The 46,136-nt window shown below is 46.3% G+C and carries 40 protein-coding genes; 17 read left to right on the top strand and 23 right to left on the bottom strand.

What is annotated here, in order from left to right:
• Positions 1–179: 179 nt before the first annotated feature.
• Together hisB and fabI are read right to left on the bottom strand one after the other, a co-directional pair.
• Positions 180–818 (bottom strand): imidazoleglycerol-phosphate dehydratase HisB, encoded by a 639-nt coding sequence (gene hisB / locus QUA40_RS11955; protein WP_333125714.1) that lies wholly within the window; start codon positions 816–818, stop codon positions 180–182.
• 214 nt (positions 819–1,032) lie between these two features.
• Positions 1,033–1,809: an enoyl-ACP reductase FabI gene (gene fabI / locus QUA40_RS11960; protein WP_006634022.1), complete on the bottom strand. Its 777-nt coding sequence runs from the start codon at positions 1,807–1,809 to the stop codon at positions 1,033–1,035.
• 318 nt (positions 1,810–2,127) lie between these two features.
• Between fabI and ntcA the strand changes: the two genes are divergently transcribed.
• The 3 genes from ntcA to QUA40_RS11975 all read left to right on the top strand — a co-directional run bounded on the left by ntcA (position 2,128) and on the right by QUA40_RS11975 (position 4,966).
• A complete protein-coding gene (gene ntcA / locus QUA40_RS11965) occupies positions 2,128–2,793 on the top strand; it encodes a global nitrogen regulator NtcA (RefSeq protein ID WP_445301147.1) in 666 nt (221 codons plus the stop codon).
• Positions 2,794–2,870: 77 nt separating this feature from the next.
• Positions 2,871–4,541 carry a DUF3084 domain-containing protein gene (locus tag QUA40_RS11970; RefSeq protein ID WP_333125628.1) on the top strand — a complete coding sequence of 557 codons (1,671 nt, stop codon included), beginning with the start codon at positions 2,871–2,873 and terminating at the stop codon, positions 4,539–4,541.
• Positions 4,542–4,570: 29 nt separating this feature from the next.
• A complete protein-coding gene (locus QUA40_RS11975; RefSeq protein WP_333125631.1) occupies positions 4,571–4,966 on the top strand; it encodes a pre-16S rRNA-processing nuclease YqgF in 396 nt (131 codons plus the stop codon).
• Positions 4,967–4,972: 6 nt separating this feature from the next.
• Here QUA40_RS11975 and QUA40_RS11980 read toward each other — a convergent pair whose 3' ends face one another.
• From QUA40_RS11980 to QUA40_RS11995, 4 genes are all read right to left on the bottom strand, one after another.
• A complete protein-coding gene (locus tag QUA40_RS11980; RefSeq protein WP_333125634.1) occupies positions 4,973–5,146 on the bottom strand; it encodes a type II toxin-antitoxin system HicA family toxin in 174 nt (57 codons plus the stop codon).
• Between the two features lie 44 nt (positions 5,147–5,190).
• Positions 5,191–5,433: a type II toxin-antitoxin system HicB family antitoxin gene (locus QUA40_RS11985; protein WP_333125637.1), complete on the bottom strand. Its 243-nt coding sequence runs from the start codon at positions 5,431–5,433 to the stop codon at positions 5,191–5,193.
• A gap of 179 nt (positions 5,434–5,612) precedes the next feature.
• Positions 5,613–6,083, bottom strand: a complete 471-nt coding sequence (locus QUA40_RS11990; protein WP_333125640.1) for a hypothetical protein — start codon at positions 6,081–6,083, stop codon at positions 5,613–5,615.
• Between the two features lie 378 nt (positions 6,084–6,461).
• Complete coding sequence (locus QUA40_RS11995) at positions 6,462–8,042, bottom strand: photosystem II high light acclimation radical SAM protein (RefSeq protein WP_333125643.1); 1,581 nt, start codon at positions 8,040–8,042, stop codon at positions 6,462–6,464.
• A gap of 374 nt (positions 8,043–8,416) precedes the next feature.
• Between QUA40_RS11995 and QUA40_RS12000 the strand changes: the two genes are divergently transcribed.
• On the top strand, positions 8,417–8,806 hold the full coding sequence (locus QUA40_RS12000; protein WP_333125646.1) for a DUF1830 domain-containing protein: 390 nt from the start codon (positions 8,417–8,419) through the stop codon (positions 8,804–8,806).
• Positions 8,807–9,046: 240 nt separating this feature from the next.
• Positions 9,047–9,637, top strand: coding sequence for a hypothetical protein (locus QUA40_RS12005; RefSeq protein WP_333125648.1), 591 nt, complete (start codon positions 9,047–9,049; stop codon positions 9,635–9,637).
• A gap of 140 nt (positions 9,638–9,777) precedes the next feature.
• Here QUA40_RS12005 and QUA40_RS12010 read toward each other — a convergent pair whose 3' ends face one another.
• The 4 genes from QUA40_RS12010 to purL all read right to left on the bottom strand — a co-directional run bounded on the left by QUA40_RS12010 (position 9,778) and on the right by purL (position 18,249).
• A complete protein-coding gene (locus tag QUA40_RS12010) occupies positions 9,778–10,863 on the bottom strand; it encodes a fatty acid desaturase (RefSeq protein ID WP_333125651.1) in 1,086 nt (361 codons plus the stop codon).
• Positions 10,864–11,457: 594 nt separating this feature from the next.
• A complete protein-coding gene (purF, locus tag QUA40_RS12015) occupies positions 11,458–12,924 on the bottom strand; it encodes an amidophosphoribosyltransferase (protein WP_333125654.1) in 1,467 nt (488 codons plus the stop codon).
• A 778-nt stretch (positions 12,925–13,702) separates the two neighbouring features.
• On the bottom strand, positions 13,703–15,445 hold the full coding sequence (locus QUA40_RS12020) for a bifunctional serine/threonine-protein kinase/formylglycine-generating enzyme family protein (RefSeq protein ID WP_333125656.1): 1,743 nt from the start codon (positions 15,443–15,445) through the stop codon (positions 13,703–13,705).
• A 242-nt stretch (positions 15,446–15,687) separates the two neighbouring features.
• Entirely contained in the window at positions 15,688–18,249 is a 2,562-nt protein-coding gene (gene purL, locus QUA40_RS12025) for a phosphoribosylformylglycinamidine synthase subunit PurL (RefSeq protein WP_333125659.1), read from the bottom strand.
• Positions 18,250–18,384: 135 nt separating this feature from the next.
• Between purL and QUA40_RS12030 the strand changes: the two genes are divergently transcribed.
• Positions 18,385–18,990 (top strand): pentapeptide repeat-containing protein, encoded by a 606-nt coding sequence (locus tag QUA40_RS12030; protein ID WP_333125661.1) that lies wholly within the window; start codon positions 18,385–18,387, stop codon positions 18,988–18,990.
• A 9-nt stretch (positions 18,991–18,999) separates the two neighbouring features.
• On the opposite strand, the gene QUA40_RS12035 is transcribed toward QUA40_RS12030, so the two are convergent.
• Entirely contained in the window at positions 19,000–19,626 is a 627-nt protein-coding gene (locus tag QUA40_RS12035; protein ID WP_333125664.1) for a Uma2 family endonuclease, read from the bottom strand.
• 116 nt (positions 19,627–19,742) lie between these two features.
• On the opposite strand from QUA40_RS12035, the gene QUA40_RS12040 reads away from it, so the two are divergent.
• The gene (locus QUA40_RS12040; protein ID WP_333125667.1) at positions 19,743–21,497 is read left to right on the top strand and encodes a DUF3352 domain-containing protein; all 1,755 of its coding nucleotides are present in this window, start codon (positions 19,743–19,745) and stop codon (positions 21,495–21,497) included.
• Between the two features lie 128 nt (positions 21,498–21,625).
• Here the strand turns inward: QUA40_RS12040 and mrdA are convergent, their stop codons facing one another.
• Positions 21,626–23,452 carry a penicillin-binding protein 2 gene (mrdA, locus tag QUA40_RS12045; protein WP_333125670.1) on the bottom strand — a complete coding sequence of 609 codons (1,827 nt, stop codon included), beginning with the start codon at positions 23,450–23,452 and terminating at the stop codon, positions 21,626–21,628.
• Positions 23,453–24,002: 550 nt separating this feature from the next.
• On the opposite strand from mrdA, the gene QUA40_RS12050 reads away from it, so the two are divergent.
• Together QUA40_RS12050 and cysE are read left to right on the top strand one after the other, a co-directional pair.
• On the top strand, positions 24,003–24,482 hold the full coding sequence (locus QUA40_RS12050) for a hypothetical protein (protein ID WP_333125674.1): 480 nt from the start codon (positions 24,003–24,005) through the stop codon (positions 24,480–24,482).
• Between the two features lie 252 nt (positions 24,483–24,734).
• Positions 24,735–25,541, top strand: coding sequence for a serine O-acetyltransferase (gene cysE, locus QUA40_RS12055; RefSeq protein WP_333125677.1), 807 nt, complete (start codon positions 24,735–24,737; stop codon positions 25,539–25,541).
• 93 nt (positions 25,542–25,634) lie between these two features.
• On the opposite strand, the gene QUA40_RS12060 is transcribed toward cysE, so the two are convergent.
• Positions 25,635–26,216 carry an Npun_F5749 family FMN-dependent PPOX-type flavoprotein gene (locus QUA40_RS12060; RefSeq protein WP_333125680.1) on the bottom strand — a complete coding sequence of 194 codons (582 nt, stop codon included), beginning with the start codon at positions 26,214–26,216 and terminating at the stop codon, positions 25,635–25,637.
• 206 nt (positions 26,217–26,422) lie between these two features.
• On the opposite strand from QUA40_RS12060, the gene QUA40_RS12065 reads away from it, so the two are divergent.
• Entirely contained in the window at positions 26,423–27,541 is a 1,119-nt protein-coding gene (locus tag QUA40_RS12065; RefSeq protein WP_333125718.1) for a tocopherol cyclase family protein, read from the top strand.
• A 68-nt stretch (positions 27,542–27,609) separates the two neighbouring features.
• Entirely contained in the window at positions 27,610–28,110 is a 501-nt protein-coding gene (locus QUA40_RS12070) for a plastocyanin/azurin family copper-binding protein (protein WP_333125682.1), read from the top strand.
• Positions 28,111–28,198: 88 nt separating this feature from the next.
• Here the strand turns inward: QUA40_RS12070 and clpS are convergent, their stop codons facing one another.
• Together clpS and QUA40_RS12080 are read right to left on the bottom strand one after the other, a co-directional pair.
• Entirely contained in the window at positions 28,199–28,492 is a 294-nt protein-coding gene (gene clpS, locus QUA40_RS12075) for an ATP-dependent Clp protease adapter ClpS (protein WP_333125684.1), read from the bottom strand.
• A 248-nt stretch (positions 28,493–28,740) separates the two neighbouring features.
• Positions 28,741–29,343, bottom strand: a complete 603-nt coding sequence (locus QUA40_RS12080) for a superoxide dismutase (RefSeq protein WP_333125720.1) — start codon at positions 29,341–29,343, stop codon at positions 28,741–28,743.
• A gap of 381 nt (positions 29,344–29,724) precedes the next feature.
• Between QUA40_RS12080 and QUA40_RS12085 the strand changes: the two genes are divergently transcribed.
• Positions 29,725–30,264 carry a phosphate-starvation-inducible PsiE family protein gene (locus QUA40_RS12085; RefSeq protein WP_333125686.1) on the top strand — a complete coding sequence of 180 codons (540 nt, stop codon included), beginning with the start codon at positions 29,725–29,727 and terminating at the stop codon, positions 30,262–30,264.
• 349 nt (positions 30,265–30,613) lie between these two features.
• Here QUA40_RS12085 and QUA40_RS12090 read toward each other — a convergent pair whose 3' ends face one another.
• The gene (locus tag QUA40_RS12090; protein WP_333125689.1) at positions 30,614–31,165 is read right to left on the bottom strand and encodes a peroxiredoxin; all 552 of its coding nucleotides are present in this window, start codon (positions 31,163–31,165) and stop codon (positions 30,614–30,616) included.
• 119 nt (positions 31,166–31,284) lie between these two features.
• Here QUA40_RS12090 and QUA40_RS12095 point away from each other — a divergent pair, with 119 nt between their 5' ends.
• A complete protein-coding gene (locus QUA40_RS12095; protein ID WP_333125692.1) occupies positions 31,285–32,622 on the top strand; it encodes a peptidylprolyl isomerase in 1,338 nt (445 codons plus the stop codon).
• 170 nt (positions 32,623–32,792) lie between these two features.
• Here QUA40_RS12095 and QUA40_RS12100 read toward each other — a convergent pair whose 3' ends face one another.
• Positions 32,793–33,503: a tetratricopeptide repeat protein gene (locus QUA40_RS12100; RefSeq protein ID WP_333125695.1), complete on the bottom strand. Its 711-nt coding sequence runs from the start codon at positions 33,501–33,503 to the stop codon at positions 32,793–32,795.
• 605 nt (positions 33,504–34,108) lie between these two features.
• Between QUA40_RS12100 and QUA40_RS12105 the strand changes: the two genes are divergently transcribed.
• The 3 genes from QUA40_RS12105 to QUA40_RS12115 all read left to right on the top strand — a co-directional run bounded on the left by QUA40_RS12105 (position 34,109) and on the right by QUA40_RS12115 (position 37,802).
• Positions 34,109–34,813 carry a pentapeptide repeat-containing protein gene (locus tag QUA40_RS12105; RefSeq protein ID WP_333125698.1) on the top strand — a complete coding sequence of 235 codons (705 nt, stop codon included), beginning with the start codon at positions 34,109–34,111 and terminating at the stop codon, positions 34,811–34,813.
• 548 nt (positions 34,814–35,361) lie between these two features.
• On the top strand, positions 35,362–36,093 hold the full coding sequence (locus QUA40_RS12110) for a cytochrome c biogenesis protein CcdA (protein ID WP_445301148.1): 732 nt from the start codon (positions 35,362–35,364) through the stop codon (positions 36,091–36,093).
• A gap of 308 nt (positions 36,094–36,401) precedes the next feature.
• Entirely contained in the window at positions 36,402–37,802 is a 1,401-nt protein-coding gene (locus QUA40_RS12115; protein ID WP_333125701.1) for a cytochrome c biogenesis protein, read from the top strand.
• Positions 37,803–38,289: 487 nt separating this feature from the next.
• On the opposite strand, the gene queF is transcribed toward QUA40_RS12115, so the two are convergent.
• Positions 38,290–38,709: a preQ(1) synthase gene (queF, locus tag QUA40_RS12120; RefSeq protein WP_006633986.1), complete on the bottom strand. Its 420-nt coding sequence runs from the start codon at positions 38,707–38,709 to the stop codon at positions 38,290–38,292.
• Between the two features lie 145 nt (positions 38,710–38,854).
• Between queF and QUA40_RS12125 the strand changes: the two genes are divergently transcribed.
• Entirely contained in the window at positions 38,855–39,451 is a 597-nt protein-coding gene (locus QUA40_RS12125) for a hypothetical protein (RefSeq protein WP_333125705.1), read from the top strand.
• 84 nt (positions 39,452–39,535) lie between these two features.
• Here QUA40_RS12125 and speD read toward each other — a convergent pair whose 3' ends face one another.
• The 5 genes from speD to QUA40_RS12150 all read right to left on the bottom strand — a co-directional run bounded on the left by speD (position 39,536) and on the right by QUA40_RS12150 (position 46,132).
• Entirely contained in the window at positions 39,536–39,958 is a 423-nt protein-coding gene (speD, locus tag QUA40_RS12130; RefSeq protein ID WP_006633984.1) for an adenosylmethionine decarboxylase, read from the bottom strand.
• 457 nt (positions 39,959–40,415) lie between these two features.
• A complete protein-coding gene (locus tag QUA40_RS12135) occupies positions 40,416–41,477 on the bottom strand; it encodes a pentapeptide repeat-containing protein (RefSeq protein WP_333125707.1) in 1,062 nt (353 codons plus the stop codon).
• Between the two features lie 1,491 nt (positions 41,478–42,968).
• Positions 42,969–44,177, bottom strand: coding sequence for a general stress protein (locus QUA40_RS12140; RefSeq protein WP_333125710.1), 1,209 nt, complete (start codon positions 44,175–44,177; stop codon positions 42,969–42,971).
• A gap of 401 nt (positions 44,178–44,578) precedes the next feature.
• Complete coding sequence (locus QUA40_RS12145) at positions 44,579–45,055, bottom strand: BON domain-containing protein (RefSeq protein WP_333125712.1); 477 nt, start codon at positions 45,053–45,055, stop codon at positions 44,579–44,581.
• 480 nt (positions 45,056–45,535) lie between these two features.
• A complete protein-coding gene (locus QUA40_RS12150) occupies positions 45,536–46,132 on the bottom strand; it encodes a hypothetical protein (RefSeq protein WP_333125725.1) in 597 nt (198 codons plus the stop codon).
• Positions 46,133–46,136 lie beyond the last annotated feature (4 nt).

The raw sequence follows: 46,136 nt of genomic DNA on the forward strand, positions 1-46,136 counted from the left end.
TAATCTACAATTATTGTTGGGTGGAATCGATGCAGAAAAGCCTTATCTTTAGTTGAGTTTGAATATATCGGTCGCTCATATTCATAGTTTGCGATCGATTATTCAGCAAGCCCTAGTTATAGGGTGATAAGATAATAACAGGTTTGCAGTAGCGCTTGTGGGCTACTGTAAACCCCATACTACAAAACCCCTTTAGAACTCGGAATCCGACTGGCGCGCCGCGGATCGATTTCCACTGCCATCCGCAGAGCTCGCGCAAATGCCTTAAACGTCGCTTCCACAATGTGATGAGAATTTCCGCCCTGCAATTGTCGAATGTGCAGTGTCATTTGAGTGTGGTTCACCACCGCCGAAAAAAATTCTCTCACTAATTCAGTATCGTAAGTGCCGATCCGCTGGTTGGGAATTTCCAAGCTGTAACTTAAGTGAGGCCGTCCCGAAAAATCCAGCACGACTTCAATTAAAGCCTCATCCAAAGGTGCGATGAAATGTCCGAAACGAGAAATGCCCGATCGATCGCCGACAGCTTTTGCTAGCGCTTGGCCTAAGGTAATTCCCACATCCTCGTTCGTGTGGTGGTCGTCAATCTCCAAATCCCCGATAGCCTGCACGTCCAAATCGATCAATCCGTGAGAAGCAATCTGGTGCAACATATGGTCTAAAAACGGAATCCCCGTAGACGCCTTGCAAGTTCCCACACCGTCGAGATTGAGGCTGGCCGTGACATCCGTTTCGAGTGTCGTGCGTTTCACCAAGGCGGCCCTAGCTGGTTGAACTGAACTTGCAGGAGGCACAGAAGGGCGATCGATTATCTCCATAATTCGCAATTGGTCATTCATTAGAATTAATTAGTAATTTGGGATTAACACTTTTGTAGCGGACAACGGACAGTTATTGACAGTTGACTGTTTGCAAATCTTGCTGTTAACTGTCTAAAAACTTCGTTGTCAACTGTTAACTATCAACTGTTGAGGGCGGGCACGGGGCACCGCCCCTACAACTAACTGTCAACTGTCAACTGTTTAAAAGCTGTTACATTCCCATGATTTCGTAACCAGCATCGACATACAAAACTTGACCCGTAATCCCGCTAGCGAGATTGCTGCACAGAAAAGCCGCCGCATTTCCCACTTCCTGCTGAGTCACCGTCCGCCGCAGTGGCGCCACTTCCTCAACGTGGTGGATCATGTCCAGAATACCGCCAACTGCTGACGAAGCCAGAGTCCGAATCGGGCCAGAAGAAATCGCATTTACCCGAATATTTAACGGGCCCAGTTCAGCAGCCAGATAACGAACATTCATTTCCAAAGCCGCCTTAGCAATTCCCATCACATTATAATTAGGAACTACCCGGACGCCGCCCAAATAAGTCAGCGTTACAATACTGCCGCCCTCGGCCATCAGGGGTTTAGCAGCAGCACAAAGCCGCACCAGCGAGTAAGCGCTAATATCCAAAGCGTTGGAGAAACCTTGGCGCGAAGTGTTGGTGAAATCTCCCGAAAGTTCGTCCTTGCCGGCAAAAGCCAGACAGTGGATCAGGACATCTAACTTGCCCCACTTGTCGGCTATGGTTTGAAAAGTAGACTCAATTTCGCTCTCGTCTTGGACATTGCATGGCAAATACAGACTGGGATTGAGCGGTTCCACCAGTTCAGCGACTTTGCGCTCGTGCTTGCCTTTCTCGTCCTTCAAATAAGTTATGCCGAGGTTGGCCCCAGCTTTGTGGAGCTGCTGAGCGATGCCCCAGGCGATCGAGCGATTGTTGGCAATGCCCGTAACAAGAGCATTTTTTCCGGTCAAATCTATCATCTGTATTTCTTCTAGAAGCAACTAGCACCGTTCTCATTGGCTCTATGCGACAACCCCGCCAGTTTAGACACAACTGATTCAGATTTAACTGATTGAGACACAATTGAGACACAATTGATATTAATTTTGCTGTGGAGCTACATGGGGGGGGAATTGAAAAAGTTAAGAGAAGGGCTAGATTTAATCATACAGCGTGTGTTTACCTTAACATTAGATGGAAGTAACAGAATCCTTGCATATTGGAGGTTGGGAAGTATATTTACTCAATAAGGTTAATCGGCAAGTTATAAAGTATTGATTAGTACAAAGGATCTAGTCGTGACCCATGATAGACCGCTAGCAGCCGTGTTCCGCCAAATCAGCGGCGGGGCGTTTCCACCCATTGTGGAAACCTTTGAACGGGGCAAGACAATTTTTTTCCCTGGAGACCCGGCTGAGCGCGTCTACGTTCTCATCAAAGGTGCTGTCAAGCTCTCCAGGGTCTATGAAGCAGGAGAAGAAATTACAGTCGCCCTCCTGCGCGAAAATAGCGTATTTGGGGTGCTGTCTCTGATTACGGGACACCGATCGGACAGGTTTTACCACGCGGTAGCCTTTACGCCGGTGGAATTGATCTCGTTGCCGATCGAACAAGTCGAGAAAGCGCTCAAGGAAGACGCAGAATTGCCTATGGTTTTGCTGCGGGGACTGTCGTCTCGGATTTTGCAAACCGAGATGATGATTGAAACGCTGGCACACCGAGATATGGGTTCGAGACTCGTCAGCTTTTTGCTGATTCTGTGCCGGGATTTTGGCGTGCCCGGTACAGAGGGGATTACGATTGATTTGAAGCTGTCCCACCAGGCGATCGCCGAAGCGATCGGCTCGACGCGGGTAACTGTGACTCGTTTGCTCGGGGATCTCAGGCAAGAAACCATGATCTCGATCCACAAGAAAAAGATCACAGTCCACAACCCGGTGGCTTTAAGCCAGCAATTCACTTGATGCCGAGAAAGTATAGGATTTTGGATTTTGGATTTTAGATTCAATCCAAAATCCAAAATCCAAAATCTAAAATCGGAATGACTGCTGGATACATCCTGGTATTTGTAATTTTAGTGTTGGGGGGTGTGATCGCCACTGTCAGCGATCGCCTTGGGACGAAAGTCGGCAAGGCAAGGTTGAGTTTGTTCAAGCTTCGCCCCCGCGATACTGCTGTTGTTGTGACTGTTATGGCCGGCAGCATCTTGTCAGCACTGACTCTGGGCATTTTGTTTGCTACTAGCAAGCCGCTGCGAACGGGAGTTTTTAGAATAGACGAAATTCAAAAAAGGCTCAACAACGCCCGCGGAGAAATCAACCAGGCCACTCAAGAAAAAAATCGAGTTGAAAGTGAATTAGCTCAAGCCAGAGGCGCTCAAGCGCAAGCTAGAGCCAATTTAGAGCAAATTAATCAATCCCTCCAAGCTGCTAATGCCGAGCAAGCTCGGACGCAAACAAAATTAAACTCGCTGCGGGCCCAGCTTAACAGCGTGCAAGCAGCCAAGTCTAAAACTGAACAGCAGTTAAGTCAGGTAGAAGCGGCTAAATCTCAGACAGAAGAACAGCTCAGGAGTGTGGAATCGGCTAAATCTCAGACAGAAGAACAATTGAAACTGGTTGAAACGATCCGATCAACTACCCAAGCTCAGCTCGATCGCACCGAGAACCAATTGAAAACAGTTTCTGCTCAAAAAACGACTTTAGGATCGGAAATCGCTCAACTGCAAGAGGAACGGCAACAGTTAATCGGGCAGCGAGAGGAGGTAAAAACTCAAATTGCCCAGCGCGATCGAGAAATTGCCCAGCGGGACAAGGAAATTGTCGATCGCAACGAACTAATTGCCCAGCGAGACAAGGAAATTGCCCAGCGGGTGCAAAATCTCGCCGAGCGCGATCGCATAATTGTCGATCGCGACAAAGTAATTGTCGAGAGGGAAGCACTCTTAGAAACCTTGGCACAGCAACAAACTCAACTCGAACAGCAACAAACTTTATTGCAGCAGCAAGTGCAAGTTTTGGAACGGGACTTTCAGGCAATCCGCGAGGGTACAGTTGCCATCAGGCGCGGTCAAATTTTAGCTGCCGGCGTGGTTCGCATTATCGAACCCGGTATGGCAAGTCGCGCGATCGATCGACTCTTGCAAGAAGCAAATAAAACCACCGTCGGACTCATGCAGCCGGAAAATAAAAAGGTTAGGGACCAGGTTATTCAAATTACTAAAGCAGAAATCGATCAACTAATTAGTCAGGTTAAAGACGGTCAAGACTACGTGGTGCGGATTGTCGCCGGCGCTAATTACCTGCGACAAGAAAAGCTAATTAAGGTATTCGCAGAAGCCGAAATCAATCGAGTGGTTTTCCGCGCTGGAGATGTGATTGCAGGGGTTGCTGTCGATCCTGTAGCCTTGCCCGACGAACAGGTGCGGCAGCAGTTGCAGCAATTGATCGAAGCTTGTCAATTTCGTGCTCGTTTGATCGGGGTTGTCGGCGGTAGAGTCCAAGTTGCGGACAATCGGATTGAAACTTTGGGTGGTTTTGTCGAGCGGTTGCAGCAGTACGAGAAACCGCTGGACGTTCAGGCGATCGCGGCAGATGTCACTTACATCGCCGGCCCGCTTAAAATAGATTTAGTTGCTCTTGAAAACGGAGCCGTTGTTTTCCGCACCGGACAACAAAAACAAGGCCCCGGAGACTTGAAAATTAAAAAATAAATTTGGTAATTAATAATGGGTAACTGGCTATGATTTTAGGTTTCGATCCAGGTAAAGACAAATGCGGCCTAGCTGTAATGGGTAAAGACAACAATGTCTCCTACCATCAAGTTGTACCCTCCGAGAGTGCAATTTCGACTATTCAATCTCTGTGCAAACAGTTTTCAATTGAGTTATTGGTACTTGGAGATCAAACGACTTCTAAGAGTTGGAAACAAAAACTGACGGAGAGTTTGTCGCCTGTGATAAAAATTGTTCAAGTTGACGAGAGGTACAGCAGTTTGGAAGCCAAGGAACGCTACTGGCAAATGTACCCTCCGACGGGACTTTCGCGCTTGATTCCGCAGGGGATGCGGACGCCGCCGAGGCCGGTGGACGATATTGTGGCGATCGTCCTAATTGAAAGATATTTAAACAAAATTTAATCAATTTTATAACCCTTCCCACTCATTTCTGGTAATATTTCCTTGACGTAATATCCTAGATAACAATGCTTGACTGATATCTCCCTGATGGGGATTGGGAATTGTCAGCTTCAATTCACCTTTTACCATGTATTGATGCTTCCCACCAGGGTAAGGCCCGTCAAAACCAACCTCTCTCAAATACCGAACTCAATCGCGACGACTAATTAGCCCAAACGTCGGCATTAGGCAACCTCTTGGCTAATATTCAAGTCAATGCCCTTGAGGATGGGTAAAGTGTGGCTAAAACGCAATCCTAAGATAATCCATCCTTCCAAAGCATCTTGCAAATCTTCGCGGCAAGCTTCAGGTGTCGGAGCATTGCCCCATACACCTTGACACTCAGGAATTTCACCGTAAAAAGTACCGTCTTCAAGCAACTCATAGGTTGCTTTCTGCATTGCCGTAGTGATGTACTTAGTAAGCATTTAACTCTGGAAACTCCTTAATAAAGATTCCCTAAAATTAATATACCACAAGTTTTGACAGGTGGCAATTTTTCTGAGTCTTCGCTCGGGAATAAATATGTTTATGCTGATTTTTAAATTTAAAATAAAATAAAATGCACCCTAATTTAATCGGATTTGTGATTGCATAACAGTTAGTGCTACTTAATGACAGCTTCGGTCAAAATTACCTTACCATTCTGGCGGACTTGCAGGCGATCGGGGTTAATCGAGTAGATAATATTGCCGTTAGTCGCTTCATAAGTTCCGTCGTCACCTGTAGTTACTTGCATGACATTGATTTGGCTGCCATTTATTTTGCTGAGCCCGCGGTAAAAAATATCCCCTTCCTGGGTTTTGCAAATGTATATAGAAAAGTTGGGTGTTGCGAAAGATTGCACCATTTCGGCCCTCGGACATCCCTCAACTTGAGCAATTTGCAGCCGTTGATAATTGTGCAAACTGTTGGGTTCGATTGCCAGAACTTTGCCAATCGGTTGATTTAGTTTAGTTGCTTCTGCTGAGGCTGTCAAAAAGCCGTGAAGCGAAGCTATCCCGAAGGGAATCGCACTAATGCCTGCTATAACTAGACCTACTCCTTTAATGCCCTTAACTCTATCTTTATAAAACATCTTGTCACTCCTGGTTTTAACTATATAATTACATCTTAAGCGATATTTGCTCGCTCGGCGATTTTTAATATAGTTATTGCGTAAATTTTTGATAAATAGGTCAACCGCAGATGTCAGGCAGATAAACACAGATGAACGCAGATAATTTGAAGATTGTTTTCGAGTTTGGTCATCGGGTCTAATGATTGGTCTAAGATTGATGATTGTAGCAAGAGTAGACTTGAATTGCCAAAGTCATTTTAATCAAATTATTTTTGCAATTAAAGTCTAGTTTCTGGGATTGATATTTTTGAATAAAAAGGGAAAGAGAAGATACAGTTTTCCTCCATTTCCCTTTTTTTGGATAAGGACTAAAGTCCGATGCTGCGAACCTGGTAATTAATTAACTGCTGCCAACTGTTTGTCTTTGATTTCCACAGGCGCAGATAATGCTTCTTCCAAATCGGCACGGCCGAGTTTTTCCTCCAAAATAGCCATCACTTCGCGGCCGAAATCATTGGAATTACGCTGCCAAGCTTCTAAACAAATTTGTCCGAAAAACGAACCCAAAGGCTCTGGATTCCACAGCAATTTGCGGGCTGTCCAAGGCATCAAACTCATCGGATCGTAACCCGGTTGCAGAATATCCTGTTTAAAGGCGTATTCTTCTAAAATAGTGTGAGGCTGCAACCCGATAAAGAAAATGGCTGGTTCTACTTTATCGGCTCCGAAAATCCGCTCTAATTCTCGGTGATAAGCAATAGTTTGCCGGATGGTTTCAAAGGTTTCGTCAATGACGTTAAACGAGTAATTCACGGAAACCACATCGTTGTAACCGGCTGCTTTTAAATCGCGACAATTTTCCAAAACTACTCGCAAGTTGTAGCCCATCCGCATTTTGCGAACCAGTTCCTGGGAACCGCTGGTGATGCCGATTTCAAAATAATTCATCCCCGTTTTTACCATCAAATCACACAACTCTGGTGTGAGATTGTCCGCACGGATGTAAGCAGCCCAGTGGATGTCAGTCATGCCGGCAGCGGTGATTTTTTGCAATAATTCAACTGCATCATCGATGAATTTGCGTGCCGGGATAAATTGAGCGTCGGTAAACCAGAAATTGCGGATACCTCGATCGTACAATTGCCGAATCTCGGCCACCACCTCATCCGCCGGATTGATCCGCACTTGTTTCCCTTCAATCACCGTATAAATGCAGTAACAGCAATTATGAGGACAGCCGCGCTTGGTTTGGACTCCGACGTAGAAGTCCATATCTTGTAGATAATAGGAAAATTCCGGCCAAATGGTTTCGATGTAGTTATAATCGCAGGCAGTTTTCTCGATGTTGGCTGGTTTTTCGTGAATTAGCTTCGCGCGCGGCACGGTTTCTCCCACCACATAACACCTTTCCTCGGCCAAATCTTCGCCCTTAATCAACTTCTCCAGCAAAGCTTCGCCTTCTCCCACCGAAACCACAGTTCCCGCCGGCAAACTGCGGCCCAACTGCTCGTAAAACACGCTCACAGCACCGCCTCCGACCACTGCACGAGCTTCGGGGCGGTATTTCCGGGCCCGCTTCAATCCGCGCTTAATCAGTCCCAAATTGCGCCATAGTTCGGTGTAGTAAGACGCGGCTAAACGCAGTCCTCCGAGTGCTCCCCGGAACTTGATCAGCAGATTTTTCGCGTAGTAAAACTCGAAGGCATTTTGCAGCGGGTTGCCGCCCCTGCCGCCCACGGGCGCGTAAATTTGAATGTCCCGCCAAGAGAAAACTAGCAGCGTCGGCTTAAACTCGTCTATGCTGGCATCCAAAGCTTTAGCAAAATCCAGGGGGGGTACGGCACCTAAATCGAAAATGCGCTGTTCGACATCGGGAAACAGCTTGTGTACGTGATCCGAAAGATAGACAACTCCGATCGGGAAAATAGGATTGCAAGGGAGGCGAACGTACAGGACTCGGTTTTCTCGGTTTTCCATGATTGCCATATCCTAAAGTGGAACTTTTTCAGCTATGTTAATATTCTTTTAATATAACTTTACAATATGTCTAATTTTCGCAATTTGACATTAAATATTCTTAAATTTTTAGAGCGGGCTAAAAGCCGAGCTTGTTGCTGTCGATCGGCGAGAGCAGCAGAAAAAAGCTAATTTTTAAGCAAATACAGGGTATTTTGACTGAAAATCCCAGCGGGGAGTCAAAAATCCGATATTTATCCGGTGAGATTTTAAGTTAGGTACGATCGGTTTCTAATGTGTAAGGGAGTTGGTAGTCGGCTTTACAGTAGGCGGGATCGCCTAGTGTTAGCCTGAGAAGATAACTAAAACTTTTAGGCAAGGCTCCCTCAGCAGTTATGGCTCAAATTCTTGACCCCCTACCCTCAGACACCGACAGCAAGATTCTGTGCTGCTACGTCAACGCCACCAGTCAGATTCAGATTGCTCGCATCGCCAACATTCCTAACTGGTACTTTGAACGAGTGGTGTTTCCCGGACAGCGCTTAGTGTTTGAAGCGATGCCGGCGGCAGCATTGGAAATTCACACCGGCATGATGGCGAGTGCAATTTTGTCGGATAAAATTCCTTGCGATCGCTTGCAGATTAACGAAGGCCCCTATTCAAACGTCAATCCTAGCAGATCCCCAAAGGCAGTTCAGGGCGATCAAACAGCAATGGCCGGCCGCCCCAAATCCCGAGAAATCTCAGAACCTTTGACGGTCCCGGCACTAACCGCCGTCGATTAATAGCAGTTGTGAGTTTTGAGTTATTATAAATTGTCAGTTAATTGATAACTCCGCGCTCAAAATTCCAACTTCTGCAAAGGGGTAAAAACTCAACAGTTAAGAATCAAAGTTTCTGAAATGAATTTTAGATCACAACTCACAACTGCAAATATTGTCCGGTTTTTCGTATTTCCCTGAGTTTTGTTGGCGGGCTCGAAAACTGTGCAAAAATATCATTAAACAGCTTCTCGAATTTCAGCCATGTCAGCACAACCGATCGCCTCTTCCGCATCTTCGCCCCCAGTATTTGAGCCGGCGATATTCCGGCTTTCTCCCCTGATTAGAATCACGCTGTTGAGCTTGTACACAGCCCTGACAATTCCCTTGCCATTTTTGTCGGAAGTAACGAAAGCACCGGTTCCCCCGGCCGCACTTTGGGCGGCAATTATAGTCGGTGCTGCGGGCCTGTACGGCGTGTTCAGCGAAAGGGTAATTCTCAGCGAAGAAGGGATTGAAGTCAGCTATCCCAAGTGGTTTCCGCGTTTTTTTCGCAAGGGTTGGTCGCTACCTTGGACTGAGGTGAAAGCTCTCAAACCTCGATCGACCGGTCAAGGAGGTTTAGTTTACTATTTTTTGAGTCATTCGGGAGAAGGTTATTTGCTACCGATGCGAGTGGCTGGATTTGGTAAATTAGTCGGTTTGGTGGAAGCAAAAACAGGTATTGATACTACAGATGTCCGCCCTTTGTCGCAGCCTTGGATGTATCTTATTTTACTTTTATGTACGCTGCTGTTGCTGTTGGTGGATGCGTGGACTATTGTCACGGCGATCGGGCTTAAAGGTAATCTGTAAATTTCTTGTGGGGCGGGCAAGATGCCCGCCCTCAATATGCAGGTTAAATGTGGAACATCTTATTATCAAACACGCACAAAAAAGAAAAACCCGGTTTCTTTAAAAAGCCGGGTTTTTGCTTATTCTATTGTTTATTTAAACTACTTAACTTCAGCCGATCGCCGACTGTTAGGTGATTCGTAGTAAACTCCCGAACCTGTATCCGAGACAAAATGACAATCCCAGTAAGAACGAATAAAGCTCTTCCAAATTGGCTCGGTTGACTTGCGATAATAATCGCCCAACACTGGCTTGATGGCTTCCGTTGCTTCCTTCAAGTGATAGTGCGGCATTGTCGAGAAAATGTGGTGGGCTACGTGGGTGCCGATATCGTGATGGATGGAATTGATGATTCCGTAGTCGCGATCGATCGTAGACAATGCACCTTTCAAGAAAGACCAATCTTTACCGCGATACCAAGGAATATCGGCTTCTGTGTGGTGCAGGAATGTTACTAAATCCAGCCACATCACGAACACTACATAGGGAACTAAGTAGAACTTCAGCAAAAACAGCCAACCAAACTGATAGGTTAGCGCGCCTAAAAAGCCTACCATCAGTACCAAGGATGCGGAACTCGTCAACACATCCCATTTTTCGGACGGACGGAAAATCGGGCTACCGGGCATGAAGTGAGAACCAGTTCGATCGGGCGATCGCCGAAATAGATAAATTGGATAGGCAAATAACATCAAATAAAAGCGTCCCAGCTTTTCGTACCAAGGCATTTGATTGTATTTGCTCTCCGATACCGGATACCAGCTTTCATCGTTATCTAAGCTGCCTGTATTTGCGTGGTGGGTTCTGTGACTAATCCGCCAACCGTGGAAGGGCACGAGGATTGGAGCGTGGGAGAGGTGTCCGATCAGGTTGTTGAGCCATTTGCTCTTAGAAAATGAACCGTGTCCGCAGTCGTGGCCCACTACAAACAATGCCCAAAACATGGTTCCCTGCATCAACCAAAAGATTGGGTAAAAAAGCCAGGAATCGACGGTGTAGGCGATCGCATACAAACCTGCGATGATGCCAATATCTAAAAAGAAATAAGCCAGAGATTTCCCGGCAGAGGGTTCAAAACAGTGGGCTGGAATGGCTGCCTTGATATCTTGAAGAGTAAAAGGTAACTCTGTTGTACGAGAGGACAAGCCTTGATCGATCGGGTGATTGAGAACAGTATTTGATTGCACGAAGTTTCCGATTTAAGCTGACTTGAGAAACCGCATTCCGCCTTCTTTTAACAGTCACTTTCGGCTCGCAAGGAGCCATATTTTTTACTCTGCAAGGGTTTCTAAAGTTCTTTAGTTCGCATGAACAGCCCGTCCGCGATTCTCAAGCAAGTTGGCTTGCGGAATACTGGTATGGGGAAAATTAGTGCGATCGACCCTGTTATCTGAAAAAATCTCATGTGCCCGTTGTTGGTGCGAAATGCGACTTCAATCTGAGAGTGGACATCTGGAGGAACTACCTCCAGTCTCCAGGTAGCATACAGCACTTCGAGCAGGAATTGTGAACGAGAGTGTAGGGAAAAACCATCGATTTTAGATTGGCGATTTTAGATTCAAGCACAAATCTCAAATCTCCAATCTCCAATCAGACGGTTGGGTTTCACGCAAGTTCTACCCAACCGACTGTTCACTACTGTTCACAAATTCTGCAATTCTTGCTACAGCCAAGTTAATGTAACATTTCTACACACATTCTGGCAATGACTTACCAGAAAAAATAGAAAACCCATAAATTGCGAAAAATGACGGGCGATCGCTTTCTCGCATTTGGATTTTCTAGGCTCCAGCCTTTTCTAATATGAGCTTAGACCGTTTTACCACTTCTGGAACGTCGATCGGATAATCACCGGTGAAACAGGCCGAACAAAAACTCATCGGGTCTTCGTTAGTCGCCTTCAGCATTCCATCCCAACTCAAGAAAGCCAAGGAATCAACCCCAATTTGGGCGCCGATTTCTGCGACTGACTTAGTAGCAGCAATCAACTGATCTTGATTGTCGGTGTCGATCCCGTAGAAACAAGGATGAGTCACCGGCGGCGAAGAAATTCTCATGTGAACTGCCGTTGCGCCCGCATCCCGCAAGGCTTTGACTATTTTGCGACTGGTAGTGCCACGCACGATCGAATCATCGATAATAATTACTCGCTTCCCTTCCAACACATCTTTTAGAGGGTTGAGTTTCATGCGAATTCCTGACTCCCGCATTGTCTGAGTCGGTTGAATAAAAGTGCGCCCGACGTAGCGGTTTTTAATCAATCCTTCGGCGTAAGGAATGCCGGAAGCTTGAGAAAAGCCGATCGCGGCCGGGATTCCCGAATCAGGAACGCCGATAACTATATCAGCCTCAGCCGGAGATTCTGCTGCCAACAAACGCCCGATCCGCAGCCGGTAGCTGTACAAACTTTCACCTTCCATCTGGCTGTCGGGCCGAGCAAAATAGATCATTTCAAAGATGCAAAGTTTGCGCTTCTGCTGCTGACTCCAGTGGAAGGAAGCCATACCTTCCTCTGTAATCCAAACTAATTCCCCGGGTTCTACGTCCCGCAAAAATTCAGCACCGATAATATCCAAGCCACAAGTTTCCGATGCTAAAACGTATCGTACCGGAGTTGTGGGGAGGATGCCAATTACCAGCGGGCGGACGCCATGCGGGTCCCGGACTCCCATCACGCCTTTGGGGGTGGCGATCGTCAAACTAAAGGCTCCTTGGCACATACCAAACGCACTGATCGCTGCTTCCAGCCAGTCTTTGCCCTTGTCTACCTCGGAACCGATCGCCACTGCGATCGCCTCTGAATCCGTCGTGCTGACAAATTCGCACTTCCGAGACAGCAATTCTTCCCGCAATTCTTTGGTATTGACAAGATTCCCGTTATGTGCTAATGCCAGACTTCCCAAACGAGTTTCGACAACCACAGGCTGAGCGTTGACCACGCGCGACGAGCCCGTAGTAGAGTAGCGAGTGTGGCCTACGGCTAAGTTACCGGGCAAGTGACCTAAACTCGATTCGTTGAAGACTTGGGAAACCAGTCCCATATCTTTGTGCAGGTAGACTTTTTCACCGTCAAAGGTGGCAATTCCTGCTGATTCCTGACCCCGGTGCTGCAAGGCATACAAACCGAAGTAGGTCAACTTGGCGACATCTTCACCCGGTGCGTAGATACCGAAAACGCCACAAGCTTCCTCGGGCTTGTCGGGTTTGCTAGAATGCTCGTCAGCCGCGAAGGAATGGTTGGGAATCATAGATGGGTGGGTTCCTAATGGGGAAGGTGGGTTAGGGGGACAGTGTCAGCGGGAAATCTTGTTTGCGAAAGCGTCGCATAACTTAACATTCCCTTAATCTTGCCACGGATCTGTCATTATTTCCAACTCGTGTAGCATTTCAGACAGAAGCGATGCGGCGTTTAATGGCATTGTAGTATCGATCGCCCTCAAATCCTATATTAACCTTGATTAACGGCCGGCGAGGGATTCGGCGAGTGAAAAATACTGTTGGCGAAGTCGCCAAGGGTTCGCTATGACTACTTAATAGCTATATGGTTAATTAAATACTTAGTCCAGAGCCACTATTTTTAGGGTTGAAGGGTGAAACCATTTTTAAATTCGCCAAGAGTCTCTTGAAATCGCTTAAGAGTCAAACTCTCGTCCCAGCAGAGGGGAACGAAGAGATAGGCGATCGTGCAATGGAAAATAAATTATAAACTTGCTTGATGGGCTTTTTGAAATATTAGAATTTAAGGGCGATATAGCTTGACTTATTTATAAAATTGACCTACTATATCATCATGGGAATCTGTGCGGCCATGTAAAGTCAATTTTGGCGCAGCAAGTTATGGCAATAGCACGGAGCAGATAAGTTTTTCAGTTTAATTTGTAGGGTGCGTCGCTGCGAGATTGTCGATCGAACTGGCAGATTGTTTCGAGCGACGCACCTTACTAATTTGTGGTGCGTCGCTGTGAAATTGTCGATTTGATTTGTAGATTGTTCAATGCGACGCACCCTACCACTACTACGCGGAAACTAGGACGAGGAAGAAACCGAAGCTACCGCCACGCGAAAACCCCCGAACCTCCACCTGCCGCCCGCCGAATACTTGCCACGAACGGCACAGCGACACTTGACCGCAAGGTTGAACCAGGAACCGCCACGCTGCACCCGGTTATTATCCGTTCCAGTTTCCCAAGAACTTCCGTCAGTCGGTGCACCATTGTAGTTATCATGCCAGCGATCGCTGCACCATTCCCAAACAGTCCCGTGCATATCATACAAACCAAACGGATTCGGCCCAAAACTCTCCACATCCGTTGTTTGTTTGCGGTAAAGTCCCTTCGGCGCAGAACCGTAGGGATGATTGCCATCATAATTAACTAAATCCGGGGTAATTGTCTCGCCAAAATAGAAAGGCGTTGTAGTTCCGGCGCGACAAGCATATTCCCATTCGGCTTCCGAAGGTAAGCGATAAATCTTGCCGGTTTTTTGAGAAATTTTCTGGCAGAATTCCACAGCAGCATTCCAGGTAACTTGTTCTACAGGGAGTTGTTTGCTTTTCAAAAAACCTTTGATATGAGAAGGGTTATTCTCCATCACTACTTCCCACTGTTCTTGAGTGACTGGATATTTACCCATAAAAAAAGGAGAGATATTAACGGTACGCTGCGGCCCTTCACTGTCAGAGCGCCCTACTTCCGTATGGGGGGAACCCATCACGAAACGGCCGCCAGGAATTGCTACCATGTCTAAGATTGCACCGCTACCTAAATTTTCCCTGAAAAATTGTGCTTGACGCTGTTGGCGGTTAGTTATATTACCCCGCACATCAACTGTCACCACTTCAAAGTCTATTTTTTGTAAATTTATGCTATTTTTGGGCGTTGACTGATTTTGAAAATCTATTAAAACTTCCTCGGCTGATTGATAGCGCTGCTCGATATCTTTTGCCAACAACTTAGATAAAATCAATTCCAATCCCTTGTCTAGGGGACTTTTCAAATGTTGCTGCCAATTGGCTGTCCAACTATAACCTTGATCCACCCACAAATCAAAAGGATATAGCCCTGTCAGTAGATGAAAAGCAGTCGCCCCCAAGCTAAACAAATCGCTGGCTGGATAAGCTTCACCCCCTTTCATTTGTTCAAGCGGTGCATAACCATCCGAACCAATTCGCGTTCCCAGTCTCGACATCACTGTTCCCGACAACTGTTTGGAAACTCCGAAATCAATCAGCATTAACAAACCGTCGCTGCGACGGCGCATAATATTCTCAGGCTTGATATCTCGATGAATGATTTTTTGTTCGTGAATAAACTTGAGAACAGGTAAAAGTTCGAGTAATAGTTGCTTAACTTGGCTTTCTTGCCAAATTCCCTGATTTTGGAAAAGCGCCAACAAATTATCCCCATCCACAAACTGCTGTACGAGATACAAATAGTTGTCTTGTTCAAAATAGGCATCTAGTGATGGAATTTGGGGATGTTGTCCTAGCTGTTGCAGTTGTCGGGCTTCTTGCTGAAATAATTCTACCGCTTTGTTAATCGCCCAAGTTCCCTGGACATTTGGCGCTAATTGTTTAACCACACAGCGTTGATTTAGTCTATCAATATCTTCTGCTAAATAGGTTCTGCCAAAGCCACCTTGACCGAGGAATTTGATCATGCGGAAACGATTTCGCAGGATGGGTACGAGTTCAAAGCCACAACTGATGCAATATGTTTGTCCGTCCTGGTTTTCAGGTTTTTGACAGTCGGGATTGATACAGCAAATCATTTATTTTATGAATGATATTGTTCATATTATATAGAGGAATGGGGTGATTGACACGGCGATTGATTGGGGGATTGACACGGAAATTGAAACGGCGATTGAAATCGCTTCTACACAAACAAAGTCCGCCTTCGCGGACTGAATAAATTCAACCCGCAAAGGCGGGTTTCGCCTGTGTAGACGCGGTTTGTAACCGCCGGGTTTCTAACCGCCGGATTTCTAACCACCGCATTTATAAGCGACAATCAGACAGATGCAATCCGACCCTCGATCGCATTATAGAATCGATCGCCCATCTCAGCCATCGCCACCTCAATTAACACTTGATTATCAGGACTCACAACCCGCAACGGTGATTCAGCACAGCAAACTAAACCAATTTTCTGCCACATTTGGGTCAAATGTTCTTGCAGGTAAGACTCCCAAATTCCTTGATTTTTCGGTGCTACTGAAACTACAATGCAGTTGCCCATTTCACCAAACAAAATTTCATCCCAGCGGCCGACATTTGCCGAATTACAACTGAGATGAATTTCTGCACCCATTTTAGCAGAAATACAAGATTCCGCGAGGGCGATCGCAATTCCACCTTCCGCACAATCATGGGCAGAACATACCCAACCTTGCCGAATTCCATCGCGACAAACCGATTGCACTTTTCTTTCTAATTCAAAATCTATCCTTGGTGGTTTCCCAGCTACAATCCCGTGAATTGCCGCTAAATATTCCGAACCTCCGAGAGTAGGAGAAGTTTCAATTTTTGAGCTTTCAGATGAAACTTCTGAGTTTTGGGAGGATTCCCCCATTCCCAGTACATAAATTAAATCACCTTTCTTTAGCCAAGCTTGCCCGCAAATCTTCTTCAAATCGGGAATTAACCCCACCATTCCGATTACCGGAGTCGGATAAATTGGTTGAGGATTTCCCTCAGCATCAACCGTTTCATTGTAAAGAGAAACATTGCCGCCAGTTACAGGCGTTCCCAACTCCCGACAAGCCTCAGCAATTCCGCGACAAGCTGATGCTAACTGCCAATATCCGATCGGCTTTTCGGGACTACCAAAATTCAAATTATCAGTAACTGCGAGAGGTTCAGCACCCACACAGCTTAAGTTTCTCGCTGCTTCCGCTACGACTGCTTTTGCACCTTCATAAGGATCGAGATAAACATAACGAGAATTGCAATCAACCGTTGCAGCAACTCCAGGAATCATCCCCAGGGGCGCTTCCTTCTTGCTAAGGGGGGGAGAAACTTTTGGAGTTTCCCTACCTTGTGCCTTTGTAAATAGAGGAATTACTTCTTCTTCCTGTTTGCTTTCGGAAGCTAGAGAAACAGCATTTTCTCTCAGTAGATCCCCCTTAGCAAGGGGGTGTACTTCTAGCCCTTCAGCAAGGGAAGATTGGCAAGGTTCTAGCGGACGCAATCTGACAACCGCAGCATCAGCGCCTCCCGGTAAAACAACAGTATTGTTTTGCACTTGATGGTCGTATTGGCGATAAACCCAGCGTTTAGAAGCGATGGTGGGAGTATCTAAAAGCGTCAGCAAAATCTGATTCCAAGTTTGGAAATTGCCGTTAATTTCGATACCTGTAACTGTGGATTGTGGCAGCGAGTCCGCCGTCCATTCCCATGCTTTTTTAGCATATTCTGGCGGATCTGTCAACAATTCTCGGTGATAAATTGGCGTGTTATCTGCCAAAGCAGTGGCGGTAATTTCGGCAGCGATTTCGCCTTTAAAGAGAATTCGGACGATCGGCTTTTCGATAACTGTGCCGGCTACTACCGCGTGCAATCCCCAGCGGTGGAAAATATCGATTAATTCCTGTTCGCGTCCTTTTTGGGCAACAAACAACATCCGTTCTTGGGATTCCGAAAGCAGGTATTCGTAGGGAACCATACCGCTTTCTCTAACGGGAACTTTGTCTAAATCGAATTCAATGCCGACGCCGCCTTTGGCTGCCATTTCTGATGTCGAACAGGTGATTCCAGCCGCACCCATATCTTGGGCGGCGACGACTGCACCGGTTTTGAATGCTTCTAAACAAGCTTCAATTAAGGATTTTTCTAAAAATGGATCTCCTACTTGGACGGCGGGGCGATCGTCCATTGATTTGTCTGTCAATTCGGCACTGGCAAAACTTGCTCCTCCCATGCCATCTCGCCCGGTAGTTGAACCGACATAAAGCACGGGATTTCCGATGCCGGATGCCCCGGATTTTACGATTTCTTGAGTTTCCATTAAACCCAAGGCCATGACGTTAACTAATGGGTTGCCGGAATAAGCAGGATCGAAGTAAACTTCGCCGCCAACTGTGGGCACGCCGATGCAATTTCCATAATGGGAAATTCCCGATACTACGCCTTTGAACAATCTCTGAGTTTTAGCATCGTCTAAGTTGCCAAAACGCAGGGAATTTAAAAGTGCGATCGGGCGAGCCCCCATTGTGAAGATATCGCGGAGAATCCCGCCGACACCGGTTGCTGCACCTTGGAAAGGTTCGACTGCTGACGGGTGGTTGTGGGATTCAATTTTGAAGGCGAGTTGCAAGCCGTCTCCCAAGTCTACGACGCCAGCATTTTCTCCAGGTCCGACGAGAATTCGATCGCCCTCTGTGGGAAACTGTTTTAATAGTGGCCGCGAATTTTTGTAACAGCAGTGTTCGCTCCACATAACGCCGAACATTCCCAATTCAGCTTTATTGGGATGGCGACCGAGACGCTGAACGATTTCTTCATATTCTTCTGGTTTGAGTCTTTCAGCGGCAATTTGTTCGGGGGAAAATGGGGATTCGGAGATGGGAGACATGGAAACTCGTTATAAACCACAGGCTTTATTCTAAATGCCCTGTGGTTGGTTAATCTAAAATCTATAATCTAAAATCTATAATCCTAGGTCTTTGGGTTGCTAATCTAAAATCTAAAATCTAAAATCTAAAATCGAATGACTCAACCTCAAAATCTCAATTTTGCTAACCAAAACTTGCGGAACCGTTCTTTTAAAGGGCTTGACTTGTCAGGGGCGAATTTCAGCGGTTGCGACATTCGAGGCTGCAATTTCACGGGGGCGATTTTGAGGGGGGCAAATTTTCAGGGTGTCCGAACCGGACAAAGCCGCAGGCGGGTGAGAAATTTGATTGCTAGGGCTGGGGTAACGGCGGTGACAGTGACGGGGGCTGGGGCTTTGACTGGACTGATAGCCGGGGCGGATGCGGGGGCTGTGGCTGTGGCCGGAACGGCTGCTACGGCGATTGCTGCGACTCGGGGCGAGGTTGGGATTGTGGCGGGGGCTGTGGCTGGGGCTGCTGCTGCGATCGGGGCTAGCGGTATTGTGACATTTTTGGGCGGAGATACTATCAGGGGAATTGTCTTATTTTTGGTTTCTGGGGTAATTCTTGGGTTAACGGCGATCGGCTTTTTTATCGCTGTTGAACAAATAGAAAAATTGTCGATAACGTCGTTTAGAAAAGCTGATTTAACTGATGCTGTATTCGATCCGGGGGCGGTTCTAGATGCCGATTTTTCCGATGCACGAGGATTGCGGTGGTAGACTGCACAATTACTGATTTCTCACCCATTCCCGGAATTCTCGCACTGCTGCGGTTGCGCCTGTAGTTTGACAGCGATCGATAAATTCGTCAACTTTTGCAGTCGGTAGCATCGGGAAAGCCCCGGAAAAATTGCACTCGGCATATTCGCCATTTTGCAATTGATAAAACTTGATGCTTTGTCCGTCGTACCGCCAAATTTCTGGTACGCCTAAATCTGCATATAAATCGAATTGATTTAAGGAACTGCTGGTAATATCAATTTCCAGTGCTAAATCGGGCGGCGGATCTTGAGCAAAGTCTAATTCGGTTCTCCCTCTGACCAGTGCTTCATTCTGGATATAATAGCATGAATCTGGTTCTTTTCCCGCTGCTTTTTTGCGTTTTTTAATCGTCATCGAGCCAAAGGGGTTGTACTCCAGATTGAGTTCTTCTATGAGAGTTACAATTAAGCGATCGATCAGCCTGTTGCGATTTTCATGTTCCGGTAGTGGCACCATAATTTCTAATTGACCTTGATGATAAGCAATTCTGGTGGAACGTTTGTTGCCCAGTTCCCCTAGCAGGCTTTCATATAACTGCCAACTGATATTGGGGAGTAAAACTCGCTGTTCGGGGGGCGTTGATATTGTTAGCATTTTACTTGGGTTTTAGAGAAGAGAGAATATTTTAGTTTATCCTTTTTTTTGGCGAACCGCACAAAAAGTATCTGCCGACAGCTACGGTCATGCGCTACTCTAGTTAATAATAGACTGTGGTCATTAGTCCTTGTTGTATGAAGCTGCGATCGTTCTTTTCTTTCCTCATTGCTGGCGTCTTGGCACTCTTGGGCTTGAGTGCCGGTGGTTTTTATTGGCTGACAACTCACACTCCCCTGAATTTGCTTGCCGGCGGGCCGACAACTACTCCGGCTGCGGCTGTGTTTGTCTCGAAACAAACACCTTTGTTAGCTTCAATGCTGGTAAATCCCGATCGCCTCGAAGCATTGCGACAAGTTTTTGCCACTCCCGAAGAAAGAAGTCGATCGCACGCAGAATTTGAGCAAATCAAAAAAAGTTTCCTCGCCAATACAGGCTTGGATTACAGTCGAGATATCCAACCTTGGATAGGTGACGAAATTACCCTCGCCGTCACAACTTCCGATTTGGATGGCGACAGCAGCAACGACAAACAAACCGGGTTTTTACTGGCCGTTTCCTCCCAAAATGTCGATCGCAGCCAACAATTTCTCGACTCCTACTGGCGAAAACAATCTCTGGCAGAGAAAACAGTGCAGTCGGAACTCTATAAAGGCGTCCAACTAAATTACAAAAAATCACTTATAGCTAACAAAAAATCCGCTACAATTTCGCCTTTCAACCCATTTTCCCTGCCGAAGTCAACTTTGCCGCGTAGTTTCGCAACAGCGGCCATCGGCGGTAATTCAAATTCTGGAGAGCACCCCAGTTTTGTTTTATTTGCCAATAGCCCGAATGTGATTCGAGAGGCAATTAATAACGTTGAATCAGCCAACCTAAATCTCAATAATACCCCGGAATATCAAAAAGCTTTGCAGCAGCTAACTCAAGGCAGAATAGCTTTAGCATTTGTCAATCTCCCGCAGTCAGCAACCGAGCAAAATCCCCCTGTTTCTCTTAATTCCCTCGCAGTTGCTGTCGGAGTCAACCGACGGGGATTGCTGGCTCAAACTGCTTTAGTGACATCGCGAGAAAACACAGCTTCTCCAACACTCTCCGAACCTGTGCCAGCCTTGCAATACATTCCCTCCGCCAGTCCTTTCGCGGTCGCCAGCACTGATTTAAGGAATTTTTGGACTGATTTGTCATCGGCGGTGTCCACTAATGCAGAAGTCTCAAAATTAGTCGATCGCACCCTGGGAGATATTCAGCAAGTTTGGGGCGTTAACCTGCAGCAGGATATATTTAACTGGGTACAAGGAGAATACGCTTTAGCAGTGCTTCCGAATTCGTCCAATAGTGCTGACTGGATTTTTGCCACCGAAAAATCTGCTGATTCCCAAAAGGCGATCGACAAACTAGATGAAATTGCCCGCAGCAAAGAATACAGCATCGGCAGCTTCACTCTAAGAAACCAGAAAATTACCGCTTGGACGCAGTTGACAACGAGTCAAAATTTGGGTAAAAAAAATAATAGAAAAAGTGCGATCGAAACCGAGGCCAAAGGAGTCCGAGCCACCGTCGGCAAATACGAAATTTTCACCACTTCAGTAGAAGCAATGGACGCAGCACTAGAAGCAGCCGAAACAGGCTCTTTAGTTGCAAATCAAGATTTTCAAACCAGCATTGAACCGCTACCGCCATCTAACGACGGCTATTTTTATTTAGACTGGCCCTCCAGCAGGGCAATATGGGAAAAACAAATCCCGCTGTTGAGGTTAATTGAACTTTCGGCAAGACCATTGTTCGACCACTTGCGATCGCTCACTGTCACCAGTACGGGAGAGAGCACAGGAATTCGCAAAGCTACAATATTTATGCGGCTGAATTAGTCATAAGGAAGGAAGAAGGAAGTTCGGCAACGGATTCTGTAACGGATGTCAGGAAGAAGGAAGAAACTATGCCCAATTCCCAATTCCCAATTCCCCATGCCCAATTCCCAATTCCCAATTCCCCATAACTAAGGACTAATAACTACTGACTGCTTCACCTTTTTCGGTTGCCCAAAATAAGCTTGAAACACCTCTTTGGCGACCGGGGCCGCGGCAACAGCACCAAAACCGGCATTTTCCACAATCACGGCGATCGCAATTTCTGGCTTGTCAGCAGGCCCGAATGCTACATATAGCGAGTGATCCTCTTCTCCGATGACCTCCGAAGTCCCTGTTTTGCCCGCCGTCATCGGAATCGAACCGTCATTGAGTCCCTGCCCTGTACCCTCGGCAACCACCGCGATCAGTCCTTCCTTAATCACCTGAATTGTCGAAGGTTTGATCCCGATCTTTACCCGTTGAGTCTCCGGTGTGCCGGTCATAGAAGTCAAAAGATGGGGCTTCACCCGATAGCCGCCGTTAGCGATCGCACTCACCATCACCGCCTCCTCCAAAGGAGTCACCAACACCAACCCCTGACCGATCGACATCGTTACCGTATCACCCGCATACCAAGGTTCTTTATAGATTTTCTCCTTCTCCTCCGGCGTCGGGATTTGACCGTGATTGCCACCGCTTAGCCCCAAAAGATTCAAATCCGTATCCTTGCCAATTCCCAAGCGGTGTCCCCACTTAGAAATTTGCTCCGGCCCCGTACTCATCCCCACTTGATAAAAAAACGTATTGCTGCTGAAAGCCAAAGCCTCCCGAAAGCCGATGTCGCCGTAACCGCCGCTGTGTTCGTTAAAATCAATTCCCCCCACAGTAATGTAAGACGAAGTACCGAGAATTGAGTCCGGCGAAAACTTGCCCGACTCCAAGCCCGCGACGGAAGTCACAATTTTAAAAGTGCTGCCGGGGGGATAGCCTTGCATCGCCCGATTCAAAAATGAATTTTCCGGGTCTTGAAGAGTTGTCCAGTCATCCTTAGTAATTTTTCGCGTAAACAGATTGGGGTCAAAAGTCGGGTGGCTGGCCATAACTAATACCGCCCCGGTTTTCACGTCTAGGGCCACTACGGCCCCCCGGCGGTTCCCCAGGGCTTTTTCGGCTGCTTTTTGCATGGACAAGTCTATGGTTAGCTGCACCGCCTCACCCGGTTTAGGCGGTGTCTCTCCCATCAGCCGTAATTCTTGATTTTGGGCATTTACCTCGATTAGCCGATCACCCCAAACTCCCGCAATCTTCTTGTTAGAACTCGCTTCTATGCCCATCTGACCGACAATCATCCCCATCGGATATTCCGGGTGAGCTTCCAAGTCTGCTGCGGTAGCTTCGCCAATATATCCGAGAACGTGAGCCGCCAAACTGCCTTCGGGATAGTAGCGGTTCGCTTCTGGCCGCACTTCCACTCCCCGCATTTGTCCCACCTCTTCTGCTAGTGGCACAAACTCCTCTGGCGGCATCGCTTGCTTGATCCGCACCGGTCTGTAGGATAGAGGATCGACCTCTTTTATTTTTTGTAAAATTTCTTTAGTAGGGATTTTCACCAGCGGACTCAATTTTTCTGCTGTCGCTTTCCACTCTTCCGGCGTTTGTTCTTTCGGCCACAAATATACCGATCGAGCTAAATTGTTCGCCGCTAGCAGCTTGCCTTTGCGATCGACAATGTGTCCGCGATTCGCCGGCATTGGCACTAGGCGAACGCGATTATTTTCGGCTCGTTCCCGGTTTTGCTTCCCTTGTACCAGTTGCAATTCCACCAGCCGACTAGCGTGCAGGCTCAGCAAACCTGTTGCCACCAGCATTAACACGATCGCCCGGTGTATCGGACGCTCCTGTTTCTTAGGAGTTTCCGCCAGGGTTTTGGCAGAAGAGTGAAATGCTGAGATCGAATAAACTTGTCGTTGCATCATTCTATAGGTAGATGTCAAATCCTAGATTTTAGATTCCTGATTGTCAATTGTGAAGTATACATCATCAAACCGGGGACAATCGGGTCTTGCCTCTTGGGGGAAGTGGAATAATTGATCATTAACTTTTGACTAATCACTAATAACTCATGACTGCTAACTAATCCCCCAAGCACCAAGAAATAGCCAAAAAAATCAAGGTCAGGCTCAGCCAATTAGGGAGGTGGAGCCAGCCAGATAGGCCTATAGGTAACAATACCAGGGCCTGTGTCAATAGGGAACCGATCACCAACAGCAAGGCTAGGAGTATCAAATTTATCATCTTGACACCGTACAATTTCGGATATGAGTCGATCGCCTGTGGCAGAAATCCGAGTGGCACAAGCGAGCGCGATCTTACAGGGATTGTCCTGATAGACATAAGGAAGAGAAGCCAGGAGGTTTTGAACTAATTTAAAAAAAATTATTGTTCCTCCCGAGTTTGGATTCTAGGGGCTGCGATGGGTAAATTCAGAGTTGTGATGTTAAATAGTGACAGAGGAGTATTGCCATTTTGTTTAATCAGCCAGCCAATTTCAAAAAGGGTGCGCTCTTGGCTGCGATCGCCGCGATCGTCGCCCTACCAGTTTTAGCAGAAACAGCGAATTTCGGCACTTTAACTTTATCGCGAGGTTTTGCAGCCCCAACAGCAGTTTTGAGAGGTTCTACAGGCGGATCGTACTCTCTATCTGCCATAGCCAACGCCGATCGCCACAAAAACAAATGTTTGGGTTTTGCCACCCCAACTCCCGACCACATCATAGTCTTGCAGGAAAACTTTTCAAAACTCACAATCCAAGTCAACAGCGGAGGCAAGGATACAACCTTACTCGTACAAGGCCCCGGTAATGCGGTGCGCTGCGGAGACGATGCAGGTCCGAATAAAGATGCTGGCATACTTGATTCTGACTGGCAAGCAGGCTCTTACAGGATTTGGGTAGGTACTCTCGAACCCGGAGTCAAGTCTGACTATACAATCTCAGTACAGGAATAGTCAGTAGTCAGTAGTCAGTAGTCATTGGTTATTTGTTGTCAGTTCCAATTCTCTTCGGCCCCATGCCCCATGCCCCATGCCCCATGCCCCATGCCCCATGCCCCATGCCCCATGCCCACTCCCCCAATTTCCCCCCATCTGCCCATCTATTAATCTCCCACTACCCAATCTCCCGATCGACCGCTCACTTCCCCATCCAGTAAAATGTAAAATCGAAAGTGGCGTGTTTAACAAAAATAGGTAACTCCGAAAGTGCTAAAGACTCTTAGAGCTGACTTCAGTATAATTTTCGATCGCGACCCTGCCGCTCGCAACTGGCTGGAAGTTTTGTTTTGCTACCCCGGCCTTCAAGCCCTAGTGCTGCACCGCCTCGCACACTGGCTTTATGTGTTGGGGCTTCCCTTCATCCCCCGCTTGATTTCCCACATTGCTCGCTTTTTGACCGGAATTGAAATCCACCCAGGGGCAACCATCGGCAAAAGCGTATTCATCGACCACGGTATGGGGGTTGTGATCGGCGAAACAGCGATTATCGGCGATTTTGCCCTAATTTACCAAGGTGTCACCCTTGGCGGTACTGGCAAACAAAGCGGCAAGCGTCACCCTACCGTCGGCGAAAACGTAGTTGTCGGTGCCGGCGCCAAGGTACTCGGCAATCTGCAAATTGGCAACAACGTCCGCATCGGCGCCGGTTCCGTCGTGCTCCGGGACGTACCATCTGACTGTACGGTGGTAGGGATTCCCGGCCGCATCGTCTATCGATCGGGAGTACGCGTCAATCCTTTAGAACACGGCAGTTTGCCGGATTCGGAAGCTGTGGTAATTCGCTCTTTGCTCGATCGTATCGAATCCCTCGAACAGCAAGTAAAAAGTTTGCTTCATCAACCATCTGTCTCCTTAACTACCGATCCCAATTCCCACAATTTCCACTCAGTATCAGAAGCTTTAAACCAAGCCAGCAATGTAGCCTTAGCCGAAAAAACACAGCTAGTTACAACCCCTAGCTGCAAGTTAAAAGATAAAGCCATTCAAGAATTTTTCAACGGCAGCGGCATCTAAAATTTGAATTGGGCATAGGGAATTGGGCATAAGGCATTGGTGAAGGTTAACTGTTAACTGATGACTAATAACTAATGACTACTGACTTCTTTTTCAGGGATTAACCGATCGCACAGACCAAGTTCCCTCCCCGTCGCGCCGATAAAGCGACCGATTTTGCGGTTCCCCCCGCAACTCCAAAAAATCCACCGTTTCCGGTTCCAACAACAGCAAGCAAAAATTAGGCAGCGGCTCGATCGCATTTGGGGAAGCAGAATCAAAAGCACTAGCCTGGGCTTTTTCATCCCCCGGATGCGGCCAAGCAAACTGTGATCTAGCGGCCTCAGAAAGCTCCTGCCAAGTTGTGCACCGCGATGAGCACAACTCTGCCTCTGGATAATCTGCCCCTACCAAAAGTAGCTTTCCAGCAATCCGAAATTGTTCGCGAGTTTTCGGAAAATACCAGCAAATTTCCCCCCAAGGATAGAGGTTAATTTCCTCGGCTTTTTGGCTGCGAATATCTGTAATAAATTTCAACTGATTAGTATCTGCTAAAAAGCCTCGAAACACCACAGTGCGGTTGGCCGGACGCCCGGTGGCCTGAACAGTTGCTAGTTGCAAGTAACGGGCAAAAGCAAGACTGCGGTTGTGGTGGAGCGCGCGAGCTAAGGGCGATCGCCAAAGTGCTAAAGACATAATTAATCTCCTATTATATTGGTAATGGGATTAGTCATTAGTCATTAGTCATTGGAAAAAAGGGAATTGGGAAAAAGGGAATTGCGAATTGGATAAGGTGTGCACACCAGCACGCTACTACTGACTAATGACTGCTAACTAATAACTAATAACTAATGACTACTGACTACTGACTAATGACTCTTCTTTCTGCTATTGGTAATTTTATGTCAAATTCACTCTCAAAACTCAAAACTATTGAAACTCCCCACAGCGGCTACCACTGGGACGGTAGTTCACGCCGCTTTTTTGAAGGCTGGTACTACCGAATAACATTACCGATTCACGGACAATCCTTTGCATTCATGTATTCCATCGAAGACCCCAGAGGCGGTCAACCTTACAGTGGCGGTGCAGCTCAAATTCTCGGCCCGAAAGATAGCTATTTGTGCCGCACTTTTCCCGATGTAAATAAGTTTTGGGCGCACCGAGAAAGCTTAGGTTTCGGACATTGGGGCAAAACAGACTTACAAATTAAACCCCAATATTTAGAGCCGCAAGTATTCGACAGCCGCGTCGAAGAAGGCTATCAAGCTACTGCTACTTTAAATCAAGGTTATCTGCACGATCCAGGAAGTGGCAGTCGCTGTTTTTGGCAGTACGAAATTCAACCTATTTATGGCTGGGGAAACTCTGACGAAATCCAGAAATCAACGGCGGGAATGCTATCTTTTCTCCCCGTATTTGAGCCGGGATGGCAAATTTTAATGGCTCACGGTTTAGCCACGGGCTGGATTGATTGGAACGGCCAACGCTACGAATTTAAAGATGCTCCCGCTTACAGCGAAAAAAACTGGGGCGGTGCTTTTCCCCAAAAGTGGTTTTGGATTAATTGCAATTGTTTTCAAGGCGAAAGCGATTTAGCTTTAACTGCTGGCGGCGGCAAGCGGGGCGTGCTGTGGTGGATGGAATCGGTAGCAATGGTTTGTCTGCATTACCGAGGCAAATTTTACGAATTTGTGCCTTGGAATTCGCAAGTTAGTTGGAATATTGAACCTTGGGGAAGCTGGAAAATGCAGGCTAGAAATAGCCAGTTTGAAGTTGAGTTGATTGGCACTACAAACAGTCCTGGTACTTATGTGCGAACTCCTACAGAAAAAGGCATGGCTTTTTGCTGCCGGGATACGACGCACGGCGAATTGCGCTTGCAACTGCGAGAGTTGTTGGGGGGAAATGTTGAAAAAAATGGCAAGCAGCGCTCTAGAATTATCTTAGAGGCTCAAAGTTCTTTATCTGGTTTGGAAGTTGGGGGCGGGCCTTGGGATGAAGTTTGGCGATCGAATTAAGTCAGTAGTCAGTAGTCAGTAGTCAGTAGTCAGTAGTCAGTTAATAGTTAACAGTAGTCATAACAGCCATGATCAATTTACTCGGTTTGCAATTAGGCAAATTTTACCGCAGCCAGCGGTTACAACACGCTCTCAAGGTTATTTTGGGACTAACTTTATGTTTAAGTACAATCTTGATGCCGGCGGCAATTGCTAGTGCTGCCGGTGATTTGTCTCGCCAACCTGTCACCGAAATTACTGTTAGTTTGGGTAACGAAGCTGGGGAACTCAAATTTTTTCCCAATCTGCTAGAATTTGAATCGGGCAAGCGCTATAAATTAGTGCTGAAAAATCCCAGTTCGCAGAAACATTATTTTACGGCTAAAAACTTTGCTGATGCGAGTTGGACTCAAAAAGTTGAAGCTGGTAATGTGGAAATTAAAGGAAGTATTCACGAATTGGAACTTAAACCGGGCGCTATGGCAGAATGGGTGTTTGTACCCATGAAATCGGGAAGTTACAACCTGCGCTGTACGGTAGCCGGACATACGGAGGCGGGGATGATTGGGAAAATTACGATCACCTCTTAAGCCCAATCTCCGTCGCCTCACCGGACATCCTATCAATTTCCGATTAATTACCGAAAATAGATCGAACTTTCGGCCCTCTAGACACTTTTCAAGTAGACTCTAGCGGAGCCATTGTCAGTCCAGCACGGCTCAATTGCATATGATAAAGTTCTGCTTGCTCTTGCGGGCCAACCCAGACTGTCGCCTGGCCTTCGTGGTGGATTTGGTTGGCAAGTTTCCAAGCTAGATCGCTCGTCATCCCTGGAATGTATTTGGTCAAACATTCCACAACGTGCTGAAATGTGTTGAAATCGTCGTTGAGGACTATTACCCGATAGTTGGGATAAGGTTTGCGGGTAACTTGACTCGATCGAACGGGTGCTATGGTTGGTGAAGAGGTCATCGCGCGAACAGCCACTAAAACTACAAAATTCGTAAAAGAGTTACCGACTCTATTATAACACAATTTCAGAATTTTTTAACTACTACGAAGTAGTTCGATCGGCTGCGGCGTTTATTTTTACCCCTCGGCCCTGCGTTGCACCGCGCCCGTCAAATTCAAGTTAATACTCATCTCAAGAAAGACTAAAGTCCTCACTACAAACTTTATAGGTTGGTAGTGAGGACTTTAGTCCTCAAACTCAGATGCTACTAAGCCGCAGCCAAATTTGCTGCTGCGAAATCCCAGTTAGCCAAATTATCCAAGAAATTAGTAATGTAGTCGGGACGGCGGTTTTGGAAATCCAAATAATAAGCGTGTTCCCACACATCCAAAGTCAGCAACGGAGTTTGGCCGTGTGCTATCGGGGTGTCGGCGTTAGCGGTTTTGGTAACTTTCAAAGTACCGTTGTCCACAACCAGCCAAGCCCAGCCGCTACCGAACTGAGTTGTCGCAGCAGTCTTGAATTCTTCTTTGAATTTGTCGAAGCTGCCGAAGTCGGCGTTGATTTTGTCAGCTAAAGCTCCTGTCGGAGTGCCACCGCCACCCGGTTTGAGGGAATTCCAAAAGAAATTGTGGTTCCAAACTTGACCTGCATTGTTGAAAATGCCGGCTTTGGATGGGTCTTTAGCAGATGCCTTGACAATTTCTTCAAGGGATTTGCTTGCCATTTCAGTCCCTTCAATCAGTTTATTCAGATTGGTGACGTAAGCAGCGTGGTGCTTGTCGTGGTGGAAGGAAAACGTGTTGGCCGACATATGAGCTGGTTCTAGGGCGTCAGCGGCGAAGGGTAATGGTGCGAGTTCAAATGCCATTGTGTTCAATCCTCTCTGGATTACTTTGGGTTTTTCGGTTGACTTGGCGGCTTTTGTATGATTAAAGCCGAGAGTCACTAGCTTGAGTTTATCAAGCTGTGGTAAATAATTCTTTACAATCTTCATATTTTATAGCAGTTGCAGCATTTTAGGATTTTGACTTCTGCTTTTCACCTATCAAATCTACTAATAGCAGGTCGTAGTTAGCACAAAGTTTGGTATAATGTCAACCCGCCTGCGCGGTAAATAAAAGTTGGTGGGAAATTGTCAACAGAGGGAAGTTTTATGATGGTTATAAATAAATTAAACCGATTTTTTGTCAAAGATAAGCTCACTTTAAATTAAGCTATAAGCAAGTCAAACAGATTGCAGGAGGCGTCTATGCAAAACAGTTCAAATAACCAGATTAATCACCCCACGCAATGGTTAAATCTGAAACTAATAGTCAGCGCTCTGGAAACAGTTCAAGACTTAATTGTAATTTCTTTGTGTATCGGTTTGTTCTGTTTCATGGTGATCGAACTGCGAGAAATGTTCTTCTCGCTGCTACCTCCTTTGAATTTCCAGGAAGTCACTGCCGACATTCTATTTTTATTGGTTTTAGTGGAATTATTTCGGTTGCTAATTATTTACTTGCAAGAACAAAGAGTTTCGATAGGCGTAGCTGTGGAAGTTTGTATTGTATCAGTTTTGCGAGAAGTGATAGTGCGGGGAGTGCTGGAAACTCCCTGGGTTCAAATATTATCAACAGGCGCTTTTTTGCTAGTTTTGGGAGTGTTGTTGGTAGTCCGAGTTTGGTTGCCACCAACCTTCGAGGGAATTGACCCGGAACGTCGCATGGCTAGCAGAAAAAGAAATCTATCAGAGCCTGAATCTTCTTCCGATTCTGTTGCAATCAATAGCCAGTTTAATTCTCACTGAGGATGGCGGCCCAGGCGATTTTAGATTTGAGAGTTACTCTGATATTGCTTGTGACGTTACCAGCCATCATTTCCAGTAAAACTGAGATGTTGCACCCTTGTCAAGAACGGGCAAGATGCCAGTTCCACAAAGAGTAGATTTTATTGTGGGGTGGGCATCCTGCCCGCCCAAAAAATGATTATTGAGAATGGTGCAAGACGTGAGGTCAAATCAACCTGATAACATTTGTAGTGAGGACTAAAATCCTTTGAAAATACAGAGGAATGTAGTCCTCACTACAAATACAAGCTTCATCAGTCATTGCCAGTTACTCAAATCTAAAATCTAATATCTAAAATCTAAAATGGTATTACCCGTTAGCCTGCAATTCCCCCAAACGACCCAACACTTCTTTCGAGTGAATCGCCGGATTAATCTTCACAAAAGTTTCCCGCAAAATGCCTTCATGGTCAATAATAAAACTGTGCCGCGCCGAGATAAAACTCATCCAAGAACCGTAAGCTTTACTCACTTTACCGTCGGTATCAGCTAACAGCGGAAACTTCAAACCTTCTGAATCGCAAAATTCCGCGTGGGAGTTGACATCATCAGCGCTAATACCGATAATTTGAGTATTCTTTGCCAAGTATTTCGGCAAGTCTTCCTGAAATCTCCGTGCTTCGATCGTACAACCCGATGTAAAGTCTTTCGGATAAAAATACACTACCAGCCACTTACCGCGATAATCCGACAGGGACACTTGTCCGTCGCCGCTGTTTGTCGGCAAACTAAAATCCGGCGCTGGTTGATTTACCGTCGGAAGCTTGCCACCGAGGGCAAATGCAGGTGTGGCAAAATTGAAAGTTAGAACAACTAGACAAATTGCCAATAAAGTGCTAAAAAACTTGCGACGGGACATCATAAATTTAGAAGTTGAACTGTACTTAAGACAAGTTTACAGTTTTCTGATTAAATAGGTAGGGGCAATTCGCGGATTGCTCCTAAAACCCCAATATCACTCACTCAAATAGCAATTTATCTATGAGCGCTGCACTCCCGTTACCAGGCAAAGCTATAGTAGTTCAGGTAATTAACGGTCAACCCGTTACGATCGAAGTCGATGGCACTAATGCGCCTATTACCGCTGGCAATTTTGTTGACTTAGTTGAACGCGGCGTTTACGACGGGGTGATGTTTCACCGAGTTGTGCGCCAGCCCGATCCTTTTGTTGTGCAAGGAGGCGATCCGCGCAGCAGAGATACGACAATTCCGGCAAGTCAATTGGGAACGGGTAATTTTATTGACCCGGATACCAATCAGCCGCGTTTTATTCCTTTGGAAATTAAGCCGCAAGGGGCCGCGCAACCTGTTTACAACCAAGTTGTAACCCAGACGCCGCAGTTGCAGCACACTCGCGGGGCCGTGGCAATGGCTCGTTCTAATGCTTTGAATTCGGCTTCTTCGCAGTTTTATTTCGCTTTGGATGATTTGCCATTTTTGGATGGTAATTATGCTGTTTTTGGCAATGTTATTCAAGGTTTTGAAACGGTGAATGCTGTGCAGCAGGGCGATCGCATTTCGACTGCAAAAGTCGTTCAAGGTATTGTCCCCAGTCGGGTTTCCAGCATCATTAGCGATGTTAATGTCCTCAACGGTTTCATTAACCGTACCAATTTTGTAAATCTGCCTTTGCGATCGCTCAGATTGTCAAACACCCCCAACAACTATCAAGTCACTTCCCAAGACTCTCAGCAAAATCCCAGCGGTGTAGTGGGAGGTAGCGCAAACGATCGCATCCTCGGTTCACCTACGGATGATGCAATTAATGGCAGCCAAGGTAACGATACCATCACTGGCGAAGCAGGTGACGACTTTTTGCGAGGTGGCAAAGGCAACGACTCGATTAGTGGCGGTGTTGGCAACGATATTATTAACGGAAATCTCGGCGACGATAATCTCAATGGCGATGCTGGTAACGACTTTTTGCGAGGTGGCAGAGGAAACGATGTTTTAATCGGCGGCGATGGTAACGATATTTTAGTGGGCGATATTGGCAGCGATACTCTCACTGGTGGCGCAGGTGCAGATACTTTTGTTCTTACCACAGGCGAAAATCTGGCTTTAGATACAGCGAGCGATATAATTCTTGATTTTAGGCCGGGAGATGGCGATCGTATTGGCTTAACCAGCGGTTTATCCAACACCTCATTCACCCAATCAGGCAGCAACACACTCATTCAATTTGGAGGAGTTACTTTGGCTGTCGTGCAAAATGCCGCCCCCGCAGCAGTTCAAAACGCCGCCTTTGCAATTAACTTTTCTACTATTTCCCGTCCTGATGACTTGCCAGTCGGTGACGCAGCCTTGAGAATTGGTTAACTTTAATTTTTGTTAACTTTAAGTAGAGGTGTAAGGTGAGCCCGGCTGCACACCTTACCAAATTCCCAATACTTCGGCTACGCAAAAAAGTTCCCAATTCCCAATTCCCCATGCCCCATTCCCAACACTCCGGCTACGCGATGGTACAAGTTTCTAATTCCCAAATTCAACTAACACCATAGCTTTGTAATTTGAGAAACTGCCTCTTGATAAGAATCCATTTTCCCTTGCAGCTTAAAAAGCCCTGCCGCCTTCTGAAAATCCTCAAATGCTCCGTGAACCTCTCTCAATTTATATCTAGTCAGTCCTCGGTTAAAGTAAGCTTTCGCAAAATCGCTATCGAGGCGAATTGCTGACTCAAAATCAGCTAGTGCTGCCAGGGAATTCTCCATTTGCAGGCGGATAGCACCTCGGTTAAAGTAAGATTGAGCTACATTAGAGTTGAGGAGCAGTGCCGAGGTGTAATCTGCGATCGCCGCAGTATAATCTTTTAAACGAGTCAGCATAAACCCCCGATTGCTGTAATACTTGGCTCGGTAAGGATTGAGTTCGATGGCTGTAGTTAAATCTTCGATCGCCGATTGTTTGTAGCCTAATTTGTAGCGGGCAACACCGCGATCGTTGTAAGCTGAGGCGAATTGCGGATTAATGTTAATTGTGGCAGTAAAATTTTTAATAGCGCCGTGCAAGTCTTGTTGTGCGAGATTTTTTAAACCCTGAGTGTAAAACTTTTTGGTACTAACTTTTAAATTTGCCTCTTGTCGGGATTCAGCTTGCTCCCCCGAAAATACGCCGACAATATTAGTCAATCCCAAAGATTCGATCGAATTGAAAATAGTTGTGACAACTAATTGGCTTGGGAGAAGGGGGATAGTAGGCATGGGATGAGTGCTGTTCAACTGTATGCTCTTATTTTCCTCCAAAGTTGAGCTATTGACAGTGATATCCGTAGTGTCAGGAACGTGATAAGTTTGATGAGATTTGGTGATGCTGGGGCTTGAGTTGTGTGATGAAAGTTGAGCTTAGTTAGTGATGCCGATCGCAATTAACACAAATTGCGTCTACAACCCTTTAAATATAAGGCTTGTCGGCTAGAGGAGTGGTTTCTTGATTCCCATATTGAACAGTTTATACCATGATTGTTTGTAAATATGCCCCTGGGGGAGCGATCGCAACTGCCTGCTGCAAGTATTACTTTGTAGCGATATTGCACTGGCAAATTCCGAGCAAACTTGCGGTTATCTTATACCAGGTTTTTAGGAAAAATATTTGTTTGGCAGCGAGGCATCTGTGAAGCAACCGGGTTTCTAGCTCAAAGCGCGTCTAAGACTGGCTGAGTTAAGTTTGGGCCTGCGCCAACCCTGATTAACCTTTCACTACACTAATATTTTTGAGTAATCTTGCTGAGGGAAGTTGCAGATTATTTGCTATGCTTTGATTAGACATCAATAATTAATGGCGCAAATTAGTGTCAATGAAAATAGTTATGAAGTTGAAAACTTTCTTCGCTGCGTTGTTGGCGATCGTCCTGTTCACTCTCTACTTAACTCCTCCTGTGATGGCCGCAAATTCGGAGGATTTGAGTCACCTATTAAAAGATAATTGGTGCGTCAGCTTTCTGTGGAAGCAATGCGATTTGAGCGCTGTCGATTTGCGAGGCGCTAATCTCCAAGAAGCTAATTTGAGCGGCGCTAATTTGAGCGGCGCTAATTTGTCCGGTGCTAACTTAAAAAATGCGGATCTTTCGGACGCAGATCTCACCGGCGCTAATTTAGCAAATGCTGATATTTTAGGCACGGATCTCAGTCGAGCCAATTTGACCGAAGCTAATTTCAACGGCACGAAGTTGTGGGATGCTAATCTGACTTTGGCAAATCTGAGCCGCGCCAATTTACAGGATGCTAATGTCTTAGATTCTCGACTTTGGGGCAGCAATCTTACCCAAGCTAATTTAACAGATTCGACGCTGCATGGTGCTGACTTGCAATATGCTAATTTGGCCGACACTAATTTAACAGGTGCTGACTTGCACAGCTTCTTTTTCCGAGGTTCCAAACAAGTCACAAATTTGAGCAATGCTAATTTAGAAGGCGCTATTTTAACGGGAGCAAATCTCAGAGGTGCGGTGCTGGCAGGGGCAATAATGCCGGACGGGTCTATTAATGAAGAAAGTGGCTTTAATTTAAAGTAGAGTAAAATTAAAGTCTGCTTGGATAATTTCAACAACAGGCTTTCGGGCCGATTTAGCAGTCAATCAATTATCGGGTGTAGCTGCGCCCGTTGCCAACAGCTTGTTGAGGATGCTGTCAAGATATCAATTTAAACCAGGGTGCGATCGACCTTTTAACTCCCAAGCTGCGCCCGTTGCCAACCGCTTGTTTAGGATACTGTCAAGATATTAATTTAAACCAGGGTGCGATCGACCTTTTAACTCCCAACCAGTAAATATCGCTAAAATCTTAAATCTCAAACCGAACCTGCGCGCATCTGTTACAATTTTCAACAAAGCCAGAACAGCCCGGAACCTGAAGTCACCTGCCTAGGGATACAAGCCCCCGATAGGAGTCGTGAAGAGCAAAAATATTAGATATTTAGTTTAAACTCCCAGATTCATCTATAGAGGCTCTCTAAAATATAAAATCCACTGTGGAGTCAATCTAAAATCTAAAATCTAAAATCTAAAATCGAGCGACTGTGGAGTCAATCTAAAATCTAAAATCTAAAATCTAAAATCGACTGATGGAAACCCTGCAAACTCAACTTTACGAACTCGCACAATTTGCTGATAATTTAGTAAATACTCAACTGACAAACCTCAGTTTAGTCAGCGTCGGAGTCATCTTTCTGGCAGGGTTGCTAACGAGCTTAACGCCCTGTATGCTTTCAATGTTGCCGATCACGATCGGCTACATCGGTGGATACGAAGCAAAAAGTCGCCTGCAAGCCGCAGCCCAGTCTGCGTGGTTTTCCCTGGGAGTAGCCACTACCCTTGCGGGTTTAGGTATTGTAGCATCATTTGCCGGACAAGTTTACGGCAAAATTGGCCTGGGTTTGCCGATTCTTGTCAGCATTATTGCTATTCTAATGGGGCTAAATTTACTCGAAGCTTTGCCCTTACAAATGCCGTCTTTCGACGCTGTGGGGTGGGTGCCGAAAGATTTGCCTGCGGGCGTGCGATCGTACTTATTGGGCTTAACTTTTGGTTTGGTAGCGTCTCCCTGCAGCACGCCGGTTTTAGCTACACTCTTAGCTTGGGTTTCCAAAACAGGAGATACAGTTTTAGGTGGTGTGTTGCTGCTGTTTTATGCTGCTGGCTACGTCGCTCCGCTGATTATAGCAGGTACTTTTACTGCTAGCATTAAAAAGTTGTTAGAATTACGTCGATGGTCGAGTTGGATTACTCCTGTTAGCGGCGTTTTGCTAGTAGGATTTGGCGTTTTCTCTCTGCTTTCCCGCATTCTTCCCGCTTAAGTTTAGTAGTAAGGACTTCAGTCTTTGTTTAAAGATATAGCAATCTCTACTGAATGCGTGAATTAAGTTTTTTTAACGAACCGCGAAGACGCGAAACGAACCGCGAAGACGCGAAGAACACGAAGAAAGAAAGAAAGAAAAGAGAAAGAATTCAAAATTGATTGAGACTTGCTCGATAAAAATAATAATATTTTATTCATTTTTTGTTTTTCCCTCCTCTTTCTTCCTTCTTCCATCCGTTGCCGAACTTCCTTCCATCCGTTATATCCGTTACACAGTCCGTTGCCGAACTTCCTTCATAATTACCAATGACATCAAAAGAAGTATTTCTATCTAAACTCTCAAACTGGGCGACTGCTCCTCAAAGGTTTTTTAAGCGAGAAATCTTGCCGGTGCTAGCAGATTTGCGGCTGGCAATTATCTTGCTGCTGACGATCGCATTTTTCAGCATTTCCGGCACTGTCATCGAACAAGGCCAATCAGTACCCTTTTACCAATCTAACTATCCAGAACACCCTGCTTTGTTCGGCTTCCTAACTTGGAAAGTTGTGCTAATTGCAGGACTTGACCACGTATACCGCACTTGGTGGTTTTTGTCAATCCTAATTTTGTTCGGCAGCAGCTTAACAGCTTGTACATTTACCCGACAATTTCCCGCATTAAAAGCCGCCCGCCGCTGGAAATTTTATGAAGAACCAAAGCAGTTTCAAAAATTAGCTCTCAGTGCGGAATTAGAAACAGTTGCTTTAAGTTCCTTAGAACCACTTTTGCAGCAAAAAAACTACCGGATATTTCGAGAAGGCGAAAAAGTTTATGCCCGCAAGGGAATAATTGGCAAAATCGGCCCGATTATTGTTCACGCCAGTATGCTAATTATTTTAGCTGGGTCGATATGGGGCGCAATGACGGGATTTCTCGGTCAAGAAATTGTTCCCAGCGGCGAAACATTTCAGGTGCAGAATATCCTGGATGCAGGGCCTTGGGCGGGGCCGCAAATACCGAAGGATTGGTCGATGCGAGTTAATCGGTTCTGGATCGATTATAGTCCGAGCGGTGCGATCGACCAATTTTACTCTGACCTGTCAGTTTTGGACAAAACAGGCCAAGAGGTCGATCGCAAAACCATTCACGTTAACGAGCCCCTCAGATACCGGGGAGTCACTTTTTATCAAGCAGATTGGGCAATAGCCGCCGTGCGAGTTCGCCTCAACAAAAGCCCAGTTTTACAATTACCAATGGCTCAGTTAGACACTCAAGGTAAAGGCCGAATTTGGGGTGCTTGGATTCCAACAAAACCCGATTTGAGTGCGGGAGTTTCTCTGCTAGCAAAAGACTTGCAAGGAACGATGTTAGTTTACGGTACAGATGGCAAATTGTTAACTACAGTTCGCGCAGGCACGGCGGTAGAAGTTAATGGAGTCATGCTGACAATTGACGAAGTTGTAGGCAGTACGGGATTGCAAATTAAAGCTGATCCTGGCATTCCGATCGTTTATACTGGCTTCGGGTTGCTAATGCTCAGCGTGCTGATGAGCTATCTGTCTCACTCGCAGATTTGGGCTTTGGAAAAGGACTGCAAACTCTACGTCGGCGGGCGCACAAATCGCGCTCAGGTGACTTTTGAAAGAGAAGTTGTAGAGATTTTGGACAAGTTAGCCGAATCGAAAACTGCAGAGGAAAAAAGTGCGTTAAGCGAAGCTATCCCGTAGGGAATCGCCCCGACTTCTGTTGCAAGTCAAAGCTAACCGTAGGGTGCGCTAAGCGCACCTTACACCAACGATAAATATCAAAAAGATTAGTTGAGTTTGTAGCGTGCACGTTGCCAGATATGTCGAGGTGGTTAATGTGAAGCTGAGAAAAACCATAAAACCGCTATTTCACGTTCTGATTTTTCAAATTTCAAGTAATGAAAATTGCTATACGGAGTTTTGGTTTAAAAATCAAAATGCTGAAACGCCGGTCAATCGCTACTCTCCCGTGGGCGACAAACTCAACCGATGCCCAGTGTACAGCCTACAAACTAGGAGATTTTAAGCGTTTGAACGACTTTTTGACTCGCTTGAGAGGGCTGCCCTGACGCACCCTACCATTAGTTACTAATTTTATTAACAATCCTATTTCTTAAAACTATTGTGGGGTGCGCTTCGACGCCACCCCACAATTAAATCTCAATGCCACAACAGCTTAATACCCACCCTACTTCTGGTGCGACACCTCAATCACGGTGTGGACATTCCCCCGTGGCGAAAAATCGCCCTTAATCGTCGCTTCCAGCGGCGCGCAAGCCGCCACAAAATCGTCTAAAATTTGATTGATCGATTCTTCGTGAGAAATGTAGCGATCGCGATAACTGTTAACGTACAGTTTCAGCGCCTTTAACTCTACCACCCGCTCGTCGGGCACATAAGTAACGTGAATTGTCGCAAAATCTGGATAGCCAGAAAAGGGGCACTTGCAAGTAAACTCCGGCAAAGTAATGTTAATCGAGTAGCGCCGCCCGACTCGCGGATTCGGGAAAGTAATTAACTCCCCTTCCAAAATCTGGCGTTCGCCGTATTTCATTTCCTCGGTGCTTGACTTTTGCGACATAGTTTGTTCCGGTGCGTAGTTGTTCATAGCGATTGACTCAAAACTTGTAACATTAAATTAAATTTACGTTCAATATCTGTAACAAATATCTTGACGAATTGTGTTGCGATCGATCTAATTGCAAATACTCTCAGGCTAAACTAAAACAAGTTCACCCTCGCCATCTACAATTATGCAAAATACTACCTTATCTGACAATACTTCCCCTGAAAACTCAAATAGTTACTCTCCATCAGTACCAATTTCCCTCTATCGAGAAGTCACGGCAGAGCTGCAAGCAGCCCAAGCGATGCTCGACTCCCTCAAAACCCACAATCAGCAATTAGTCCAACAAAATCAACAACTGCGGCGAGAAGTAGAAACAGTAGTTCAAGTATCCCAACAGTTACAGCAAGTAGTCAACTCGGCTCAAAGCGTCACCCAGACAGGGATGCCTCAAATGCCGTCAGTCCAATTCAATTTCAGCGTTCAACCTCCGCCCCCACCACCTGCAACCTCCCAGACTAACTCTGCCATACCTCAACCACCTCAGACAGTGGCTTTCCCCTTCCCACTACCGGAACCGGTGCCCACACCAGCCTCGATGCCGCAGCCAGTTCCCGAAAAATTATTTACAGAGGTGCCGGAAACTCCTTACCGTGTCCGATCTCAACTCAAAAAAACCTCAGACTTAAGCGGATTGTGGTTGGCGATCGCGATTTTTCTGATTGTCATTGCAGCTTTCGGCGCAGGTTATTTAGTTGTCCGCCCTTTATTAATGAAAAAGTAAATTCCAACAAGAATCCCACGACTCCAGCCGTGGGATTTTAAACAAAACCTAGCATAAAATGTTCAAAGTTACGCTAATTGGCCATCATCCTCTGGCGGCACTCGTTTCTACTGAACGAGGGGCATACTGCTCTTCACAAGCAGAACCTACGATTCCCACCCCTGGCTCGAAACCGCGCGTGAACTCCGTGAGTTTTACCTGTTTAGCTTCCAAAGCTGTCTGTAGCACCTTCATGGCTCGGTGAGGGTCGCCGGCTCCGCAGAAAAATAAGTCTGCAGCAAAATAACCGTGTTCAGGCCAAGTATGGATTGCTATATGAGACTCTGCCAAAGTAGCAGTAGCTGTCACTCCGTGAGGACTAAACTGGTGTACGCACAAATCGATGAGAGTAGCTCCTCCGGCTTCGATCGCATCGAGAATAGCGCGGCGGATACGTTCAGGATCGTTGAGCAGGTCTCCAGGAGACTGCCAAGCATCAGCGACCAGATGGGTTCCCAATTGTTTCATTCTGCGGGGTTTTACCTCTATTGATGTTAAGTCTCAAACCTTTTAACGATACCACGGTGTCGAGAAATTTTCAAGTAAATTCCCAAAATATTTCCCAAATAGCGGTGAAGGCGAGGATACCGGGTTTTTTTGGGCGCTTTGGCCCCGATAGAGTTCGGGTTGAGTTCGATTTGAGTTCGATATTTCCTGCCCAAATCGGCTTTCGGTAGAATGCGGTTAAAGCCCAACCGCCTTAATTTGCTCCGGGTGATGGAGAGGCTATAAACCAGGAAGGGCCGGCACTCTTGATACCGCCCCTACAGCAACCGGGTTTCTCGGTGTTCGATTTTTTGAAGTTGAGCTACTTAATTATGGTTAAGTAGTAGTTCCGAATTAATTACACAATATTTCTACTGAAACCCATGCCTAGCAAGGAGTCTTTATGTAATTAATTTTGTGTGGTTACTTAATCAACTCATCAATCCCGGCTGTGAGTAGCTCCATTCGGCAAAATCGCCCCGCCCAAAGCGGCTTCATTCAAATTATCAACATTCAAGCTCGCCCCAATCAAATTAGCCTCCGACAAATTAGTTCCTGTCAAATTCGCCCCTGTCAGAGAACTTAGCAGCAAACCCGCTCCCGACAAATTGGCGTGACTCAAATTCGCCCCCCGCAAATCCGCTTCCAGCAAACTAGCACCTGCCAAATTCGCACCGCTCAAGTTAGCTCCCCGCAAAGAAGCTTTGTTCAAATTCGCAGCCCTCAAATCAGCATTGTGCAGAATCAAACCATTTAAATTAGCTTTACTCAAATTAGCTCCCTGCAAGTCGGCACCGCTCAAATTAGAGCCATTTAGATTGGCGGATTGCAAGTCAGCACCGCTCAAGTCAGCACCGCTCAAATTAGCAGCGCAAATAGAAGCCTCCCGCAGACTTGCTTCGCTCAAACAAGCCCCAACCAAATTGACGCCGCTGAGATTTCCGCGATTGAGATAAGCCCGAGTTAAATTTGCTCCGCTCAGGTTCGCCCCGGTCAAATCTACCTCGCTGAGAATCGCTCTCGTCAGATTTGCTCTACTTAAATCAACCCCACTCATAATTGCTCGGCTCAGCGTCGCCCCGCTCAAGTTAGCCTCCGTTAGTTTTGAGCCGCTTAGCAAACAAGCTCCTACTAAACTCGCTCCCGTCATCACAGCTTTGCTCAAGTCAGCCTGAGACAATATTGCTCCGCTGAGATTTGCCCCGCTAAAATCTGCGGCGATCGCCACAGTTCCAGTTAAACTAGAACTCCCCAGGTTAGCTTCAATTAATTTCGCCTTACACAAATTAGCCCCGCTCAAGTCGGCGGCGTTTAAATTAGCTCCAATCAGTTTGCTTCTAATTAAGTTAGCACCTTTCAAATTAGCGCTGCTCAAATTTGTTCGGCTGAGATTAGCTTCACTCAAATGAGCTGCAATGAGGTTAGCCCTTCGAAAATCTCGTTCCCCGTTTCTATGTCTAATTAAAAGTTCATCGGCACTTAAAAGTTCAGTGAAATTCATAAAAAAAGTTGAGTGAGTTTCCTTAATTTCTCGATGTTCTCTGTTGTCTGAAAATTTGTACTATCGTGTTTGACAGTAAGTTTTTTCAACCTATACTGCCACATTAACAATTGTCAAAACTGGTTGATTTCTAGCATCACCCTGCTCACCTAGTTATAACTCACGAAAAACCCGGTTTGTCGTAAATAAATAATCTGGGTATTTTCAGCGCGGTCGTCATGAAGAAACCTAGTTTCTCGCCGCGTGTAAGCCATGTAAGTCTTATTTGGCTAGTAATTAGTTGGCGGTTGATGTTAGTTGTTAATTGTTAGTTGTATTTATACTAACTGCTAATCACTAACTATTAACTGCTAACCATTTACCAAAATACCGAGAAGTTGTAGATCGATCTTGTCAAGGTCGATCAAATATTTGGGGTATTGCTGGCGGCATCCGCGCCGCATTCTGACCAGAAAAATTGCTAGTACAGGCGATCGAATTTATTAGTGCAATCAAGAAACAAGATATCGGAGCTTCAACCCCAAATGCCTTCTACATAAGTGCCTTCTATCTTCGATAGCCCATGAAAGCAGAGTCCGGTCAGATCAGCTAGTGTCACCTCCCCCCACTGTGCTACGCGCCAGTGAAATCCAACAGGAAGGCTGTTTCCCTCGGAGTGCTGAGCGAGTCGCAGGCAAAGCAAACAATACGCTGCGCTGAGCCTGAGTTTTTGCGAAAAAATGAGCCGCGAGCCATTGTGCTCCCGCGCTGCTGTGCTTGCTGTTAATGTTTACTCGATCCATGAGCGCTTGCGGTTCTAATTAACAGAACACCCGACACCAGACGCGCTCCCGGACATAAAAGCTGTTCCTGGGCTTCTCAAATGTTTCGCTGAGACATTCCCAGAAAAACTGTATTCCTGTAGCACGTCTTGCCAACGGCAATTGGGCTGCTACAGCCAACTAATGACCAGCCTAAGTCTTGCCGGAAAGCGACGACAATATTATTATTCTAATATTTGCCGACCACCGCAGGCTTTTCTGAGCGCGTGGGACTGGCTACTTCACCTGTATAAGTTGCTGAAATTAGCTACCCATAATTAAAGATAGTCGCTCTTTGACTAACCAGGCAATATCTGTGGTAATTTATGTCATCAAATTTGATAATACTGCGGGGTTTAAAATCGAGTAGTAGTGAGTGTTACAGACTCAAAAACCGCTGCGGATTTAGGGTGTAAAAATTAAGGGAGCCGATCGATCCTCCCGCGCAAAGCCCAGCTCACGGACTGGGCCCCTAATCAAAATTAAACTTTTGACAGGTGGCTTTTTTAAGTTTCCAGAACAAAACAAAAGCCGGCTTTCAGAGGAAAAGCCGACTTTTGAGATAATTTTACCGACGAAGCGTAAAACCGCTAGCTCGCCGCTGTTGGTTGGATCACTTTCCACAATCCGAGTGCGCGAGTGCGACTACCCCGCAGGAAGTAGAAACCATAACCAAACAAAGTCTGAAGTATTAAATCAGAGGGCGGTGGGTAACGCCCTGATTGGGATCGTAAATACCAGCCGTAGTATCAACGCCCGGAGTACCCGGAGCGCCGTAATCAGCCCGAGCACTATCGACGCTGGGATAGTCGTAGGTCTTCCAATGCTGAATACCTCCGCGGCTCAGAATGCTTTCCGCTTTAGCGACTTCTGCTTCGCTGCCGTCAACCAGTACCAAGTAATCTCCCCTTGCCACACGATCGTTGTATGCTCTAGCTTCCTCTTCGGGAATTCCCATACCAACTAAAGCTCCGATCAAGCCGCCTGCTGCCGCACCCAAAGCTGTACCGGCGAGTGTAGTGGCGATCGCCGTAGCTGAGGCTCCTGCCAGCATAATCGGCCCGATTCCCGGAATTGCCACTAGGCCGAGACCTACCAACAAGCCTGTCAAACCGCCCAAAGTGCCACCTGTAAGTGCCCCCTTTGTGGCCCCTTCATCGGATTTGTTATCGGCGCTGTCGTGCACGTCAATGCCTGCGATGTCCCCTTTCGAGTCAGCATCCTTAGCGATTACCGAAACCCGATCCATGTCAAAACCCGCAGTTCTAAGTTCTCCCAGCGCGTGTTCCGTCTCGCGGCGGGTTGAAAATACTCCCACAGCGCGCTTCTGCCGGCCAGAAGCTCTGCGACCTGTGTCTGCCGGCACATCGTAAATGCCCCAATCGTGAATGCCCCGCACGCTCATAATTCCTTCGGCTGTGGCAAGTTCAGCATCTGTTCCTTCTACGAATACTAAATATTCTCCCCGCGAGACGCGATCGCTATAAACTTTAGCTTTTGCTTCGGGAACTCCCAAACCGACCAAACCGCCGACCAAACCGCCCGCTGCAGCCCCAATCGCGCCTCCGACTACAGTATCTGCCAGCAGAGTTGCGATCGCACCGCCCGCCATCACCGGGCCCACTCCCGGAATCGCCAGTGCCCCAAGACTTCCGAGCAACCCAATCAAACCACCCGTCACGACTCCCGCTGTCGCACCTGCTTTTGCGCCACCACCCACTTTGTCGTCGGTACTCTTACCAGCGCTAGCGCCCGCAATTTCGTTGCTATCGAGCTTTTCCCCAACTACCGAAACTTTATTCATCGGAAACCCGGTACTTTGCAGCTCCATCAGTGCTAGTTCCGTATCTCGGTAATTAGAAAATGATCCTACAGCTCGCTTGTGTTGACCTAAAGCCATTTTTTTTCTCCTGGAAAATATACTACTTTTACACAACCACAGAATTTATGCTCTGCCATCAATCACATTTAGTGCTTTTTTCCCAACAATTTTCATCGGTCGCTGGGAATAACTTCCAGCTCTATCTTCAGGTTGGTTTCCCACTAATTATCTGGGCATAAAAATCGGAAATTGGGAAGGGGAAGTTGCAAGTATTGCGCGAGTTTTGAGTGCGTGAATTGTAAATTCCATTTACACTCTTTAACTTAAAACCGCGCTCTCCCTAGAGAGTCACCTAAGCGTTGCGATCCACTCCCAAAGCAATCATACAATGCCCAACTTTACCCTCTTCCCTCAGACTTCTCTCCTAGATCACTAAATCCTTCTTCCTTGTTTCCGTCGGACTTCTGCCTTCTAATTTATTACTTGCTAGGCGATGCGGGTGCAGCGGGGGCGACAACAGCCGTAACATTCACCTGTTTGACACCCTTAATCTCTTTAGCTAGTGGCTCAATTTTAGCTAAATCCGTTTGATTGGGAACTGTGCCACCTACCGTGACAACCCCGTCTTTTGCCTCAACAGTTAGCGCACCTTTAGTGATGTTTACTTCTAACTTGGAGCGCACTTCACTTTCGAGGTCGCCCTTGGCTCGTGTTGCATCGCCACCCGTCACATTGTTGCGCTGTTCTCTGGCCCTGATATCATTATTTGCTTGTGCTCTGCGAATCTCGCTAGTTGCGTCACCCTGAGTTTTTTTAACAGTCTCGGCTGGGGGCGGGCTGGTGGTATTTTCTGTGGTAGAATTAGGAGCATCAGCGCTAGTTTTAGCCCCGTCGCTGCAAGCAGCAGCTCCAAATAATAGGATGCCGCTGAGTAGAATGGGTGTTAGTTTGTTCATAATATGTTAATACCCTCCGGGTAAGCTTTCGATGAGCCTGACTTCTTTGAGCCAGATTTAGGAGCCAGATTTAGCAAGACAGAATCTTAGTTTGTGTCTTTGTTTGTGCTTTCTGCGTTGGTTTTTTATAGGATTTAAAAATCCTTATATCAAATATATACACTTGAGCAAGTATCTACATCGCTCCAGGGGTGTAAAATTTATCTATGTCGTTAGATAGAGTACAAAAAACCAAATAAGGTCTTAGAGCTAATTCAACTTAATTAGTCGGGGACGCACTATTCCTCATAAACCCGGTCGATTCCGAAATTTTTAGTTACTAAAGCTAAGATTTTCCTATACACCAAGTTTAAAAGGGTAAGTTTGATTAATAAATGTGAGCGCTACTCCCAACTAATTTTTCCATCTTCCCGGTTCACTCAATATCCATCCCTGCAATCCGTTAAATCGCGTACACTACTCATTGTAAAACTTCCTGCTTCAACAAAACAAACGAAAAGAGTCGAGAAATTTTTGAGCATTTTCTGGTTCTGGGGTAGTGGCAACCAGGCCGTAAACGCGCGTTTCCACCAAAAAAACTTGACCTACACCTACAGGTTCCGTGGGGGAAAGCGGCTGAAACTCAAATTCTTTTCCCGGATAGCCTCCGAGGGAAATATCCCGCACTTGCAAGACTTTAGCATTCGCGGCCACGACGAAAAAATCAACGGCATTATTTAAAGTAATTCTGATATTATTGATATTATTGTTCCTCAGCCGAAAATCTACGTCAAAGTATTGAAGCAAATAAGTTTCTTTGTTTTTTAAGCTCGATCGGTATGTATGAGCAATAATTTGATTTGAAAAAGTTTCGGAATTAATTTTGGGATTTCCCGGCATATCGATCGCAAACTGACCCATCGCCGAGCAAAATGGCTGCCACTCTGGCGTCTGAATTTCTGCCCGCAGCGGGGCTGGTTGAGATGCAGCGGGACGGGCAAACTTGACAGGGTATGAAAGTAATGTATAGCATTTATCGAAAAGATGAGGTATGATATAACTGACTTGAAAGGAGTGAAAAATATAAGACCCCAAAATGTTA

Source organism: Microcoleus sp. Pol11C3 (assembly GCF_036701485.1).
Classification (GTDB): Bacteria; Cyanobacteriota; Cyanobacteriia; order Cyanobacteriales; family Microcoleaceae; genus Microcoleus.

Bases quoted from the DNA above. Each gene is read 5' to 3' on its own strand.
- hisB (WP_333125714.1), bottom strand. From the start codon at position 818: ATGGAGATAATCGATCGCCCTTCTGTGCCTCCTGCAAGTTCAGTTCAA.
- fabI (WP_006634022.1), bottom strand. From the start codon at position 1,809: ATGATAGATTTGACCGGAAAAAATGCTCTTGTTACGGGCATTGCCAAC.
- QUA40_RS11970 (WP_333125628.1), top strand. From the start codon at position 2,871: ATGACTGCTGGATACATCCTGGTATTTGTAATTTTAGTGTTGGGGGGT.
- QUA40_RS11975 (WP_333125631.1), top strand. From the start codon at position 4,571: ATGATTTTAGGTTTCGATCCAGGTAAAGACAAATGCGGCCTAGCTGTA.
- QUA40_RS11985 (WP_333125637.1), bottom strand. From the start codon at position 5,433: ATGCTTACTAAGTACATCACTACGGCAATGCAGAAAGCAACCTATGAG.
- QUA40_RS11990 (WP_333125640.1), bottom strand. From the start codon at position 6,083: ATGTTTTATAAAGATAGAGTTAAGGGCATTAAAGGAGTAGGTCTAGTT.
- QUA40_RS11995 (WP_333125643.1), bottom strand. From the start codon at position 8,042: ATGGAAAACCGAGAAAACCGAGTCCTGTACGTTCGCCTCCCTTGCAAT.
- QUA40_RS12000 (WP_333125646.1), top strand. From the start codon at position 8,417: ATGGCTCAAATTCTTGACCCCCTACCCTCAGACACCGACAGCAAGATT.
- QUA40_RS12005 (WP_333125648.1), top strand. From the start codon at position 9,047: ATGTCAGCACAACCGATCGCCTCTTCCGCATCTTCGCCCCCAGTATTT.
- purF (WP_333125654.1), bottom strand. From the start codon at position 12,924: ATGATTCCCAACCATTCCTTCGCGGCTGACGAGCATTCTAGCAAACCC.
- QUA40_RS12020 (WP_333125656.1), bottom strand. From the start codon at position 15,445: ATGATTTGCTGTATCAATCCCGACTGTCAAAAACCTGAAAACCAGGAC.
- purL (WP_333125659.1), bottom strand. From the start codon at position 18,249: ATGTCTCCCATCTCCGAATCCCCATTTTCCCCCGAACAAATTGCCGCT.
- QUA40_RS12030 (WP_333125661.1), top strand. From the start codon at position 18,385: ATGACTCAACCTCAAAATCTCAATTTTGCTAACCAAAACTTGCGGAAC.
- QUA40_RS12035 (WP_333125664.1), bottom strand. From the start codon at position 19,626: ATGCTAACAATATCAACGCCCCCCGAACAGCGAGTTTTACTCCCCAAT.
- mrdA (WP_333125670.1), bottom strand. From the start codon at position 23,452: ATGATGCAACGACAAGTTTATTCGATCTCAGCATTTCACTCTTCTGCC.
- QUA40_RS12060 (WP_333125680.1), bottom strand. From the start codon at position 26,216: ATGTCTTTAGCACTTTGGCGATCGCCCTTAGCTCGCGCGCTCCACCAC.
- QUA40_RS12065 (WP_333125718.1), top strand. From the start codon at position 26,423: ATGTCAAATTCACTCTCAAAACTCAAAACTATTGAAACTCCCCACAGC.
- QUA40_RS12070 (WP_333125682.1), top strand. From the start codon at position 27,610: ATGATCAATTTACTCGGTTTGCAATTAGGCAAATTTTACCGCAGCCAG.
- clpS (WP_333125684.1), bottom strand. From the start codon at position 28,492: ATGACCTCTTCACCAACCATAGCACCCGTTCGATCGAGTCAAGTTACC.
- QUA40_RS12080 (WP_333125720.1), bottom strand. From the start codon at position 29,343: ATGGCATTTGAACTCGCACCATTACCCTTCGCCGCTGACGCCCTAGAA.
- QUA40_RS12085 (WP_333125686.1), top strand. From the start codon at position 29,725: ATGCAAAACAGTTCAAATAACCAGATTAATCACCCCACGCAATGGTTA.
- QUA40_RS12090 (WP_333125689.1), bottom strand. From the start codon at position 31,165: ATGATGTCCCGTCGCAAGTTTTTTAGCACTTTATTGGCAATTTGTCTA.
- QUA40_RS12095 (WP_333125692.1), top strand. From the start codon at position 31,285: ATGAGCGCTGCACTCCCGTTACCAGGCAAAGCTATAGTAGTTCAGGTA.
- QUA40_RS12100 (WP_333125695.1), bottom strand. From the start codon at position 33,503: ATGCCTACTATCCCCCTTCTCCCAAGCCAATTAGTTGTCACAACTATT.
- QUA40_RS12105 (WP_333125698.1), top strand. From the start codon at position 34,109: ATGAAGTTGAAAACTTTCTTCGCTGCGTTGTTGGCGATCGTCCTGTTC.
- QUA40_RS12110 (WP_445301148.1), top strand. From the start codon at position 35,362: ATGGAAACCCTGCAAACTCAACTTTACGAACTCGCACAATTTGCTGAT.
- QUA40_RS12115 (WP_333125701.1), top strand. From the start codon at position 36,402: ATGACATCAAAAGAAGTATTTCTATCTAAACTCTCAAACTGGGCGACT.
- queF (WP_006633986.1), bottom strand. From the start codon at position 38,709: ATGAACAACTACGCACCGGAACAAACTATGTCGCAAAAGTCAAGCACC.
- QUA40_RS12125 (WP_333125705.1), top strand. From the start codon at position 38,855: ATGCAAAATACTACCTTATCTGACAATACTTCCCCTGAAAACTCAAAT.
- speD (WP_006633984.1), bottom strand. From the start codon at position 39,958: ATGAAACAATTGGGAACCCATCTGGTCGCTGATGCTTGGCAGTCTCCT.
- QUA40_RS12135 (WP_333125707.1), bottom strand. From the start codon at position 41,477: ATGAATTTCACTGAACTTTTAAGTGCCGATGAACTTTTAATTAGACAT.
- QUA40_RS12140 (WP_333125710.1), bottom strand. From the start codon at position 44,177: ATGGCTTTAGGTCAACACAAGCGAGCTGTAGGATCATTTTCTAATTAC.
- QUA40_RS12145 (WP_333125712.1), bottom strand. From the start codon at position 45,055: ATGAACAAACTAACACCCATTCTACTCAGCGGCATCCTATTATTTGGA.